A 40554-nucleotide genomic window follows, 5' to 3' on the forward strand; every position below is an offset into this window, starting at 1 on the left:
CGCCAAATTCGGTTATCACAGTCAGGGAGACGATGACTAGAAGACGGTTTCTCTGCGTTTTGTATTTTAGGGGAAAGAGGTGTGGAAAATGAAAAATTTGTTTTCTCCTTGCGTTATTGGCCGAATGGCGCTTAAAAACCGCATTGTACGTTCGGCGACGGAGGATTGGCTGGGAACGCCGGATGGTCTAATTACAACAGAAAAGACAGCTTTGTATGAGCAACTGGCAGCAGGCGGAGTGGGTACGATCATTACGGGGCACGCCTATGTGGCGCATCCGCACGGGCGGGCGGCGCAAAAGCAAAACGGCATATGGGATGATAAATATGTAGAGGGCTGGCGGGAGCTGACAAGGTTGGTTCACAAGCATGAGGCGCGCCTGGTGCTGCAGTTGGCCCATGCCGGGCGGCAAACGGTCCCGGAAATTATTGCAGGGGAAATGCCGGTGGCGCCAAGCGATCTTTTTGATGAAGCAGGAGTCCAGACGGCGCGGGCGCTAAGCGAGACGGAATTGCAGCAATTGGTGCAGGACTATGCGGCGGCGGCGCGGCGAGCGAAGGAAGCTGGCTGTGACGGCGTGCAGCTTCATATGGCGCATGGCTATTTATTAGCGCAGTTTCTCTCGCCGTATACCAATCGCCGGGAGGATGCATATGGCGGTTCATGGGAAAAACGTGTTCGCTTTCCCTTAGAAGTGGTAGCTTCTGTGCGTCAAGCGGTAGGTGCGAATTTTCCCCTTTGGATTAAACTGAACACCACGGATGGATTGCCGGAAACTATACAGCCGCAGTTGTCTCGGTCGGAGGTTGTGCAATACGCTAAAAAATTTGCGGCTGCTTCGGTTGACGCCATTGAGCTTAGCGGCGGCACGATTAAGGAAAACCGCCTGGTTATGGCCAAACCTGGCATTCGCACGGCTAAAGATGAAGCTTATTTTCTTGCGGCGGCGGAAGCGGTTAAGGCGTCAGTAGAAGTGCCTGTAATTTTAGTGGGAGGCATGCGTTCGCGCGCGGTTATGCAAGAGGTGATCAATGAAGGCAAGGCGGATTTGGTTTCTATGAGCCGCGCTTTTATTTGCGAACCGGATTTAGTGAAACGCTTGGCGGCCGGGCAGGAAAAGGCCTCCTGCGTGTCTTGCAACGGCTGTTTCAACCCGCAAGGCATTCGTTGTGTTTTGTCGGATAAAAATAAATCTTGACATAGAATTTGTAAACGAGTATAGTAATAATCGTTACAAAGACATGCCTTAGAAAATTAAATAGAAAAACAAATGTAACGAGGGAGAGCGTTGGTCAATCAAAATCGTTTCAGAGAGCCGGTGGTTGGTGCGAATCGGTAGCGAGGATTGGGCAAAAATCACTCCTGAACAGCAACGCTGAAATGCAAAAAGTAAGCCGCGCCGGCCTCAGCTCCGCAAGGAGTGCAACCGTTATCTTGCTAAGGTTGTTAGACCTGATGAGAAGCAGACATATTGTCTGTAAAAAGGGTGGTACCGCAGGAGTTTAGCTTCCTGCCCCTTTCAGTCCTTGGACTTGAAAGGGGCAGGGGGCTTTTTTGTCGTTTGGCGGCATGCGCAGCCGGCAGACGCATAGAATACATGTTTGGACGCGTGGATTCCGGAAACAGGCGTCAAAGCATGGAAAAGCACTATTTTTATTTTATTGGGGAGTGTGCATTTATATGAGGAACGTATTGGAAAAAACAGCGGATTTTGTTTGCCGTTGGATGACATTATGGGTTATTTTATTTTCAGCTCTGGCTTTTCTAAATCCGGAACCCTTCAAGCCAATCGGCAAGTATATCTCTTACTTGTTAGGCGTTATTATGCTGGGTATGGGACTGACCATGTCTTTGAAGGATTTTCGTTTGGTCTTCACGCGCCCCAAGGATGTATTCTACGGCGTCGTGCTGCGCTACTTGATTATGCCTGTAGTCGGCTTTCTGGTGGCAAAAGCGTTAGGACTGCCGGCAGCGCTGGCGGCTGGCATGGTACTTTTAGGCTCCTGCCCCAGCGGTACTGGCTCTAATGTTATGACCTATATTGCCAAAGGCGATACGGCGCTTTCCGTAACGGTTTCCAGCGTAAATACCGTTTTGGCGCCCTTATTGACGCCGACTATTTTCTTGCTCCTGGCGGGCGCCATGATTCCCATTGATACGGAAGCGTTGCTTTGGGATATTGTGAAGATGGTGCTGATTCCGGTAACGGCCGGCGTATTGCTGCATATGGCAGCACCCAAGCAAGTGGAAAAAATCAGCAAAATTGTGCCTGTGCTGTCAGTGGTTTGCATTATTACTATTCTTTCTTCAGTAGTGGCGCTGAATGCTGCTAAAATGGCGACGATGGCCTTGATCCTTTGCGTAGCGGTGGTGCTGCACAATGGCTTGGGATTACTGCTGGGCTATGGTTCGGCACGGTCTTTAGGAATGCCTGAAGAAAAGTCCCGGGCGGTATCTTTTGAAATTGGCATGGAAAATTCGGGGTTAACTGTCGCGTTGGCCTTAGCGCATCTGGATCCCATGGCGGCACTGCCGGCGGCGATCTGCAGCATTTGGCAGTTTATTAGCGGCAGCCTATTGGCAGGGTATTGGGCCCACAAGTCGGAGCAAATGGAATTGCCGGAAGAGACGGAAACGGCTGTCGCGAAATAGCGAGAACCTTGCTTTGTTGAAAAGAAACCAAGAATGCTATATAATACAATCAATCTTGTACATTTGAACTAAAGGAGGTTGTTCCTGCCAAAGGAGCAGCCTCTTATTTTTCAGGAGATAAACAATGGGAAATTTAGTATTGGTAAAAGGCGGCGGCGACTTGGCCAGCGGCATTACGCATCGCCTGTTTCGCTGCGGATTTAGCGTGGTAATTAGTGAATTGCCTCAGCCTACTGTTATTAGGCATACCGTAGCCTTTGCAGAAGCCGTATATCAAGGGCGCTGCAAGGTAGAGGGCGTAGAGGCTGTCTTGAGCAGCGCCGCAGAGGCTGCGGCGGCAATTGAAAGAGGCATTATTCCAGTGGTAGTCGATGCGGAAGGGACGTTATGGCGCGATTTGCGTCCTTGGGCGTTGGTGGATGCGACCCTGGCAAAACGAAATACTGGTACCTATAGAGAGCAGGCGGAACTTGTCGTCGGCGTAGGTCCAGGGTTCACCGCGCAGCAGGATGTGCATGTTGTAGTTGAAACAAACCGAGGCCATGATTTGGGCAGAGTGATCCTGAAGGGGGCGGCCGCTCCCAATACAGGCGTTCCAGGAGCGATTGGCGGTTATACGCAGGAACGGGTACTACGCGCGCCCGCGGCGGGACTGTTTCGCTGCGTACGGGCGATTGGCGATACGGTGTGTGTAGGGGAAGCGGTAGCCTATGCGGGGGAAGAGCCGGTTTGTACTCAAATTGCCGGAGTGCTGCGCGGCTTGCTGCATGAGGGACTGCAGGTTGACGCAGGCATGAAGGTAGCGGATGTCGACCCGCGCTGTCGGAGGGAGCATTGTTTTAGCATTTCCGACAAAGCCCGCGCTGTGGGCGGCGGTGTAGTGGAAGCGTTGTTATATTTGGGGAAAAACGATGGGTTGTTATGAAATTTTGGCCCGAGCGGCGCAAAATGGCGAAGTGATTGATGTGTTAACGTTAGTGGCTTGTCCGGAAGATGCGGCTGTGGGGCAAATGCTGCTATTGCATCAAGATGGCCGACAAGACGGAGTTCTTTGGGGCCAAGACTTTACAGAAAAAGCAGTAGCGTATATTCGAGAACAAAGCTGGCAGGGGCCGAAATTGTTGCGTCTGGAGCATGATGCAGGCGGCTGTGGTCAGATTTTCTGGGACCGTTTGCTGCCGGCTCGCAAGGCGATTATTTTCGGCGCCGGTCACATCAGCCGGGCTTTGGCGCAGATGCTGAGCCTATTAGATTTTGAGCTGATTGTTGTCGATGACCGCCCGGAGTTTGCCACGTCGGCCTGGTTCCCCGCTGGAACGGAAATCATGTGCCAGGATTTTGCCAAGGCAACGATGCAACTGGCGGAGCGTATTGATGCGCAAACCGCTGTAGTTCTGGCTACGCGAGGACACCAGCATGATCTTTTGTGTTTGCAGCTTTTGAAGGGAACGACGCCTGCTTATATGGGCATGCTGGGCAGCCGCCGTCGTGTAGCGGCTCTCTTTCGGCAATTGGCGGACGAAGGCGTCTCAGAGAAGTGGCTGGCGAGGATTCAGGCGCCGATCGGCTTGGACTTGGGAGCGCAAACGCCTGGGGAAATCGCACTTAGCATTGCGGCGGAAATTTTGGGGGTCTTACAAAAGAAAAACGCTCAGCCGCTGCGCTTGGCACAGGAGGTTTGGCATGGACGCAACGCTGCTGAAAAAAATTTGTGAGTTTCAAAAAAGAGGACAAGCGGTCGCTTTGGTGACAATTATCGAAACCAAAGGTTCAACGCCTCGCAAGGCCGGTAGTCAGATGCTGGTGTTGCCCGATGGCGCCGTGCAAGGAACTATTGGCGGCGGCTGTACCGAAGCTGAGGCGAAACAGCAGGCGCTTTTGGCGTTGCAGACCGGGAAATCGCATGTATATACGATAGAGATGCTGAATGCCGTGGCGGCTGATGAAGGCATGGTGTGCGGCGGGACGATGAGTTTGTTTGTGCAGGCGCTTTGAGGTTTAATCCGAGAAACAAGGCGTAGCGACGCTTATAGAGCGAGAATAATCTTCCCATAAAGAGAAGGGCTGTGTTGAAACTTAGTTTCGGCACAGTCCCTTCTTTTTTTCATAGTTACGTCTCTCACGAGGACCACGCAGCGGTTTTTCTTAGTGGGAAGGAATTACGGCGGTTGGCGCAGAAAAGAATAAATTCGTGTACAACTATTGGACAAGGTTGGAAGGAGACTTCTTGTTATATGAAAATGGTAATTCTAGCTGGTGGCGGCGGGACTCGGCTGTTTCCGTTATCCCGCAAAACCATGCCCAAACAATTTTTATCGTTGGGCACGGACCAATCCTTGCTGTGCCAAGCTGTCGGAAGGCTAAAGGGGATTGTTAAGCAGGAAGACATTTTGGTAGTGACCAATCAAGAACAACTGCATCATGTTAAAACGGAATTGGCCATCTGCGGCGCGCCTAAGGCTCACATTGTGACTGAACCAGTGCCTCGCAATACCGCGCCGGCAATCGCGCTGGCGATGGCCTATTGCCGGGAAGAGTTGAACGCCGGAGACGATGAAGTGTTGCTTGTTTGTCCTGCGGATCATATTATTCGCCCGCCGGAGTCGTTTCAGCAGGCGGCGAAGGAGGGTGTGAAGGCGGCCAAACTGGGTCACCTGGTAACCTTTGGCGTTCGACCGGCCAAGGCGGAAACCGGCTATGGCTATATTCAGGCGGGTACGCCTTGCGACGGCGGTTTTCGTGTAGAATCCTTCAAAGAAAAACCGGATGAAAAAACGGCGCAGGAGTATCTGGAAGCAGGAAATTACTATTGGAACTCCGGCATGTTTGCCTTTTCGATGGGTACGATGCGGCAAGAGCTTGCAGCGCATCAGCCGGATATTGCCGAGCTTTTAGCGCTTGATCTTGAGTCGCTGCGTGAACGCTTTGCAGAGATGCCGGATATCTCTATTGACTATGCCGTAGCGGAGAAATCAACGCAGGTGCTGACCATTCCGTTTGGCGGCTATTGGAATGATATTGGCTCCTGGGATGCGATTTACGATGTGCTTCCGAAAGACGGCGACGGCAACGCCATAGCCGGAGACTGTATGGCGCTGGATTGTAAAAATTCGCTGCTTTTAGGACGCAGCCGTCTGATTGCCGGGATTGGCCTGGAGGACGTGTTGGTCGTGGAAACCGACGATGTGATTTTGGTGGCAGGCAAGGGCGAGTCGCAAAAGGTAAAAGACTTAGTGGCGGAGCTGAAAAGCTTGGGCCGCAAGGAAGCGGAGGAACATACCACAGTGTATCGTCCTTGGGGGAGCTATAGCGTGCTGGGGGAAGGTCCTGGATATAAAATGAAGCGCATTGTAGTCAATCCCGGCGGCTGCCTGAGTTTGCAAATGCATTACCATCGCAGCGAGCATTGGATTGTTACAGGAGGAACCGCCAAGGTTACTGTGGGCGATGAGGTACGCATGGTGCATGAAAATGAAAGTATTTTTGTGCCTCAAAGCACCAAACATCGTTTGGAGAATCCCGGGAGGATCCCGCTGGCAATTATTGAAGTACAGAACGGCAGTTACTTGGGCGAGGATGACATCGTCCGTTTCGAAGACGTTTACGGCAGAGCCTGAATAAGGCTAACTATAAAAAAGGAGGATTAGGCATGAATTTGACTAAGGCAGCCTTTAAAGCGTATGACATCCGGGGACGGGTGCCGGAGGAATTGAATGAGGAGCTGGCATACCGTGTCGGCCGAGTTTTTGCACAAATGTATGCGGCGGAAAAAGTGGTAGTAGGGCGCGATGTGCGCCTGTCCAGTGAAAAACTCACTATAGCGCTTAGTGAGGGGCTCAGCGACGGCGGCTGCGAAGTTATGAATATTGGCTTATGCGGTACGGAAATGGTTTATTTTGCGACATCCCATCTAAAAGCGGACGGCGGCATCATGGTAACCGCCAGTCATAATCCGATGGACTATAATGGTTTGAAACTGGTGCGCAAAGAGTCGCGTCCCATTTCCGGCGATACAGGGCTTAAAGAGATTGCCCAGCGTGCGGTGGAAGAAGAATGGAAGCATGAAGTGGAGCCGGGGAAAAGTAAAGGCTTTATTATGCCCAGGCTGATTATGGAGTCCTATATTAGGCACCTTCTGACTTATATCAACCGCATGAAGCTGAAACCGCTCAAAGTGGTGGTGAATGCAGGCAACGGCTGTGCCGGACCGATTTTGGACGCGCTGGAGACGTGGCTGCCTCTGCAGTTCATCAAGGTAAATCATCGTCCGGACGGCAATTTTCCTAATGGTATCCCCAATCCTCTGTTGATAGAAAATCGCGAGGCCACGGCGGCGGTAGTGCGGGAGCATAAGGCGGATTTGGGCGTGGCCTGGGACGGCGATTTTGACCGCTGCTTTTTGTTCGACGAAACAGGCGCGTTTATTGAAGGCTACTATATGGTGGGATTTTTGGCGGAAGCCTTTTTGCGCAAGAATCCGGGGGCTAAGATCATTCATGATCCCCGCTTGACCTGGAACACGGTGGAAATGACGGAAGCGCTGGGCGGCGTGCCGGTGCTCTCGAAGAGCGGCCATGCCTTTATCAAAGAGCGCATGCGCGCCGAAGACGCCGTCTATGGCGGCGAAATGTCGGCACATCACTATTTTAGAGACTTTGCGTACTGCGACAGCGGTATGATTCCCTGGCTGTTGGTAGTGGAGAGCATGTGCCTGACAGGCAAGCCTCTGTCGGCGCTCGTGGCGGAACGAGTGGCAAAATTCCCCTGCAGCGGTGAAATCAATCGGCGGGTGGCGGACGGGAAGGAAGTCATCAGCCGTATTGAAAGCAACTATGCAGTTGGCGAAGCTCAAGTGGATTATACAGACGGCATCAGCATTGAATATGCGAAGTGGCGCTTTAATGTGCGCATGTCCAATACCGAGCCCGTCCTGCGTCTCAACGTGGAAACAAGAGGCGACGCGACGCTGCTGGAAGCCAAGACCCAGGAGCTGCTGGCCTTAATCGGCGGCGAGCCTGCATAATAAAATGAAAATGCCCTTGGCAGCTTTGAAAGCTGCCAAGGGCATTTTTTACTTATTCTAACCGAGACTTTGCTCCTGGAGCGCCTGCTCTTGCGGGGCGTCGTCGGAGACGATCGGCTCTACATGGCGTTCCACCCAGAGGGGGCTGTGCTTTTCCGCTACCGCCAAAGGGATAGTGCCGTCGCCGAACATCGCTTTGAACTCCGCTTGATTGTAAATGCCTAAGCCAATATGGGCTAAGGTAGAAACGCCCAAGAGCAAACCAATCCATTCGTGCCCTAAACCCAGCCAATAAGCGATTTCGCGCGGGGTTATCGGTAAGAAGGCGTATAGTACCCAGCCGCTGACCATGAGAAAAATGCCGCCGTGCAGCATGAGCGCCCCCATGCTTTTTTGGCCGGAGTTCATTTTGTCCATGGGAGGAACAGGAATTTCTTTTTTGAAAACGATTTTATGCATGTAGCCGCCGCCGACAAGCATCCAGCGCAGATCATTCATCGTCCATTCGGAAATATGGCGGATGAAGGCTACGACGCGGTCAGTCGCCAAAATCGTGAATAGAATAGAGGCGACTGTAAAAATGGTAGCGCCGATAATATGAATGCGCATGGCCAGATTGACGAAGTCTTCACCAGCTGGTTTCCACCAGATCACAAAGCCGCTCAGGGCTGCTGGGAGAAAACCGAGAATCAAAGACCAATGAAAGATTCGGGACGCTAGGGGATGACGCAAAATACGAGGTTCCTGTTGCACCAAAAGCACCTCCTAAAAATCAAGATAACTTTGTACGATCAACATAATGGGTGTGGAATAAATCCTCCGCCAAAGGGCTGAGGGGCTTTTGAGCAAAGCGCGCGTACATATCCTGCAAAGCGGCGTTATTATGGCTTTGCCGCACAGCTGCTTTGGCGTCATCTTTGTAAAGACCCAGGGTGCGCATTTTTATGTACTTTGTGCGGTCCTGCACCAAGTCCGTAGTGATGTAGGCCCCTGTCCAGAGTACAGCCCCGGCTACGCCAGTAAGCTGGAGAAATTCACGGCGGGTGATTTTTACGGCTTTTTCAACATAACTGTATTTGGCCACAGCTTAATCCTCCTTAATTCCAGGGCAGCATGGGCTTGTATTTGTCAATCCACGACGTGCCCATGGGATAGATCGGCTGGCCGCCGCCGTTAATGCAGCCGCCAGGGCAATTCATCACTTCAATGAAATGATAGGGGGAATTACCCGCCTCTACCTGCGCCAAAAGAGGTTCAATGTTTTCCTTTAAACCATGAACTACCGCTATGCGCAGGGTGATTTCCTTGCCTGTTTTCGCATCGGTCAGGGTAATGGAGGCATCCTTGACTCCGTTGAGCCCCCGCACTGGGGTTAAAGTTAGATTGGCCAGCTCTTTGCCGGTGATAAGGTAATAGGCGGAACGCAAAGCGGCTTCCATGACGCCGCCGGTGTTGCCGAAAATAGTGCCGGCGCCGCTGTATTGAGCCAAGGGATTATCGGCATCGGTGAATTCGGCGGTTTGACGGAAATCGATGTTTAGCTTGCGGAGCAGGCGAGCTAAGTCTCTGGTTGTGAGTACTGTGTCGATATCGGGATAATCGGCGTCTCGTCCTTGTTTGCGCCAGTAGGAGGCGGCGCTGTGAAATTCCGGACGTGTCGCTTCAAACTTTTTCGCCGTACAGGGCATGACCCCTACCACGTAAACCGATTCTGGGGCCGTTTTCCAAATTTCTTTAGCTCCGTAGGTTTTGGCCAGGGCGCCAGCCATCATCATAGGAGATTTAGCGCTGGAGAGATTAGGCAATAGTTGGGGATGGTTCAATTCTATGTAGCGTATCCACGCTGGGCAGCAGGAGGTGAATTGAGGCAAGGGACCGAGGTGATGCGCGGCTGGTTCTCCTAGCAGGTAGTGGCGGATTTTGGCTACTAATTCGCTGCCTTCTTCTAAAATCGTTTGATCTGCTGTGAAATTGGTGTCTAGAATTTTAAAACCGGCCTTTTTGAGCGCTCCATAGAGCTTTTCCGTCAGCAAAGATCCTGGTTCAAAGCCGAACTCCTCGCCGATGGCTACGCGTACGGCGGGCGCAATCGTTGCAACCACCGTTGTGCGCTCATCTTTTAACTTTTCAATGAGAGAATCTACCGGGTCCATGGTGTCCTGAGGGGCGCCAAAAGGGCAATTAACTAAGCATTGGCCGCAAAAAATGCATTTTTCCGAGTCGATGCGATGTTGGGAGCCGTATTTTCCGTCAATAGCTTGGGTAGGACAAAATTGCTTGCAGGAATCACAGCCTTTGCATTTCTGCTTGTCAATGGTTATGACTCTAGTTTGCTCTTGTGCTTGAAAGCCTTTCACCGGGATACCTCCTCTGTCTTGCGAGCAACGTTGCAGGTAATAGTAAGATAAAACAAAATAGTATTTTTATGTTGCTTACAGGATAGTGTATACAAAAAGAAAGTGTCAACGATAACAAATAAAAATAAATAAATAGAAAAATAAATAAAACTTAGAGAATTACAGATATAGTGTGATAGGAGAAGAAAAAAGAAGATACTGCAATTGTGAAAACAAACATCTACTGTTTGGATACAAAAAGAAAACTAACGCAACAACATTGAGTATACTTGTAAAGTTACAGAAAAACAATAGGTTGCAAAGAAGTTTGAAAATAAATGTAAATTAAATAAAAATATATTTCGTATAGGTAAATTGTTTGTTTTTGTGATTTGGATTTAAAGAGAGAGGTTATGAAGTGTTTTAGCGTTATAGAAATAGAAAGAGTTGTAAAAAAAGTCCCTCCCGAAGATAGACAGTATTATATACTGTCTATCTTCGGGAGGGACTTTTTTTGAATGCATCTTCAGCATCTTGGGTGATTAGGAGGCGGGTTTGGGCAGTGAATAGGAGGCTAACGCGGCAATGACGGGCAATATGGTTAAGATGGTGAAGGAGAATGAAAGACCATATTGGTCCGCAAGCCATCCCAGCCCTGGAGCCGCTATGCCGCCGACGCTGACGGCAAGGCCTAAAGTAATGCCAGAGGCAAAGCCCATGCGTTGGGGCAAATATTTCTGTCCGAGGACGACCGTAGGACTGTAGGGAGCAAAAAGACTCATGCCGATGGGAATGAGCAAGATCATGGCTAGAGTTGGTTCTTCGGTAGAAACAAAAAGCAGGAGAATGGGAATAAGCAGCAAGTAGCCTATGCGGATAACTCGCAGATAACCATAGCGATCCGCCCAACGGCCGCCAAAGAAAGTGCCGATTACCCCGACGCTAAAGAGGACGGTCAAGGCGCTGCTGCCTGTGGTATGGCTTTGTAGCAGCACATGAATCCAGTAAAGCGGAATAAATGTATTGAGGCCGGCAAAGAGAATCGAACGGCAAATAACAACAATAGACAACCGGCCGAAGGCAGGCCAGTTATCCGGTTCGGCTTGCACAGAGGTAGCGGTGACTTTTGGGGTTAGGGCGCCAAAGTGGCGCATTCGCTGTTGAAGAAAAAAACAGATGCAGATAGCCGGAAGTAAAAAAAATGCAGTGTTTTTTAAGCCGCCAGCCAGGACTAAAAAGGTTCCAAGCAAAGGACCTACGGCGAAGCCAGCGTTGCCGCCGATTCCGAAAAGACCAATGCCTGTAGCTTTTTTGTCGCCGGCGGCTAAATTGGCTAAGCGCGCCGCTTCTGGATGGAAGGCGGCTACTCCGATGCCGCTTATGGCCACTGCGAGGAACATGGCAAGGTAAGATTCCAACCAACCTAGGAGCGCTAAGCCTAGACCCGCTAAGAGAACGGCCCACGGCATGAGTCGGGGCCTGTCCAGACGGTCCGCATAAAATCCGAAAAGCGGTTGAATAATTGAGGAAGTCAAGCTATTAGCGAACATTAACCCAGCTGCTGCGGCGTAACTGAGTTGGTGTTCCGTCATGAGAAACGGCAGTAGCGCTGGTAAGGCCCCTTGGTTGAGGTCTGTGAAAAAATGGCCGCTAGTTAGCCAAGCAATGGAACGACGATTCATGAATAAAACTCCTTATAATTTCTTCAACTGTGTTTTGCGAGCTCGTTCCGCTAAGGTCGAAGAATGGCCGCGTTGGGGAATATCTTCTGGATTCATTTGCAACTCCTGCGCGAGCAATGCGCGGACTCTGGGGCCGCAGAAGGTTCCTTGGCATAAGCCCATGCCCGCGCGGGTACGGCGTTTAACGGCATCGACAGAGAGAACCGGAAGGCCGCGATGGAAGCAATCCAGGACTTCCGCTTCAGTGACCTTCTCACAGCGACAGATGAGATGAAGCTCAGGATCTGTATGGGTCGTAGTTCCCTTGAAGTCTTTGTTTTTGGGGCGGATGATCGGTGCGCGGTGCGCCTGGAAGTTGGGCTTTGCTTCTAGCTGGAGTCCACTATCTTGGAGAAGCGAAACTACCTTCAAGGCGATGGCGGGGGAAGAGGTCAGCCCAGGAGAATCAATGCCGATGAGGTTGATTAGACCGGGCAGGCGCGATTCATCAATAACCCAGTCTTTCTGATTCGATACGGGGCGGTTACCGGCAAAGGATGTCAAGGCCTGGCTCATATCAAAGCCGGGAACTGACAGGCGGGCTGTTTGAGCGATGAAGCGAAGAGTTTCCTCATCGGTACTGACATCGTCCTTGTCATCGATTTCTTCGGCGTTTGGACCTAGCATGAGGTTACCGTGGTACGTAGGGGTTACCAGGATGCCTTTGCCTAGGACGGTGGGAACTTGAAAAATAACGGATTTTGCTAAATAGTTTTGAGATTTGGATAAGAGAAGGTATTGGCCGCGGCGGGGAGTGATATGGTAGCCGTCTAAGCCTGCCATCGCGGCAATACGGTCACTGTGGGCGCCCGCAGCATTGATTACATAACGCGAGGTTAGTGTTCCTTGGGAAGTAGTAACAAGGAAATGATCGGCTCGCTTTTCCAGTTGCTGTACTTCGTGGCTAAGTTTGAGTTCTACGCCATTCGCTACGGCGTTTTCCATTAACGCAATAACAAATTCGTAAGGAGAAGTGACGCCGGCTTGAGCGCAGTATAGCGCACCAGTTACTTCGGAACTGACATGAGGTTCACGCCGGCGCATTTCTTCGCCGTCAATTAGTTCCAAACCGCCGACGCCGTTCTGCTGGCCCTGCTCGTAGAGGCGTTGCAGCGTTGCTAAGCTTTCCTGATCAAAGGCCAGCACATAAGAGCCGATTTCCCGGTATCCAAAATGCAGTTCCGCATCCAGCTGAGAGTACATGCGATTTCCTTTTACGCAAAGCTCCGCTTTTAGTGTGCCTGGTTTGTCAGAATACCCTCCATGTACGATGCCGCTGTTGGCTTTGGAACAACCGCAACTGACATCGTCTTCACGATCTAGAACACAGAGGTTGAGTTGATAGCGAGATAATTCTCTGGCGATATTAGCGCCGACGACACCGGCGCCGATGATACAAACGTCATACATGGTTGTCGCCTTCTTTCTTTTAAAAGAGTGTTTTAATAAGAGTTCTCATTCGTTTGCAAAAATCCTTCTCCGTAATAATAAACGGAGAGGTTGCTATACGAAGGTTGGCAAAGATAATGGTTTTTCCGGCATTTCCTGTTTCAAGACAGCAGGAAATTAGCGAGAACAATGCGAATAGGAAGAAAAGGAGAATAAGGGCCCTGACTGGCCAGGAAGGTGCAGGATAAAATGGCGGATACATTGGAGAAGCTGGTTGCATTGTTGCCAACAATCAGGGAGGCAATGGCTGATACGGATGTGGGACTAAGCGTTAGTGATTGCGAAAAAGTTATTTATTATAACCCTGGGCGGACGTTGGATTTGAAAGTTCCAACAGGAGCTCCGCTGCGCGAGGGCATGGTACTAATGGACGCGATTCGGCAGCAAAAACGTATTGCTAGGCGGCAGGATAAAGATATATGGGGAATTCCATTCATTGCTACAGCTTTGCCTGTGAAAGAAGATGGACGGGTGATAGGAGCAATTTCTTTTCAGACTGCCGTAGCTCGGCAGGATGCATTGAAGGATATGGCAAATAAATTGATGGATAACATTAATCTTTTAGCCAGTACCAGCGAAGAGGTAACGGCGCAGACCCAGGAGATGGCGGCCGTAACGCGCGGCTTGGCGGAAATGTCGCAGGAATCGCAGAAGCGAACCCAGGATACAGGACAAGTATTGGCATTGATTCGCAATGTGGCCGGACAGACGAATTTATTGGGCTTGAACGCTGCTATTGAAGCGGCTCGCGTTGGCGAAGCAGGGAGAGGCTTTGGCGTGGTAGCTGAGGAGATACGCAAATTGGCTACTAGCAGCTCCGAGTCCATTCAAAAGATTGACGGGATTTTGAAAGCCGTCGCAACCGACAGCGACAGAACTTATGAGGAAATTCAGCGAATTAGCGGCAATTTAGCGCAAGTGGCTCAGGCGGTATCCGGTATTGCGGAGGCGGTGCAGGAAGCATTGACGGTAGCCCAAGAATTGGACGGCCTGGCCAATAAATTAGCGGAAGAGTAAGAAGTAGGAGGAAGGATCATGAATTTTAAATTTCTACACAATAATATTAATGTGCTAGACTTGGAACGCAGTATGGCGTTTTACCAGAAAGCGTTGGGATTAAAGGAAAGCCGACGCAAGGAGCGGCCGGGATTTATTTTGGTATACTTAGGAGATGGCGGTCAAACGCCGCATTTACTGGAGCTTACTTGGTTGAAAGACCGTACGGAACCGTATAATTTGGGCGACAACGAAATTCATTTGGCCTTTGAAGCCGATGACTTTGAAGCGGCTCATGCGTTACATACGGAAATGGGCTGTATTTGTTATGAAAACAAAGAAATGGGGATCTATTTTATTCAAGACCCGGATGGCTACTGGTTGGAAGTTCTTCCGAAGCGAAGCTAATGCGCTGAAACCATTTGCGCCAGCCAGATTTTACAAGGTTTCCTGAGAGGAGCAGCTTTTTTATATGAAAGAGGCAAAAGTTTTGCAGGCAAATCCGCATGCAAGGCTGTTGGAACAAGTGAATATGGAAAAAATGGAAGCCTTTCGTCATCAAATTTATTATTGCGATCCTTATACGGAAATGCATGCGGAGCATGTAGGGGAATTGATGGCCGGTTTGGCGACGCAGATGGGTTTGAATTCGGAAGAAATTACCCTGGCGTACTTGGTCGGATTAGTGCATGATGTGGGGAAAATCTCCGTGCCGGCGGAAGTCTTGACGAAAACAGGGCGTTTAAGTGAGGAAGAGTTTTCAATCATGCGTCAGCATGCGGAAGCGGGAGAAACATTGCTGCTTCAAGTAGAGGGAGCGCGATGCGTAGCAGACATTATTCGTCATCATCATGAACGCTTTGACGGACGCGGCTATCCAGACCAACTGAAGGGCAAAGAAATTCCCTTGTATAGTCGAATGCTGGCTTTGTGCGATACCTTTGATGCGATGACTACTCATCGCTGCTATCGAAAACCCGTAGAGATTCCGTCTTGTTTGCGAGAACTTCTTCGGTGCCGAGGCGGACAGTTCGATCCGGTACTGACCGATTGCTTTTTGGCATTTTTAGAAGAACGTTTTGGAATTGTGGCTGATGAAGAACCAGAAGAAAGCGCTCAGGCTTTTTAGCTGAGCGTTTTCTTTTTTTAGAGTAAAAAAAATAGTTACGAATCACTTTGAACACAAAGAGACGTTTGTATTCTTGAAGGAGACTGGTTCTTTTAAAAGAAATGAAAAGTAAAAAATAAAGAGAAAAGCGAAAGGGAATGAATGTTTATAGTTGAAAAATGTATTTATAGGCAAGAATAACTGATAAAACTAACGATTTTGCTGAAAAATAAGCTGAGAAGGAATTTTAACAAGAACAGCGAATTTCCGAAAAAGCGTGTAAGAAGCAGAGGGAAATAGTCAAATAAGCAAGGAGGTTTTTGAACGTGGTAATTATGGCATTGTTATTGGCATTAGTCATGACCATTTGGGTCGGCTATATGATCGTCAAGAAGTACAAGCCGCAGCCGGTATTGTTTTTCGGCGGTATGGTATTAATGGCTGGAGCGGTGATGCTGGGAGTAGGAACTATTTTGCCAGCTAAAGAGGCAACCGGTTTTGTTCCGTTTGACATGTTTGAGTTTATTCGTAAAACGCTCAGTTCCCGCGCGGCGGGACTGGGACTCAGTATTATGGCGGTAGGGGGCTTTGCCCGCTATATGGAACATATTGGCGCTAGTCGGGTGCTGGTAAAAATTGCGATTAAACCGTTAGGCGTTCTCAAGGCGCCGTATGTAGTTTTGGCGGCGGCCTTTATTATCGGGCAATTTTTGGGTTTGTTCATTAACAGCGCCTCTGGTTTAGGCATGTTGTTGATGGTGACAATGTTTCCCATTTTGGTCAGCTTAGGAGTCAGCCGCGTTTCTGCAACTGCGGTAATCGGCACGACAATGTGTTTGGATTGGAGTCCGGCGGATACAGGGAGTATTCTTTCCGCCACAACGGCGGGGTTGGATATTACGACCTATTGGACGCAGTATCAGATTCCGGTGGCGCTTTGCGTCATGGCAGTGGTAGCGGTGTTGCATTATTCCGTGCAGAAATGGCTGGATAAAAAGGAAGGCCATACGGCGGAAAGCGCGTCTTTGTTGTCGAGCGCACGCCAGGAAGAGGAAAAGCCCTTGCCGCCCCTGTATTACGCAGTGTTGCCTACAGTGCCTTTGATTTTGATTTTGGTATTTAGTGATTTGTTGATTAAAGGCGTTAAGATGGACATCGTCAAAGCGATGCTGATCAGTTTGTTTGTGACCATGGTTATTGAGTATTTACGCTCTTGGGACGGCAAAAAAGTATTTCAAGATATTCAAGTGTTTTTCGACGGTATGGGCATGCAGCTTGCCAATGTGGTTACCTTGATTGTGGCTGGTGAAACCTTTGCCCATGGTTTGCGTACGGTTGGCGCTATTGACGCTATTATTAACGGCGCTCAAAGCAGCGGTATGGGCGCTGCCGGAATGATCATCGTCATGGTAGGAATTATTGCGATTTCCTCGGTAGTTATGGGCTCGGGCAACGCGCCGTTCTTTGCATTTGCTTCCTTGACGCCTGTGGTTGCGGCTAAAATGTCCGTGGCTCCAGTGCTGATGTTGTTGCCGATGCATTTTGCCGCTAGTATTGCCCGGGCGGTTTCGCCCATTACGGCGGTTATTGTTGTTGTGTCCGGCATGGCCAATTTGCCGCCGGTAGAGGTTGTGAAACGGACAGCCATTCCCATGGCGGGCGCTTTGATTGTCAATGTGGCGGCAACCTTCTTCTTCTTTTACTAAAAGAGTTACTGCGTCGTAATAACGTGTTTTGATTAATTTGCAAATCCGGCAGGATGGTTATCATCTTGCCGGATTTGTTATGTTTTCTTTTGGTGTTTTTGTGATACGATAGAAGATATGAAGAAAGTATGATTTGCAAGAAGGAGTTATCGATTCCCTGGAGGAGGAAATGTGATGAGAAAGTATGGCTTGGGAGCGGTATTGTTATGCTGCCTGTTCTGGCAAACGCTGGCTTGGGCGGCGCCGGCTCTGCCTACGGAAGATTTACAGCATGGGGTTGTCCGGCAGGCAGTGGATTTGCAGCCTACCGGCGAAAACAACAAATTAGTTTTGAAAAAAGGCCAAATGGTTCAAGTGGAGATCACCTCTGGGCCGGAAAGCGGAAAAACGGTAGAGGTGTATAATGCGTTTTCGGGACAGACGCAGTTTGACATCCCAGTACATACTGGAGACAAGGTGCTTTTAGCGGTAGAAGAATTCCAGGGGAAACGCAGCTATCATATCAGCGATTATGATCGCAGCCTGTTTCAGTATGTGCTGTTGGGTTTGTTTGTGCTCAGCCTGGTTCTGTTAGCAGGCTGGGTAGGGGTTAAGTCATTGGGGGTTATTGGCATTACGTTATATTTGCTCTGGGCTTGGTTGGTTCCGAACTTATTGCTGCCGGGAGTGAATATCTATTTGTTGGTAGTTGGGTTTTGCATAGTAGCCGGAGCGATTACCCTGCTGTTTGTGAGCGGGTGGAATTTGAAGTCCTTAGCGGCTTTTTTGGGGACCTTGGGCGGTGTGCTAGTAGCAGCCTTATTGTCTTGGGGCGCTATTGATTGGTTATATTTGACAGGCATGGAAACCGAAGAGGCGGTAGCCCTTAAATTGCATTTTGCCAAGCATATTGATATTCACGGCATTCTTTTTGCCGGCATGATTATCGGCGCCTTGGGGGCTGTAATAGACGTGGCCGTTTCGATTGCAGCGGCACAGTGGGAAATGGATAAGGCTTGTCCCGACCTTTCCTGGAAAGAGTTGTTTAAGAGCGGTATGAATGTGGGTAAGGATATTATGGGCGCTATGTCGAATACCTTAATTTTGGCCTATTTGGGAACGGGGCTGCCGCTGCTGTTGGTCGTGGCGGCGCAGCCTAAGCTGGTGGTAGAAAAGGTAATCAATTTTAACGGTGTAGTTACAGAATTTGCTCGGGCGATGACAGGCAGCGTCGGTTTGATTTGGGCCATTCCGTTGACTGCCTTGGCGTCGGCGCTATTATTGCGGTGGCGGCATCGGGGAGAGTGAGATGACGATTCTACACTCTATAGAATAGAGGATGTTTTTCAAAAATTCAGATAAATAAGGTTGTTTTATTTTAAAATGAGGCGTATACTGAAAACACGATGCAGCGATGCAACGTGTTTTTTTAAAGTATTTCCGTATACAAGATACGGTGTGCAAAAACAAGGAGGAAACAATATGGGTTTGAGAGAAGAAGCTTTGCTTTTCCATCGTGAAAATAATGGTAAATTGGAAATGACCAATAAAGTAGAATTGAAAGATGGTTATGATCTGAGCTTGGCCTATACTCCCGGAGTGGCGGAGCCCTGCAAGGAAATCAACGGCGATAAAGATTTATCGTTTGAGTACACCTGTAGAGGGAATATGGTGGCGGTTGTCAGCGACGGAACTCGGGTGCTGGGCCTTGGTAATATCGGTCCGGAAGCGGCGCTGCCGGTCATGGAAGGAAAAGCGGTCTTGTATAAGGTATTTGGAGACGTGGATGCCGTGCCTGTTTGTTTGGGTACGACCGATACGGAGCATTTGGTGCAGACCGTCAAATATTTAGAGCCTTCTTTTGCAGGTATTAATTTAGAAGATATCGAATCGCCCAAATGCTATGAAGTGGAAGCGCGTTTGCAGGAAATGATGGACATTCCTGTATTTCACGATGATCAGCATGGTACTGCGATTGCCGCAGTCTCCGCGGTTGTCGGCGCGTTGCGCTTAGTAGGCAAGGAAATGGCGAAAGTTCGCGTGTTGGTTAATGGCGCTGGAGCGGCGGGAACGGCGATTGTCCGTCTGCTATTGCAAGCAGGGGCAACAGATGTAACGATGTTGAATTCAAAAGGCGCTATGTATCAAGGTATGGATAAAACCAGGGTGGATTCCATGCAGGAGACCCTTTTAGGTCGAACCAATAAAGAATGTCGTCAAGGAAAATTGGAGGAGGTCATTGAGGGGGCGGATGTGTTGATCGGCGTATCGGCGCCTGGCGCATTCACGCCGGAATTGATCGCGAAAATGGCGAAGGATGCGATTGTATTCTCTTTATGCAATCCGCAGCCGGAGATTGGTTATGAAGAAGCGAAAGCTGCCGGTGTTAAAGTAGCTGGTACGGGGCGTTCGGATGCGCCGAACCAAGTAAATAATGTTAGCGTTTTTCCTGGCATTTTCCGCGGCGCCATTGACGTGCGTGCTCGTCGCATTAACGATGAGATGAAATTGGCTGCTGTCTATGCGATTGCGGATTTGGTTAAAGAGGAAGAGCTGCGGGAAGATTATGTGGTTCCTAATGCTTTTGATAAACGGGTAGCGCCTGCGGTAGCTAAAGCGGTGGCTAAGGCGGCCATGGAAACTGGCGTAGCGAGAGTGAAAGTGGATCCGGAAGAGGTGGAGAGACGGGCGGTAAAACGCATTGCCCATGGACTTCAGTAAAACAAAGATCTAACTGAAGTACCCCACATAAAAAACGAGCCTCATTGGAGGCTCGTTTTTTATGTGGGGTACTTCTAACTAGAATTAGCAGTTTGGCTGTAAATTAGATTCTCTAAGTAGTTTTTCCGCTTCGGCAGCGCACTGTGCGGCTAAAAGCGTGCTTTCTTCTTTTTTGCAATGAGGGCAATAGGCTTCCCAAATGTAGCGGGTAGGGACCTGCTCAATATCAGCTACCAGCCAGAAACGAAGTTCATGTCCGCAAGTGCAATGGGTTGTGTTGCTCATAGTTATCTCTCCTTTTTTCGGACTACTCTTCGTAGTTCGTTCTTTCACTAACTTATTTCTATAGAGTTTGAAAATTTCCTTTAAAAGAATAGAATGAATACAGTCTACAATTATATAAATTAAAAAAAGCACGCCTTAAAGGCGTGCTTTGAAAAGTGTTGTTTAGTTGCTGGATTTTTTATTGCCGTGGATTTCTTGGGCAAAAGAAGCGGCGCTGTCTTGAATGTGCTCTTGCAAAAGACAGGATGCTTTTTCGCTGTCTTTTTTCTCCAAAGCATCAGCAATAGCGCTATGCTGGCGATAAATTGAACCTTTATATTCTGGGTTATAGGCGGCCAATTGACGTCGGAAGCGAATGATGTCCTGCAACGTATCCAGTAAAAGAGTGAGCCGCCGATTCTGAGCGTATTCCAGAATCACCTGGTGAAATTCTTCGTTTAACTTAACAAGTGCATCGCGGGATTCTTCTTGCAGCGTTCGAGCTAGTATGTCGCGAAGTCGTTCAATACCCTCGGCATCAATCGTTTTTGCTGCTAAAGAGCCGGCTAATCCTTCCAAGGCTTCCCGACAGGCAAAGGCTTCTAATACCTCTTCGGGTTTAACGGAGCGAACAATAACGCCTTTATAAGGCTGCAGTTCCACTAAGCCATCGGCGTATAAACGGCGTAACGACTCGCGTACTGGAGTGGGACTGATACCTAGGTCTTGGGCTAGGGTTTTTTCAGTTAGGCGAGTTCCTTGCTCTAATTGCCCAGTGAGAATTAGTTTTTTAATTTGATGGTAAACCTGCTCGCTGAGCGGTTGCCGATTGATGGGTAGGGATAGTTGACGAGCCATAGCGACCTCCTCGAAAATCAGCAAAGAGTTAATGCCCGATGCTGTCCAATCTATTTTGTTGCAGGTAAAGTTGCAACGAATCTCATTTAGTGTGGCTCCATTATATACCTTTTTTAGGGGAAAACACAAATGCCGTACCGCAAAATAGGGCGTATAGAAGGTATTTTCAGTAAAAAAAAGAACGTACTCTATATAAGATTATACTAATAAGAGAAAATGGGAAGGGAGGGCGAACTGTGAGGTTTGGAATGCAAAGAACCATTAGGCAGCAAGTGGGAATGTTTAGCTTAATACTGCTGCTATGCAGTTCCCTAGCCCTAACCGTCGTATTTATTGGGCATGAAATAGCCCATCTTCGTGAAAGCAGTGTTCGAAATTTACAACAAGCAGTAGTGTTTCAAAGCCAGTTTTTGAGGAATTGGCAACAGCATTACGTAGAGTTGGCAGCGCAGTTGGCTCTTGGTAACGCGGCTCAAACACAAAACTGGGCGTTGTTTAAAGAACAAGTATTGGCAATAAGGGATTCTTCACAGGAAGATGTAGAAATTTTATTTATTGGCGATGACGGTTTGGAGAAGTTTGCTAGTGGAACCAAGCTGCTGCAACCGTTATACACAGGGATGCAGCATTGTTTTCAGGAGGCGAAGGCAGGGCGGCCGGTTGTTTCTTGCTTATTGAGCAGTCAAGCCTTGGAGAAGCAGGTCGTTGTGTTCTCTCAACCCGTCCAAGCCTCCCAGGGGCGGTTTGTTGGAGCCGTGCTTGTAGTTGTGAATGCGGACTCCGTCCTATCTATGATGGAGAAGGTCCGGCCAGTTATGTCAGGAACGTTATATCTGGTATCAAGTGATAATTTGGTTTTGACTAGTGCCAAAGAGCCGGTGGCGGCTTGGAAAAACAGCGATTTTTTTGAAGAATTGCGAACCAGCGGGGAAGGGATTCGGAGTTATCAACAGGGGGAAGATGAGTATCTGCAAGCTTATCAAAAAGTAGAACTAGGCGGGTGGCTGGTAGTTAACGAAATTCCCTGGAGAGTAGTGATAAAGCCAATAAATGAGTTTTTGCAATGGTTATTATTAGTGATGACAGGTATACTTTTTTTATCTGGCTTCTTGATTTGGTACTTTTCCAAAACCCTGGAAGGGCCGGTGCAAGCGTTGGTAGAAGGGGCAAAACGGGTGCAAGCAGGAGAGTACACGCAGCCTGTGGAGTTGCAAGAAGGTGCTTTAGTGCCTAAAGAACTACATTCTCTTTGCGATTCTTTTAATATTATGACTGGCGTGATTCAAGAACAAATGGAACTGTTGCAGGAATTTCACCGCCTTTCTACGGAAGCGGAACAATTGCTGCAAAAATATCGGTTGCTGTCGGAGCATGCGACAGATATTATTTTGTTTGTACGTACTTCGGATCAGCAGATAATTGAGGTCAATAAAGCGGCAGAAGTGGCATACGGAAAGACTCGGCAGGAGTTGTTGACCAGCAGTTTGCATGATTTGTATCCCGCGCGCCAGGAAATTTTGGCGTGGGATAAGATTCGGAGAAACTCGACAAAGCCGGTTGTTGAAGAAGTGCATCGGCGCAGTGATGACAGCCTGTTTTTTGTAGAAGTTAGCGTGCAGCAATTGGCGGGAGAATTGCAAGACTTAGTTGTGTTTATTGTGCGCGATGTAAGCGAACGTAAAGAATTTGAACAAAAACTTCGGCGCGCCAGCTTCCATGATCAATTGACTGGTTTGTATAACCGTTTCTTTTTCGAATTTGAAATGGAGCGACTAAAGAAAGAAGGCAGAGGACCATTGGGCATACTTGTGTGTGACGTGGATGGTCTAAAATTGGTCAATGATACGTTGGGACATGCAGCAGGAGACGATTTGTTGCGTTCAGTTGCCTGGGTGCTGCGGCGCAGTCTGCGTGAACAGGATTTATTGTTTCGTATCGGTGGTGATGAATTTGTGGCTTTTCTGCCGGAGATGGAAGAGAGTGGCGTTTCCGGCGTGCAGCAGCGCATTGACCATGTTGTTCAAGAGCATAATGAACGGACTTTGGCGTTGCCTTTGTTTATCTCATGCGGGTGGTCTTGGCGGCATGAATCGCCCTTGCCGTTGGAGACTATGTTTCGAGAAGCAGATGATGCGATGTACAGCTTGAAGAGCCGTCAGCGCAACCAGACGCGACAAGGGATGTTGCAAATGTTCGAAAAAACATTGCGCATTAGTGAACCTATCGCAGCAGAGCACATGGAGGAAGTAGCGTTAAAACTGCAGAGATTGGGCGCGGCGCTGGGGATGGAGGAAACGGAATTTGAACGCCTGCGGCGCTTAGGGCGTTATCATGATTTGGGTAAAGTTGCTATTCCGATGGAGATTTTAAATAAGCGAGAGCTTCTCTCGCCTAGTGAATGGAAAGAAATCCGCAAACATGCTGAAATTGGCGGACGTATCGCGCAGCAAATGCCGGACCTGATGGATTTAGCGGAGGCGATTCGGCATCATCATGAATGCTGGGACGGGAGCGGCTATCCGGACGGTCTTGCAGGAGCGGATATTCCTTTGTTAAGCCGGATGATTGCAATTGTTGACGCGTTTGACGCGATGCAGCGGCCGCGCAGTTATCGGGAAGGCAAGAGGAAAGAAGAAGCAATAGAGGAATTACGGTCTTTGGCAGGAACTCAGTTTGATCCGGAGCTGGTTGAACTTTTTTTGCAAACAGAGACATAAAAAATAGCGCTATGGGCATAGCCCATAGCGCTATTTTTATAAGATCAAGTATAAGTGACCACTTCTTTGTGATGACCTTTATTTTTTTGCGGCGATGTCTTCCCAAAACTTAACATAGCTTTCGCGGGTCATGGGCGGGGTGTAGTTGGAGAGAATCGTTTCTGCTGTGGCTGCATGATCGTAAAGTAAATCAATAATGGTATGAGCCATAGCTTGTGCGGAGATTAGATAGGCCATATCCGGATCGGAGACGCAGAAATCCCGGGTGTGAGCGTTACCGCGAACGCCGCCGATCCAGGGGTGAGTAACAGGCATAATATGAGAAAGGTCTCCCATATCGGTGCTGGCTGCGTGATGATCCAGTTCCGCTACCATGTCGGCGCCGACCAAAGCGGCGGCATTTTCTCGGAGTAAGGCGCTGAAGGAAGCGTCATTGCTTAGTGGCAAGTAGCCGGGCAAGTCGGTGATTTCCACGTCGGCGCCGATGGCTAAGGCTCCGGCTTGTAAGGCGCGGTCAATTTTAACGTTGGCGTCGATAATGGCGGGAACGGTGCGAGCACGGACATAACTTTCCAGGCGAACGTCCGAGGGCACGACATTCACTAAGTCGCCGCCTTTGGTGATGATCGGATGAAAGCGTACATGGTCTTCGTCACGGAAGGTTTCCCTTTGGGCATGAACGGCCATCATGGCCAGCATGGCTGCATTAAGGGCGTTTACCCCTTCGTGAGGAGCCCCGGCGGCATGGGCTTCGCGTCCTTTATAGCGGATGAGCTTGCCGATGAAGCCGTTACTGGTACCGCCTACCTGAACAAGGCGATTTCCTTCGCCGGTCGTGGAGAGATGCATCATCATGGACATGTCGATATCATCAAAAGCGCCAATGCGGATCAATTCGGCTTTACCAGCCAGAAAGCCTAGCTTTCCTTCAGTTCGCAGGCGGTTGCGGTATTCAATTTCTACGTATTCTTCGGCAGGTACGGCAAAAGGGACTACATCGCCGTCTAATTCCTGCATGACTCCAGACTCGGCTAAACCGATGGCGCAAGCGGCCATGGCTGCAAGCTGTGCATGATGGCCGCAGGCGTGAGCAGCGCCGGTTTCCGCACAGGCAGCCGGATGTTCATGGCAGATAACCGCATCCAACTCGCCAAGTACGGCAATGGTGCGTCCGCTGGTGCGGCCCTTGAGGCGTCCTTTAACTCCGGTTAGAGCCAAACCTTGTTCGGACGGAATGCTGTGTTTTGCAAATAAAGCGGCAATTTTAGCGGCCGTTTTAGTTTCTTTAAAGCCTAATTCCGGCTCGGAGAAGACCGAATCAGCTAGGGCGAATATTTCCTCCTTATGCGCCTGGATGGCGGCGTTGACTCGTTGTTTGCATTCGTTTTTAGTCATAGTGAACACTCCTTATGTTGCATCTGGATTTCTTTTCATATCTTGTTAAAAGAAGTAAACGTAATTAATACTCCTTAAGTATAAGGCTCCTATGCAAGGAGAACAAGCGGCGAAAAAAGGTGGTTATTAGCGAATAACAAACAAGAAAAGGAGAAATAGATGTATTTTCTTTCTTTCTCAGTTTGACGCGTTAAATAGATAATGATACCATAATCTGCAATACGTGAAAGGGGGCGGAAAATCTTGAAGGTTTTAACGTCTTGGAAAGTGCATGCGTTGGCGCTGCTTCTCGTTATGGTCTGCGAGGGCATCGGTACGCACAAAATTCCTCTGGGACCAGGGGTGCTCTTATTTTTACCTATGTTATATGCTATGATTCTAGGCGCGTTTATCAGTTGGCCCAAACTGAAAGTCATGAAATTGCCGGAAATGGGCGTAGCTTCGCAGGTACTGACGGTTGTAACCTTACTGTTGGTTACCAAACTAGGGGTTATTATTGGACCTTCTGTGGCGAAACTGGCTCAATCCGGTTGGACTTTGTCCATTCAAGAATTGGGTCATTTCTTGGGGACCGTAGTGCTGGGATTGCCCTTGGCTTTGTTCCTCGGTTTGGGGCGTGAGGCCGTAGGCGCTACGTTTTCCATTGACCGGGAACCGAATATCGCCATTATTGCCGAAAAATACGGTCTGGATTCACCGGAAGGCCGCGGCGTTATGTCTGTGTACATTTGCGGTACCGTCTTCGGGGCAGTTTGGCTGGGGCTTTTAGCGGGCTATTTGGCTGCATTGAAGGTGTTCCATCCCTTTGCTCTCGCTATGGGCGCAGGCGTTGGCTCTGGAAGTATGATGGCGGCTGCGTCGGGGGCTCTAAAAGCAGTACATCCGGAAGTGGCGAATGAAATTTTGATGTATGCTGGCGCCGCTAACTTATTGACGACCATTGTGGGCATTTACTTCTGTCTCTTCATTTCCTTGCCGGTGACAAACTATCTCTATCGCGTTTTGTCGCCTATTTTGTCTCCGAAGGGAGGAAAGTCTTCATGATGCGTTTGCAAGAAACAGTTGCCGTTATGGTTCTATTCGGTCTGATTACGGTTGTAGGTAACATGATTGGTTATCAACAGCCATTCACGGAATCTTTGATTGGATATGCTATTTTGCTGGTGATTACAGTAGCAGGCATGATTTTGGCCAAAGTGGTGCCTGGAAAATTGCCGATGGTTTTCTGGGTATCCTTAGTTGCGCTTCTTTCGACTTCGCAGCTTTCGCCAGTGGCGAAAGACGTAACTCTCTATACCGGGAAAATTGACTTTTTAGCTCTCTGTACGCCTATTTTAGCGTATGCAGGCTTGGGCGTCGGCAAGGACTTGGAAATTTTCAAAAAGATGTCTTGGCGTATCATTATAGTTGCTTTGGCTGTTTATACAGGTACTTTCGTTTTTTCCACCGCCATTGCGCAGTTCATGCTACACTTAGAAGGCGTTATCTAATTAGGCTTTATAATAAACAGGTCTGCATTTTTCGGAATGCGGGCCTGTTTTTTTGTTCTGTATTGTGCTTCGTTGCCCTCTGGCGCGCCCTCCCTTTACTCCATCTACTCCTGTAGAATTTTTCGTACGTCCCTTTTGCGGTTTTTCTTAAAGCTTAGGGCGAAGCGTTGCCAGAGTTTGCTGTGGCGGCTACAATGAGAAGAGAAAGATTGAGCGGCGGTGAGCGGATGGAATTACGATTGCTGAAGACCTTTTTGCTGGTAGCTCGGTTGCTGAATATTACCCAGGCGGCGGAACGCTTGAATTTTACGCAACCGGCTATAACGGCGCAAATTCATAATTTGGAAAGTGCGTTAGGGGCTCGGCTGTTTACGCGCAAAGGCAAGCGCCTGCTACTAACCGAAGCAGGACAGCGATTGGTAGCGCATGCGGAGAGCATCTTGCTGCAATGGGAGCAGGCAAAGGAAGAAATGGCTTTGTATGCTGAAAATCGAGAGTCTTTGGCGCTAGGCGTATCAACGCAACTGATTAATTATTTTTTGCCGGAGGTGTTACGGCGGCTGCAAGAGCAAATGCCTCAACTCATTGTCAGTGTGGAAGTGTGCTCTAATACCAAAAATGTGCTGCAGGGAGTAGAAGACGGCCAATTTGATTTGGGACTGATTCACGGACGTAATTATCTGCGGCGGTTGAAGGAGCATGCTGTTTGGGAAGAAGATATTCTTTGGGTCATTAGTCAGGACTGCCCTTGGAAAAACGGAGAAATATTGCCATTGGTTAATTTTAAGCAAGGCAGTGATTTCAGAGCCCAATGGGAGTTGGCACGAGGGAGTCGGCCGTATCACACAGTGGCTGAGTACAGCGATTCCGAGGCGGTGAAACGGGCGGTATTGAACGGCTTAGGGGCGGCTTATCTGCCCAAAACGTTGGTGCAGGAGGAGTTGCAACAGGGAAAACTTCGTTTGGCCGAGGGGCCGGTTTTGCAAATGAAGATTTTTCTAGTGCATCGTGTCAGACAGAACTTTACGGCAGCTATGCAAGCGTTGCTTTGGCAATTGAGTAAAAATTCCTCAGCCGAAGAAAGCTTACGGGCTCTTCTTAATAGTATGGATGCTTATAAAAATAAATGATGGATGGCATAAAAAGCGCTGATTTTTCAGGGCTTTTCTTTTTGTGTAAGCTAAAAGCAAAGAGACGCAAAAAGGAGGCGGAATCTATGGCTATGATTGGAGTACTTGGGGGCATGGGTCCCATGGCGACAGCGGATTTGTTTGTGAAGATGATTGAAAACACAAAAGCGCAGACCGATCAGGAACATCTTTCCATTTTGATTTATAACAATCCGCATATTCCTTCACGCATTGACGCTATTTTGCATGGTACGCTCAGCCCGGAGGCGGAGTTGGTGCGGTCAGCGAAATTATTGGAACGTTCAGGGGCTGATTTTATAGTGATTCCCTGTAATACGGCGCATTTTTGGTTTGCAGCGGTGCAAAAGGCGGTAACCATACCGGTATTGCATATTATTGATACGGTAGCGGAGCATTTGTTGCAAAGTCAAAAGTATGAGGCGCAGGAAATCATGTTATTCGCTACGGAAGCGACGATTCGCACCGGACTGTATCAACAACGCTTGAGTCAAAAAGGATTAGCCTTTTTGACGCCGCAGCCGGAAGAACAAAATCTTATTTCCCAGGCAATTGCCGAGGTGAAAGGAGGACAGCTCAAGGGCAGCCCCTGTTTAGAACAGATAAGAGCGATCATGGAGCGCTATCGCAGTAAAGGCGTGAAAGCATTTATTGCCGGCTGTACGGAAATTCCTTTGCTTTTTGCCAAGGTGCAAGGGGATTTTAAAACGGTGGATCCTACGCTGCTTTTAGCACAGCGGGCGGTTCAATTGGCGCGCAAGCTGGAGCGCCAAGAACAAGAACGTCGCGCCTTGTGTATACGGGTATAACATAACACTTTGGCTTGCCAAGCTGCCATAGGCCGCTTATAATTGTATTCATAAAACATGCGCTGCAAAGCCAGCCATGATTTTAGAGGCAATGTAGCCGCTACCCCGGGAGGGGTGGCGGCTTTTCTGTGTTTTATAAGCGAAGGAGGCGGTTGTTATGTGGAATTTTGCAAGAGTTAATAAAGAAGTTGAAGCGTTGAATCAGTTCATCAAAAAACTTCTCCGAGGAGAGTGGGGGCGGAATTTGCCGGTATCTTTTTACCATAAGTTGCTCCCGATAGCTGAGTCCGTCAATGCATTGATAAAAGATGTCCGTCACTTCGTGCAACAGTCGCAGATGGCTGCGGCTAAGGTAGCGGCTGCAGTGGGGCAGGCTCGAGACGCACTGGGAAAAACCGCCGCAGAAGGAGAAGTGGTGTCGCAGGAAGCGAGAACATGCAGAGATTCGGCTTGGCAGCTAGAGCAACAGGCCAAAGAGGCGGAAGAGCTTATGGCCGGAGTGCATGCCTCGTCCCAAACGATGCTGCAGGTAGCGGAAGGAATTCACGAGAGCAGCGTGGATGCGCGTAAACGAGCGGAGCAAGGTAAGCTGGCTGTACAAGGCGTAGGAGAATCTATGACGGGAATTCGGCTGCAATCGACGGAGTTGGCGGATAAAATCAGCGCTCTGTCGCTGACTGCGCAGGCGATACAACAGTTGCTCACCTCGATTCACGGCATTGCTTCTCAGACGCAGCTGCTTTCGCTGAATGCCAGTATTGAGGCGGCGCGCGCAGGAGAGCATGGGAGAGGCTTCGCGGTAGTGGCCGAAGAAATCCAGGTTTTATCCGAAGGAAGCAGTAAAGCGGCTCGTGAGGCGGCGGTGTTGTTGGCTCAGATTGAAGGCGGCGTGCGAGCAGCGGAGCAGGCTATGACGGAAGAAGAAAAAGCGGTGACGGAAGGGCAAGTCGCGGTAAGAGAGGCTCTTGAACATTTAGAAGCCATTCAAGAAGCCAGTCGGACGACGGAACTAAAGCTGGCGGAAGCGGGCGCTGTGCGCCAGGAGCAGGCGGCGACGGTACAACAAATGGCTCAAGTCGCCAGACGGATTAATGAGTATTGCCAGCAGCTTCGGCAATGTGCGGAGCGGACGGAAGAAGCGCTGGTCCGGCAGAAAGAGTCACAAGAAGAGGCTTTAGCCATGGAAACGATTCTGCAGCAAGTAGCGGAGGGGTTGCAAAAGGAAACTTCACGGATACGCTTAGCGGAGGCGGACGGCGAGGTGCAAAAGCAGACAACGAAAATTCTGCAAGAAGTAACGGCGTTGGCGGCGGAGATTTCTCATCTGCCTGAAACGGCGCAGGAAAAGAAACTGGAACAATGGCTGCAGGGGCGTAAAAACCTGGAGGCAGTTTGGTCCAATCGCGAGGACGGCAGTTTTATTGTTTCTTTGCCGCCGGCAGGTTTGGCCAATGCCAATGGCAGGGAATGGTTTCGCCGGGCCTTGTTGGAGGGATCCTATGTATCGGAGGTATATGTTTCTGCCATTTCCGGCCAGCCTTGCGTAACCGTTGCTGTTTCCTGCGGCAGCGAGGCAGGAGAAAAGCAAGTTATAGGCGTCGATTTGTCTTTGAACTCACAAAAATAGTTTAGAATGACGGTAATGGAAGAGTATCGTTAGCGAGGACAGCTTGACGAGATGCCCTGGCGTCAGATACGATGAGAGGAGAGTTGTTAAAAATAAGGAGAGAGTATGGTGCTGAGCGGCTTTGAATATTTGGGAACCGTAGCTTTTGCCATTTCCGGCGCAATGGTGGGGATTCGCAAGAAGATGGATGTTTTTGGGATTGCTGTTCTAGCGGTGACGACTGCCGTGGGCGGAGGGATTTTACGAGATGTGCTGGTGGGGCATACGCCGCCGACGGCCTTTTTAGATCCGACGTTTACCTTGCTGGCGTTGGCTTCCGCTATTTTGACTTGCTTTGCTCATTCTTGGCTGGTGCGGATCACTAATGTGGTGCAACTATGCGATGCCGTGGGACTGGGAGCGTTTACCGCTGTCGGCGCCAGCTTGGCGATTACGTACGATCTAAATACGTTATATATCATGGTTTTTCTAGGAGCTGCAACCGGTATTGGCGGCGGTGTTTTGCGAGATATTTTTGCCAGAGATATTCCTTTTGTATTTCAACAGGAGATTTATGCGCTGGCATCCATTGCGGGCGGCGTGGCTCTTTATTACGCTCAGTGGCAGCTGCCTCTTTGGCAGGCTATGTATTTGTGTTTCTTACTGACTTTGGGGATTCGCTTGCTTTGCGTACACTACAATATCCATTTGCCTAAAATAGGACGCGAGTAATTCGTTGATTTTTGCTAAAAAGCGTATGGCGGCGTTTGCCGCCATACGCTTTTTAGCAAGCTATGGGATATAAGCCCTGCTTTTTTAAAAATGAGGGAAAAAGAATGCAGAAGTAACATGGCTTTAGTCGCAACTTTTTAACATTAAAAGACGAGCTAACGTATTCGCGCTATAATATAAGAAAATGCTGTAAAGCGTCAGGCCTGGAGGATATGTTAATGAGGGAAAAAAAGGTATTTAAGTATAATGAAGATGATATTTTAGAGTTTATGACGGAATCTTTAGCTTCTCAGCTAGGTTTTGAAGAGTTTTCAGCAAAAGCTATTTTCATGGGAGAAGCAGGCAAAGATTTGCGGATGGTTCTGGTTTTGGGAGAAGCCGCAGATGAGACGATGGAAAAAGTAGATACAAATGCTTTGGATATAATGATTGAGTATAATGGTTCCTATTCGTGCAATAAAATAAAAAAGAACGCAGCTCTTTTGGGATGAATTTAAAATATACAGAGAAGATCTTGGCAAATCGTTTGCGTTTGTGAAAATTATTTCGTACAATGATCTGAGGACTTGTATTTTAAATTTCAGGGGGTTGTTATCCATGAACTTATCCCGTAAAGGTTTGTCGATTAGTCCATCCGCAACGCTGGCGATTGATTCTAAGGCAAAAAAGCTGAAAGCGGAAGGCATCGATGTGGTTGGTTTCGGCGCTGGTGAGCCGGATTTTGATACGCCTGTACATATAAAGCAAGCAGCGATTGCTGCGATTGAAGCTGGCTTTACCAAGTACACGCCTGCTTCGGGAACGATGACTTTGAAAGAAGCCATTTGCGCCAAATTCAAAAAAGACAATGACTTAGACTATGCTCCGGCTAACATTGTTATCAGCAACGGCGCTAAGCATTCATTGGTCAATGTGTTCCAGGCCATTTGCAATCCTGGGGACGAAGTAATCATTCCTGCGCCTTTCTGGGTTAGCTATCCGGAGATGGTTAAATTGGCCGATGGCGTGCCTGTTATTGTTTATACAACCGAAGAACAAGGCTTTAAATTTACGGTAGACCAAATTCGCCAGGCGGTAACGGCGAAGACGAAAGCCATTATCCTCAATAGCCCCAGCAATCCTACCGGTATGGTTTACACTCGCGAAGAACTGGCGGAGTTGGCGGAACTAGCTGTAGAAAAAGGCTTTTATGTGGTTTCCGACGAAATTTACGAAAAGCTGATCTATGATGGCAAAACCCATGTCAGCATCGCCAGCATCAATGAAAAAATTAAAGCCCAGACGATTATTGTCAACGGCGTGTCCAAAACCTACGCGATGACTGGCTGGCGTATTGGCTATACGGCTTCGGCCCCGGAAATTGCCAAGATTATGAGCAACGTGCAAAGCCATGCGACGTCTAACCCGAATTCCATCGCCCAAAAAGCGGCGGAAGCGGCAATTAGCGGTCCGCAGGATATGGTAGCTACCATGGTGGAGGCCTTTGTCAGCCGTCGAGACTACATGGTGAAGCGAATCAACAGCATGCCAGGCGTATCCTGTGTCAAACCGAACGGTGCTTTTTATGTAATGATGAATATTTCTAAACTGATGGGCAAGGAATTGGGGGGGCGCAAAATTCAAAGCTCCGATGATTTTGCCGATGTTTTATTGGAAAAAGCGAACGTTGCCTTGGTTCCTGGATCCGGTTTTGGCATTGACACCCATGTGCGTTTGTCTTATGCCACTTCGCAGGAAAATATCACCAAAGGGCTGGATCGGATTGAGCAGTTCTTAAAGCAAGGCTAAGGTAATGTGAGTTAAGACATAATATAAAAAACCCTAGGAACCGCTTAGCGGTTCCTAGGATTTTTTATATTATGATTCTCAAATTAAACCGGAATATGGCGCGTGACTCATCTAAGGGCGTTGCAATTCCGGGATTTATTTCGAATTTCGCTGCTTACTTTGTGTTTTGTTTCCTGTCCTCAAGTGAGCTAGACTTCGGCAGGTTTCCCAGTAGGCGGGTAGCTGTGTATCCGGCAGCGTAGCAAAGTATCAGGCAAACAGCGCAAACCAGAAGGTATTTCGGCAGAATGGGGAATTGCCACTTTTGTACGATGTAGGCAATCGGCAGCACGATCAATTGATGGAGGATATAGATGGCATAGGAAGAGGCGGCTAAATTGCGCCAGAAGGAGCCACTGTAATTTATATAGCGTTGGAATAAGCATAACAGGGTCATGAACATGCAAAGACAGAAAAGCGAGTGCAGTAGCGCGTGACCGGCTTTAAGCAGTACGGTGAGCTCTTGGGGCATGCTAAGGCGATACAAGGTAAATGCAAGTGTAGCCGGGATGACTAAGAGGAGCCAGTTTCGCAGTTTAGGAGCGTAGGCGGAAGCTGACGTAAACCAGGAGTTTCGCCAGGCATGAAGGCCTAAGAGGAAATAGAACAGACATATTCCTAGGCGCGCAGGCTGAAAGCATACTATATATAATCCGCCAAACCAAGTATCGGCTGGCACGAGCAAAGTAGGCACGAAGAAGGCTAGTGAGCACAAAAGAGTGAATAGGGCGAAAAAAGAGACCGTGGGGGCGGCGGGAGAGGATGCTTTTTTTAACCAACCTGGTCGCCAGGTCTGCAGACAGCCTACCAAAAGGTAGAAGTAAAACAAGAGTCCTAGAAACCAATAGTGAGCATGATTGAATACTTGTAGCAAAAAGAATATGTTTTGCCAAAAATAGAGATAGGGCGGAGGAGTGGCGGATCGGCTGAACCAGATCATGTAAGTCATGGCGGGAGCCACCAGAATGGCGCCTGCTAGCCAGGGAAGAACGATGCGGTAGAACTTGTTGCGGAAAAAGGAACCGATGCCTTTGCGCTGTAAGACCGGCAATGTAAAATAGCCGGCAATCCAGAACATAACTGGCATAATAAAGACGTCAACCGTAAGGGTAAAAGGTATAAAGGCTTGACTGGTTTGCGTGTCGACAACATACCACCAGGGCAAGGGAGGGGCGATGTAACCTAAAGCGATGTGAAAAATAATAACTAAGAGGATGATGGCTGCGCGTAGATTGTCTAAAAAGTATAAGCGGCCTGCGGCGGAGTGGAGCATAAAGTCACAACCTTTCATGAAAAATTGTTCTTATGGGAATGCATAACGAGTAGGTAGTTCTTTTAGGATAACTGGATGGGGAGAAAGATTCTTGTCAAGGAATTGGGGTGGTCGCTGCCGTAATAATCAGCGCTGTATTGTTCAAACGTGTCGCGATGATCCAGCCGATAGGGAGATTGGAATAACCAAGTGCCAAAAATATAGTTGTATGTATCCGTCATAGTAGCGACGGGGCCTTTATGAATAAAGACCGCATAAAGGCCCTCGGGAATTTTGTATTTTGTCATACCGGCGGGCGGCTGGGCGGCAGCCGCTGTTTCGCAACAGGCAATTTCCAGATACTCTGTGGTTTCGTCCATATCCTGCAAAGTTAAATGCTTTTCGTAAATTGATATGCCATAATTGGCTCCAGAGGGCAGCTGCTCCTGTATTTCTTGCTTTCGCGATAAAAATTGCTCCCAAAGCCAAGGAATGCGACTATTTTCCACAGATGTTTTAGTGCAGAGGCCAATGGCCCAACGAGGGGAATCCCATTCTTGAATGGCAGGCTGCAGCACAACTTGCGATAGGCGATGCTCTAAGCGGCTGCCGGCAAGCTTTTCTTTGCGCGTAAGCCAAGGGTGACAGCCTCGTTTGCGGAAAGAGCCGGGCATAACGCCATATACGGTTTTAAAAGAGCGGCTGAAGGCTTCTTGGGATTCGTATTGGTACAAAAAGGCAATATCCAAAATGGATGTACGGGTGCTTAGAAGGGCGGACGCAGCCAAATTCATGCGGCGTTTGCGCAGATATTCACCTGGCTTTTCACCGGTAGCTGCGAGGAAAAGACGGCTGAAATGCGCAGGGGACAGGTGAACATGCGCTGCAATGTCTTGAATGCTGCAGGGGGACTGCAGATGGTTTTCCATAAAATGAATGGCTGCTTCAAGCCAGGGCGGTTTTGTGTTCATAAGAATACCTGCCTTGTTGAAGAGTTTCTTTTGCTAGCGTCTTCGTAGCTTTATATCTTTTATTGTAGTACAGGAGTAGAAAGATTTTTTTGATTTTTTCTGCTATGTTGCAAAATTCCTCGAAAATATTGACGAAAGCGCTTGCATTTGATAGCATGAATAAATAATGTGTAACGATTTCGTAGGAAGAAAAAGAGGCGACAATAATGGGAGAAGTTTTGTTGAAGGCAGCAGTGTTTGTCTTCATTATTTTTTTAGGATATGCTCTGAAACGCATCGGTTTTTTTACGGCGACCGACTATCGACTGATTTCAAAGATTGTACTCAATATTACGCTGCCAGCGGCAGTAATTACCGCCTTTGCCAATTTTGATATGGACGCTTCCTTGTTTATCTTGGCTTTTCTTGGCTTGGGATGCAACCTTATTATGGTTGGGTTGGGTTTTTTAGCTGGTGCGCGCAGTAACGGGGAAACTAAAGCTTTTTATATGTTGAATGCGTCCGGCTATAATATCGGCTGTTTTGCGATGCCCTTTGCGCAGGGATTTTTGGGGCCTTTTGGCGTAGTGGCTACCTGTATGTTTGATTCTGGAAACTCAATTATGTGTACCGGCGGGACCTATGCTGCCGCCGCTGGAGTTGCGGGGACTGGCGGAAAAAGCCAGCTGACTGGACTGGCGAAAAAGCTTTTGTCTTCCGTGCCTTTTGATATTTATATGTTGATGCTGGTGTTTTCCTGGGGCGGTTTCCGATTTCCAGCAGAGGTTTTGAACCTTTGCTCGGTTATTGGCGGCGCTAACAGCTTCTTGGCGATGTTGATGATTGGCATGATGATTGAATTGGAGCTGGAAGCGCATCACTTACAGCAGCTTAGTTTGGTTTTGTTGCTGCGTTACGTCGTTTCGGCCGTTTTTGCATGGCTTTTTTATTATTATACGCCGTTTTCTTTGGAAATTCGGCAAGTATTGGCGCTGCTGGTGTTTGCGCCGATTCCCGCGATTGCGCCATTGTTTACGGAAAAATGCCAGGGGAATGGCATTTTGGCAAGCCTGACGAATTCGGTTTCTATTATGATTAGCATTGCAATTATGACGGTTTTGCTGGTAATGATGAATTTGCGGTGAAAGCGAAAATAGGACAGGCCTTTTCGGCCTGTCCTATTTTTTAGTTTAGGCGTTCTAACTCGTCAAGAAGGCGGGAGAATTTTTGCAGTGTAATTTCCAGAGGCGTAGGGGTCGCCATGTCAACGCCAGCCCGGCGCAATAATTCCAAGGGATCCTCAGAGGAACCGCTTTTCAAAAACTGCAGATATCTTTGACGGGCCGGTTCGCCGTCTGTAAGAATTTGTTCGCTCAGAGCCGTTGCAGCTGCGTAGCCGGTAGCGTACTGGTATACATAAAAGTTGCGGTAAAAATGTGGAATCCGAGACCAACCGGCATCGCTAACTTTATCCAGCACCGTATCAGGTCCCCAATATTGTACATTTAAATCATGCCAAATGGCGTCAAAATCGTCGGCTGTAAGAGCATCGCCCTTGGCAGTGCGTTCATGAACTGTTTTTTCAAATTCTGCAAATTGCGTTTGACGGTACACACTTCCTAAAATGGTGTCCAGATACTGTTCCAGCAGGTGCTTGCGTACGGCTGGGTCCTGCGTATGCTTTAGCATGTATTCGACAAGCAGGATTTCATTGGTTTGCGAAGCAACTTCGGCACAGAAGAGAGAATAGTCGGAGGTAGTAAAAGGCTGGTTTGCATAACTGTAATAAGTGTGCATGGAATGTCCCAACTCATGAGCCAGGGTAGATACGCTGTCATAAGTGCCCTCATAGTTTAGAAGCACAAAAGGATGGGTGCCATAGGCGCCCCAGGAGTAGGCGCCGGATTGCTTGCCTTGGTTTTCATAGACATCGACCCAGCCGGAGCTAAGACCTTGCTTCAGTACGGTATTGTATTCCGCGCCTAAGGGCTCTAATGCAGCCAGGACGAGCTGGCAGGCTTCTTCGTAGGTGTAGGGAGACGGAACTTTTTGCGTCACTGGCGCAGCCGTATCATAGAGGTGAAACTCATCAAGGCCTAACGCGGCTTTCTTGAAGGCTGCGTAACGGTGCAGCGGGGCTAAGTTTTGCTTGACCGTAGTGATGACATTGTCATAGACGGCAACCGGGATATTGTCATTTGCTAAAGATGCCGCTAACGTAGAGGGGTATTTTCGCGCAGAGGCGAAAAAGCGGCTGCTTTTAATATTGCCGTTCAAAGTGGCAGCAAGGGTATTGCGATATTGTGCATAGGTTTGATAGAGAGAGAGGTATGCATTTTGTCGTAACTGACGGTCAGCAAAAGACATATAGGCGCGGTACTTCCCCTCGCTTAGAGGCAAGGTCGTTCCTTGGCTGTCAGTGACATTCGGAAACCGCAGATCCGCATTCGTCAGCATATCGAAGGTGTTTTCCGGCGCCTGGGCTATTTCGGAGGCCTGGGACAGCAGGGACTCTTCTGCTGGCGCAAGGATATGTTGGCGCTGGCGTAAAAGAGTTTGCAGATACCGTGAATATTCTTTAAGGGCTGGTTCTTGGCGCAGAAAAGCAGGGATTTTTTTAGGGGGAAGCGCCAGCAGTTCCGGTTCGATGAAAGAGGCGGACGCCATATAAGCGCTGCCTAGAGCCGCCGCTTTGTCGGTAAGAGCTTGATAAGCGGCGTTAGCCGTGTTTTCATCGCGATGCATTTTGGCGTAGCTATACAGGCGTCCTAGGATGATGCTCATTTGGTCTCGTTGCTTCAGACATTGCAAGAGCATTTGCGGCGAGGAGCCAAGCTTTCCTTGATAGGCCGCGAGTTGGGGCAGTTGGCTTTTGAGCTTGTCATAGTCCTGCTGCCAGTGGGCGTCGCTGGCGTAGATGTCCTGCAGATGCCATTGATATTGAGGAGCTATGTCTTGGCGGTCGGGAACTTTGTCGGCAGCCCAAAGAGGAGCAGGAGCGGCTAAAAACAGAAGAGCCGCCAGAAAGGCGGTGAAACAATACTTTTTCATCATGCCATCTTCCTTTGCAAAGTAGTGAGAGAATGACTTGCTTATCGTAGAATACATTCTGGAAATGGAGGGGAAATCCTTTTCGGCATATCTAAAAAGCCTGCAATCGCAGGCTTTTTTATCTGGGAAAGTTAGTTGAGGCGCGCAGCTTGGATCCGATATAGGCCGTTGCGGCTAATCCAAGCGGGTAGAGAACAAACCAGCCGGAGAAGGAAAACACAAGTCCGGCTAAGGCAGCGCTGAGCAGGGCAAGCGTTTTTTCGATGCGGTTAGGAAGAACTCGGTAAGACGCTATCATGCCCAACGTATAAACAGCCAAGAAATTAGCGCAAGGAAATTGAATCAGGGTTTGCAACTGCAGTTCCAGAAGATAACTGACTCCAAGAACGAAACCCAAAACGGGAAGAAAAGACAATAAGGCGTAGTGGGGCGTTTGAAAGCGGGGGTGAAGGCGCGAAAAAACAGGCGGCAAGGCGCCGTCGCGGGCCTGCGCGTAAACGAGCCGTGAGAACCCGGCGATAAATGTATGGACAGGACAGTAGCAAGCGATTAAGCCCAGAAAAGAAACCAGCAGACTTGCTTGTTCGCCCCAGCCGTAGGCTGCTAGCGTAATCATGGCGGTGAGGGGCGTAGCGGATTGATAAGCCAACGTTCCAATCGTGACGAAGGCGATAAGCATATATAAAATATTGATGACTAAAGCGGCAAGGCCTAGGCTTAAAGGGATGTCCTTGCGGGGGCGGCGAAATTCTTCCGCCAGATGGCCGATCATTTCCCAGCCAATGAAGGCGAAAAAGAGCAAAGACATCGTCTGGCCTACAGGCAGCCAGCCGTGCGGCAAGAAGGGGGAGAAGGCTGCAGGACGGACCTGGGGCAGGGAGGCTGTGATCGCTAAAAGCAGAATGCCGAGAATGGAGGAGACGACCAAAACCTGTACGCGACCGGACAGATCAATGCCCCGGTAGTTCAGAACTATGGCTATAAGCAGCATGGCAGCCGCTACGCCGTAAACGGCCGCAGAAGACCAACCCATTACGTCGCCCAGGTAGTGAGCGCCGATTAAGGCGGTAACTGGCATGCCAAAGGGCATGGCCCCTAAAATCCACAAGCCGACGATGCGGCTGGTGTTTTCTCCCAGACCTTGGCGGACGTAGGTGGCGATGCCTCCGGAATCGGGATATCGCGAAGACATCATGCTGATGACAGCCACCATGGGGATGGAGAGCAATCCCATGAATAGCCAGCTAAGTAAAGAAGCGGGTCCGGCCATGGCGGCGGCCAGGGCCGGAAGAACTAAAATGCCGGCTCCTAAAACGGCTCCGGTAGTTAAGGCGGCCCCTTGCAGCCAGGTGATGCTTTTTTTGAGATGAATGGTTTCTTTCATGGCGGCGTTGTTTCTCCTCTGCAAACGTAGTAAAAGCTTAAAAAATCCTATCATGAAAAAAGACATTTGATAAGACGATAAAATAGTGTAAAATAATCGGAAAAACCGATGGGTGTGGTGAAATGCAGAGCAAGTATCTGGAAACCTTTTTGGCAGTGGCGCGAACGCTGAACTTTGGGCAGGCGGCAAGGGAGTTGAACTACTCCCAATCTACTGTTTCCGAACATGTTCGTTTGGTGGAACTAGAATTGGGAGTCCGACTGTTTGAGCGTTTGGGGCGAAAAATATTTTTGACGTCTTCAGGAGAGCGCCTGGTGCGTTTGGGGGCTAGGCTGTTGCAAGCGGAAGAGGAAGTGCGTCAAGCTTTTTGCGGCAAAGAAACGCTGGAAGGAATGATCCGTCTGGGCGCTTCTGAATCGTTGTGCGCATTTTGGCTGCCGCCGTTACTAAAGGAGTATAGGGCGCTGTATCCGCAGGTGCAATTATATCTGAAAGTAGGTCATTGCAGTGATTTTGGTCAATGGCTGCAGCAAAATCTGGTTGATGTGGCCTTTGGCTTTCAAGATGAATCTGGTCAGCCGCAGCTGCGGCAAGAAACCTTGTTTCAAGGCAAGACCGTATTAGTGGCGGAGCCGCGGCATTCTTTGGCAAAACTGCCAGTAGTAGAGACGCAGCAATTGGCTGGGCAAACTTTTATTTTTTCCGAAGGTCACAGCGGGTATCCGGCTGAGATGAAAGAATTGTTGGCGCAAGCTAAAGTTCCGGTGACGACGTTCTGGGAATTTGAAAGCTTGGAAGCTATTAAACAGTGTGTGAAAAATGGCTTAGGATTGTCGTTGCTGCCGGAAATTGTTGTGGCCGAAGAGTTGAAGCGGGGAACCTTGGTACGACTGCCCTGGGATAGCAGTCGTATTTCGGTAGTGGCGCAAATGGTATGGCACCGAGAAAAGTGGCTGTCGCCTCCCTTGGCGGCTTTAGAAAAACTGGTCAAAGGCTCTTTGACGTCTTTGTCATAAAAAGAGTTTGCGCGGCGAAAAAATGAAGCAGTGCGTTATAGTAGAAAAAAGCGCCTCGTTAGAGGCGCTTTACTGTTATGCGCTTCAGCGTGTTGACGAAGGAACGTCGGAAACAAAAAACCACCCGTTAAACGGGTGGAGATAAAAAGTTAAACAAAAAGAAATTCACCAACTGCTATACTGATGAGTGTTCAAGCCATCAGAAAGAAGAAAGCAGGTGAATTTCTATGGACAAAAGCTTAGCACACACAAAATGGATGTGCAAGTATCACGTAGTATTTACGCCCAAGTATAGGAGAAAAATCATCTATAACCAACTAAAAGTAGATATCAGAGATATCTTAAAAGCGTTGTGCAAATATAA

General features: G+C 48.8%; 38 protein-coding genes and 1 other annotated feature (1 of these 39 running past the window's edge). Of the genes, 26 read left to right on the plus strand and 12 right to left on the minus strand.

Annotated elements, in window-relative coordinates:
* From C508_RS0111380 to C508_RS0111415, 8 genes are all read left to right on the plus strand, one after another.
* Positions 1 to 40 carry the 3' portion of a hypothetical protein gene (locus tag C508_RS0111380; protein ID WP_018703695.1) on the plus strand. Its footprint begins 347 nt before the window's first position, so only the last 40 of its 387 coding nucleotides appear in the window; the start codon falls outside the window, past its left edge; it ends in the stop codon at positions 38 to 40.
* 48 nt (positions 41 to 88) lie between these two features.
* On the plus strand, positions 89 to 1198 hold the full coding sequence (locus C508_RS0111385) for an oxidoreductase (RefSeq protein ID WP_018703696.1): 1110 nt from the start codon (positions 89 to 91) through the stop codon (positions 1196 to 1198).
* A gap of 68 nt (positions 1199 to 1266) precedes the next feature.
* Positions 1267 to 1521: a binding site (T-box leader), on the plus strand.
* A gap of 159 nt (positions 1522 to 1680) precedes the next feature.
* Positions 1681 to 2652 carry a bile acid:sodium symporter family protein gene (locus C508_RS0111390; protein ID WP_026319488.1) on the plus strand — a complete coding sequence of 324 codons (972 nt, stop codon included), beginning with the start codon at positions 1681 to 1683 and terminating at the stop codon, positions 2650 to 2652.
* Positions 2653 to 2776: 124 nt separating this feature from the next.
* Positions 2777 to 3577: a selenium-dependent molybdenum cofactor biosynthesis protein YqeB gene (gene yqeB / locus C508_RS0111395; RefSeq protein WP_018703698.1), complete on the plus strand. Its 801-nt coding sequence runs from the start codon at positions 2777 to 2779 to the stop codon at positions 3575 to 3577.
* The gene (locus C508_RS0111400) at positions 3564 to 4367 is read left to right on the plus strand and encodes an XdhC family protein (protein ID WP_018703699.1); all 804 of its coding nucleotides are present in this window, start codon (positions 3564 to 3566) and stop codon (positions 4365 to 4367) included. Before yqeB ends, C508_RS0111400 begins: the two co-directional genes overlap by 14 nt.
* Positions 4336 to 4647: an XdhC family protein gene (locus C508_RS0111405; RefSeq protein ID WP_018703700.1), complete on the plus strand. Its 312-nt coding sequence runs from the start codon at positions 4336 to 4338 to the stop codon at positions 4645 to 4647. Before C508_RS0111400 ends, C508_RS0111405 begins: the two co-directional genes overlap by 32 nt.
* Positions 4648 to 4886: 239 nt before the next feature.
* A complete protein-coding gene (locus tag C508_RS0111410; RefSeq protein WP_018703701.1) occupies positions 4887 to 6269 on the plus strand; it encodes a mannose-1-phosphate guanylyltransferase/mannose-6-phosphate isomerase in 1383 nt (460 codons plus the stop codon).
* Positions 6270 to 6301: 32 nt separating this feature from the next.
* Positions 6302 to 7675 (plus strand): phosphohexomutase domain-containing protein, encoded by a 1374-nt coding sequence (locus tag C508_RS0111415; protein WP_018703702.1) that lies wholly within the window; start codon positions 6302 to 6304, stop codon positions 7673 to 7675.
* Between the two features lie 57 nt (positions 7676 to 7732).
* Here C508_RS0111415 and C508_RS0111420 read toward each other — a convergent pair whose 3' ends face one another.
* The 5 genes from C508_RS0111420 to C508_RS0111440 all read right to left on the minus strand — a co-directional run bounded on the left by C508_RS0111420 (position 7733) and on the right by C508_RS0111440 (position 13142).
* Positions 7733 to 8428, minus strand: a complete 696-nt coding sequence (locus C508_RS0111420; RefSeq protein WP_018703703.1) for a cytochrome b/b6 domain-containing protein — start codon at positions 8426 to 8428, stop codon at positions 7733 to 7735.
* A gap of 19 nt (positions 8429 to 8447) precedes the next feature.
* Positions 8448 to 8759, minus strand: a complete 312-nt coding sequence (locus C508_RS0111425; RefSeq protein ID WP_018703704.1) for an iron hydrogenase small subunit — start codon at positions 8757 to 8759, stop codon at positions 8448 to 8450.
* Between the two features lie 13 nt (positions 8760 to 8772).
* The gene (locus C508_RS0111430) at positions 8773 to 10032 is read right to left on the minus strand and encodes a [FeFe] hydrogenase, group A (protein WP_018703705.1); all 1260 of its coding nucleotides are present in this window, start codon (positions 10030 to 10032) and stop codon (positions 8773 to 8775) included.
* Between the two features lie 521 nt (positions 10033 to 10553).
* Complete coding sequence (locus C508_RS0111435) at positions 10554 to 11693, minus strand: MFS transporter (protein WP_018703706.1); 1140 nt, start codon at positions 11691 to 11693, stop codon at positions 10554 to 10556.
* A 12-nt stretch (positions 11694 to 11705) separates the two neighbouring features.
* Positions 11706 to 13142, minus strand: coding sequence for an NAD(P)/FAD-dependent oxidoreductase (locus C508_RS0111440; protein WP_018703707.1), 1437 nt, complete (start codon positions 13140 to 13142; stop codon positions 11706 to 11708).
* Between the two features lie 228 nt (positions 13143 to 13370).
* Here C508_RS0111440 and C508_RS0111450 point away from each other — a divergent pair, with 228 nt between their 5' ends.
* The 6 genes from C508_RS0111450 to C508_RS0111475 all read left to right on the plus strand — a co-directional run bounded on the left by C508_RS0111450 (position 13371) and on the right by C508_RS0111475 (position 19691).
* Entirely contained in the window at positions 13371 to 14198 is an 828-nt protein-coding gene (locus C508_RS0111450) for a methyl-accepting chemotaxis protein (RefSeq protein ID WP_018703709.1), read from the plus strand.
* Between the two features lie 18 nt (positions 14199 to 14216).
* Positions 14217 to 14585: a VOC family protein gene (locus C508_RS0111455; protein ID WP_018703710.1), complete on the plus strand. Its 369-nt coding sequence runs from the start codon at positions 14217 to 14219 to the stop codon at positions 14583 to 14585.
* Positions 14586 to 14649: 64 nt separating this feature from the next.
* A complete protein-coding gene (locus C508_RS18445; RefSeq protein WP_018703711.1) occupies positions 14650 to 15306 on the plus strand; it encodes an HD-GYP domain-containing protein in 657 nt (218 codons plus the stop codon).
* A 311-nt stretch (positions 15307 to 15617) separates the two neighbouring features.
* On the plus strand, positions 15618 to 16991 hold the full coding sequence (dcuC, locus tag C508_RS0111465; protein ID WP_026319491.1) for a C4-dicarboxylate transporter DcuC: 1374 nt from the start codon (positions 15618 to 15620) through the stop codon (positions 16989 to 16991).
* Between the two features lie 174 nt (positions 16992 to 17165).
* Positions 17166 to 18278, plus strand: coding sequence for a YibE/F family protein (locus C508_RS0111470; protein WP_018703713.1), 1113 nt, complete (start codon positions 17166 to 17168; stop codon positions 18276 to 18278).
* 174 nt (positions 18279 to 18452) lie between these two features.
* On the plus strand, positions 18453 to 19691 hold the full coding sequence (locus C508_RS0111475) for an NAD(P)-dependent malic enzyme (RefSeq protein WP_018703714.1): 1239 nt from the start codon (positions 18453 to 18455) through the stop codon (positions 19689 to 19691).
* An 84-nt stretch (positions 19692 to 19775) separates the two neighbouring features.
* Here the strand turns inward: C508_RS0111475 and C508_RS0111480 are convergent, their stop codons facing one another.
* Together C508_RS0111480 and C508_RS18450 are read right to left on the minus strand one after the other, a co-directional pair.
* Positions 19776 to 19976 carry a hypothetical protein gene (locus C508_RS0111480; RefSeq protein ID WP_018703715.1) on the minus strand — a complete coding sequence of 67 codons (201 nt, stop codon included), beginning with the start codon at positions 19974 to 19976 and terminating at the stop codon, positions 19776 to 19778.
* A 162-nt stretch (positions 19977 to 20138) separates the two neighbouring features.
* A complete protein-coding gene (locus tag C508_RS18450; RefSeq protein WP_018703716.1) occupies positions 20139 to 20813 on the minus strand; it encodes a GntR family transcriptional regulator in 675 nt (224 codons plus the stop codon).
* 236 nt (positions 20814 to 21049) lie between these two features.
* Here C508_RS18450 and C508_RS19520 point away from each other — a divergent pair, with 236 nt between their 5' ends.
* A complete protein-coding gene (locus C508_RS19520) occupies positions 21050 to 23530 on the plus strand; it encodes an HD domain-containing phosphohydrolase (RefSeq protein ID WP_018703717.1) in 2481 nt (826 codons plus the stop codon).
* Positions 23531 to 23608: 78 nt separating this feature from the next.
* Here the strand turns inward: C508_RS19520 and C508_RS0111495 are convergent, their stop codons facing one another.
* A complete protein-coding gene (locus C508_RS0111495) occupies positions 23609 to 24925 on the minus strand; it encodes an amidohydrolase (RefSeq protein WP_018703718.1) in 1317 nt (438 codons plus the stop codon).
* A gap of 243 nt (positions 24926 to 25168) precedes the next feature.
* Here C508_RS0111495 and C508_RS0111500 point away from each other — a divergent pair, with 243 nt between their 5' ends.
* From C508_RS0111500 to C508_RS0111535, 8 genes are all read left to right on the plus strand, one after another.
* A complete protein-coding gene (locus tag C508_RS0111500) occupies positions 25169 to 25969 on the plus strand; it encodes a DUF3100 domain-containing protein (RefSeq protein ID WP_018703719.1) in 801 nt (266 codons plus the stop codon).
* Positions 25966 to 26415, plus strand: coding sequence for a hypothetical protein (locus tag C508_RS0111505; RefSeq protein WP_018703720.1), 450 nt, complete (start codon positions 25966 to 25968; stop codon positions 26413 to 26415). The genes C508_RS0111500 and C508_RS0111505 overlap by 4 nt, the downstream gene beginning before the upstream one ends.
* Before the next feature lie 194 nt (positions 26416 to 26609).
* A complete protein-coding gene (locus C508_RS0111510) occupies positions 26610 to 27545 on the plus strand; it encodes a LysR family transcriptional regulator (protein ID WP_083928084.1) in 936 nt (311 codons plus the stop codon).
* 86 nt (positions 27546 to 27631) lie between these two features.
* The gene (gene cuyB / locus C508_RS0111515; protein WP_018703722.1) at positions 27632 to 28372 is read left to right on the plus strand and encodes a cysteate racemase; all 741 of its coding nucleotides are present in this window, start codon (positions 27632 to 27634) and stop codon (positions 28370 to 28372) included.
* A gap of 157 nt (positions 28373 to 28529) precedes the next feature.
* Positions 28530 to 29999, plus strand: a complete 1470-nt coding sequence (locus tag C508_RS0111520) for a methyl-accepting chemotaxis protein (RefSeq protein WP_018703723.1) — start codon at positions 28530 to 28532, stop codon at positions 29997 to 29999.
* A 105-nt stretch (positions 30000 to 30104) separates the two neighbouring features.
* On the plus strand, positions 30105 to 30710 hold the full coding sequence (locus C508_RS0111525; RefSeq protein ID WP_018703724.1) for a trimeric intracellular cation channel family protein: 606 nt from the start codon (positions 30105 to 30107) through the stop codon (positions 30708 to 30710).
* Between the two features lie 218 nt (positions 30711 to 30928).
* A complete protein-coding gene (locus tag C508_RS0111530; protein ID WP_018703725.1) occupies positions 30929 to 31201 on the plus strand; it encodes a hypothetical protein in 273 nt (90 codons plus the stop codon).
* A 106-nt stretch (positions 31202 to 31307) separates the two neighbouring features.
* A complete protein-coding gene (locus C508_RS0111535; RefSeq protein WP_018703726.1) occupies positions 31308 to 32498 on the plus strand; it encodes a pyridoxal phosphate-dependent aminotransferase in 1191 nt (396 codons plus the stop codon).
* A 154-nt stretch (positions 32499 to 32652) separates the two neighbouring features.
* Here C508_RS0111535 and C508_RS0111540 read toward each other — a convergent pair whose 3' ends face one another.
* Together C508_RS0111540 and C508_RS0111545 are read right to left on the minus strand one after the other, a co-directional pair.
* The gene (locus tag C508_RS0111540; RefSeq protein ID WP_018703727.1) at positions 32653 to 33828 is read right to left on the minus strand and encodes an acyltransferase family protein; all 1176 of its coding nucleotides are present in this window, start codon (positions 33826 to 33828) and stop codon (positions 32653 to 32655) included.
* Positions 33829 to 33872: 44 nt separating this feature from the next.
* Entirely contained in the window at positions 33873 to 34760 is an 888-nt protein-coding gene (locus C508_RS0111545) for an AraC family transcriptional regulator (RefSeq protein WP_018703728.1), read from the minus strand.
* A 206-nt stretch (positions 34761 to 34966) separates the two neighbouring features.
* Here C508_RS0111545 and C508_RS0111550 point away from each other — a divergent pair, with 206 nt between their 5' ends.
* Positions 34967 to 35884, plus strand: coding sequence for an AEC family transporter (locus C508_RS0111550; RefSeq protein ID WP_018703729.1), 918 nt, complete (start codon positions 34967 to 34969; stop codon positions 35882 to 35884).
* A gap of 40 nt (positions 35885 to 35924) precedes the next feature.
* Here the strand turns inward: C508_RS0111550 and pepF are convergent, their stop codons facing one another.
* Both pepF and C508_RS0111560 read right to left on the minus strand, forming a co-directional pair.
* On the minus strand, positions 35925 to 37790 hold the full coding sequence (gene pepF / locus C508_RS0111555) for an oligoendopeptidase F (protein WP_018703730.1): 1866 nt from the start codon (positions 37788 to 37790) through the stop codon (positions 35925 to 35927).
* Positions 37791 to 37908: 118 nt separating this feature from the next.
* On the minus strand, positions 37909 to 39174 hold the full coding sequence (locus tag C508_RS0111560; RefSeq protein WP_018703731.1) for an APC family permease: 1266 nt from the start codon (positions 39172 to 39174) through the stop codon (positions 37909 to 37911).
* A 122-nt stretch (positions 39175 to 39296) separates the two neighbouring features.
* Between C508_RS0111560 and C508_RS0111565 the strand changes: the two genes are divergently transcribed.
* Positions 39297 to 40190 (plus strand): LysR family transcriptional regulator, encoded by an 894-nt coding sequence (locus C508_RS0111565; protein ID WP_018703732.1) that lies wholly within the window; start codon positions 39297 to 39299, stop codon positions 40188 to 40190.
* Between the two features lie 227 nt (positions 40191 to 40417).
* The coding region (locus tag C508_RS19855; RefSeq protein ID WP_018703733.1) for a transposase at positions 40418 to 40554 on the plus strand (137 nt) is incomplete at its 3' end.

Source organism: Anaeromusa acidaminophila DSM 3853, assembly GCF_000374545.1.
GTDB lineage: Bacteria > Bacillota > Negativicutes > Anaeromusales > Anaeromusaceae > Anaeromusa > Anaeromusa acidaminophila.

Excerpts from the sequence above, each read along its gene's own strand:
- C508_RS0111385 (WP_018703696.1), top strand. The coding sequence starts at position 89 with ATGAAAAATTTGTTTTCTCCTTGCGTTATTGGCCGAATGGCGCTTAAA.
- C508_RS0111390 (WP_026319488.1), top strand. The coding sequence starts at position 1,681 with ATGAGGAACGTATTGGAAAAAACAGCGGATTTTGTTTGCCGTTGGATG.
- yqeB (WP_018703698.1), top strand. The coding sequence starts at position 2,777 with ATGGGAAATTTAGTATTGGTAAAAGGCGGCGGCGACTTGGCCAGCGGC.
- C508_RS0111400 (WP_018703699.1), top strand. The coding sequence starts at position 3,564 with ATGGGTTGTTATGAAATTTTGGCCCGAGCGGCGCAAAATGGCGAAGTG.
- C508_RS0111405 (WP_018703700.1), top strand. The coding sequence starts at position 4,336 with ATGGACGCAACGCTGCTGAAAAAAATTTGTGAGTTTCAAAAAAGAGGA.
- C508_RS0111410 (WP_018703701.1), top strand. The coding sequence starts at position 4,887 with ATGAAAATGGTAATTCTAGCTGGTGGCGGCGGGACTCGGCTGTTTCCG.
- C508_RS0111415 (WP_018703702.1), top strand. The coding sequence starts at position 6,302 with ATGAATTTGACTAAGGCAGCCTTTAAAGCGTATGACATCCGGGGACGG.
- C508_RS0111435 (WP_018703706.1), bottom strand. The coding sequence starts at position 11,693 with ATGAATCGTCGTTCCATTGCTTGGCTAACTAGCGGCCATTTTTTCACA.
- C508_RS0111440 (WP_018703707.1), bottom strand. The coding sequence starts at position 13,142 with ATGTATGACGTTTGTATCATCGGCGCCGGTGTCGTCGGCGCTAATATC.
- C508_RS0111450 (WP_018703709.1), top strand. The coding sequence starts at position 13,371 with ATGGCGGATACATTGGAGAAGCTGGTTGCATTGTTGCCAACAATCAGG.
- C508_RS0111455 (WP_018703710.1), top strand. The coding sequence starts at position 14,217 with ATGAATTTTAAATTTCTACACAATAATATTAATGTGCTAGACTTGGAA.
- C508_RS18445 (WP_018703711.1), top strand. The coding sequence starts at position 14,650 with ATGAAAGAGGCAAAAGTTTTGCAGGCAAATCCGCATGCAAGGCTGTTG.
- C508_RS0111470 (WP_018703713.1), top strand. The coding sequence starts at position 17,166 with ATGAGAAAGTATGGCTTGGGAGCGGTATTGTTATGCTGCCTGTTCTGG.
- C508_RS0111475 (WP_018703714.1), top strand. The coding sequence starts at position 18,453 with ATGGGTTTGAGAGAAGAAGCTTTGCTTTTCCATCGTGAAAATAATGGT.
- C508_RS0111480 (WP_018703715.1), bottom strand. The coding sequence starts at position 19,976 with ATGAGCAACACAACCCATTGCACTTGCGGACATGAACTTCGTTTCTGG.
- C508_RS18450 (WP_018703716.1), bottom strand. The coding sequence starts at position 20,813 with ATGGCTCGTCAACTATCCCTACCCATCAATCGGCAACCGCTCAGCGAG.
- C508_RS0111495 (WP_018703718.1), bottom strand. The coding sequence starts at position 24,925 with ATGACTAAAAACGAATGCAAACAACGAGTCAACGCCGCCATCCAGGCG.
- C508_RS0111505 (WP_018703720.1), top strand. The coding sequence starts at position 25,966 with ATGATGCGTTTGCAAGAAACAGTTGCCGTTATGGTTCTATTCGGTCTG.
- C508_RS0111510 (WP_083928084.1), top strand. The coding sequence starts at position 26,610 with ATGAGAAGAGAAAGATTGAGCGGCGGTGAGCGGATGGAATTACGATTG.
- cuyB (WP_018703722.1), top strand. The coding sequence starts at position 27,632 with ATGGCTATGATTGGAGTACTTGGGGGCATGGGTCCCATGGCGACAGCG.
- C508_RS0111520 (WP_018703723.1), top strand. The coding sequence starts at position 28,530 with ATGTGGAATTTTGCAAGAGTTAATAAAGAAGTTGAAGCGTTGAATCAG.
- C508_RS0111525 (WP_018703724.1), top strand. The coding sequence starts at position 30,105 with ATGGTGCTGAGCGGCTTTGAATATTTGGGAACCGTAGCTTTTGCCATT.
- C508_RS0111530 (WP_018703725.1), top strand. The coding sequence starts at position 30,929 with ATGAGGGAAAAAAAGGTATTTAAGTATAATGAAGATGATATTTTAGAG.
- C508_RS0111535 (WP_018703726.1), top strand. The coding sequence starts at position 31,308 with ATGAACTTATCCCGTAAAGGTTTGTCGATTAGTCCATCCGCAACGCTG.
- C508_RS0111540 (WP_018703727.1), bottom strand. The coding sequence starts at position 33,828 with ATGAAAGGTTGTGACTTTATGCTCCACTCCGCCGCAGGCCGCTTATAC.
- C508_RS0111545 (WP_018703728.1), bottom strand. The coding sequence starts at position 34,760 with ATGAACACAAAACCGCCCTGGCTTGAAGCAGCCATTCATTTTATGGAA.
- C508_RS0111550 (WP_018703729.1), top strand. The coding sequence starts at position 34,967 with ATGGGAGAAGTTTTGTTGAAGGCAGCAGTGTTTGTCTTCATTATTTTT.
- pepF (WP_018703730.1), bottom strand. The coding sequence starts at position 37,790 with ATGAAAAAGTATTGTTTCACCGCCTTTCTGGCGGCTCTTCTGTTTTTA.
- C508_RS0111560 (WP_018703731.1), bottom strand. The coding sequence starts at position 39,174 with ATGAAAGAAACCATTCATCTCAAAAAAAGCATCACCTGGCTGCAAGGG.
- C508_RS0111565 (WP_018703732.1), top strand. The coding sequence starts at position 39,297 with ATGCAGAGCAAGTATCTGGAAACCTTTTTGGCAGTGGCGCGAACGCTG.